The following is a 55,772-nucleotide window of genomic DNA, read 5'->3' as shown; positions in this document are numbered from 1 at the left end:
GCGCAGGCACGCCAGCACGTCCTCGGGTCGCCCGTCGAGGTCACCCGCGCGGATGGCCGCGGCGAGTTCCTCCTCGGTGGAGTAGCCCAGCGCCGCCAGCGCACCGGTGACCGCGGCCGACGCATCGTCGAGCAGTTCGCGCTCGACGATGCGCAGCACGTTGGCGGCGACGCGGGCGTGGAAGTTCAGCTGACCTTCCACGCTGCCGCGCACGTCGTTGTCGAGGAAATCGGCGACCGCGGCGACCAGTTCGGCGGCGGTCGGACGTCCGTACACACCGGTCATCGCGGTCCGCCTCCGTCCAGCAGATCCAGCACGTCCCACTCGGTTTCGGCGACGCGCCTGCCGATCGCGGCGAGCTCCACCGATCGCGTCTGGCCGGACAGATGCCGCTCGGCCTGGAACCGGCAGATGACGCCCCAGCGCAGCGTGGCCACGGTCAGCCACCAGCGGAACACGTCGCGGTCCAGTGTGATGCCCGCGGCCGCCTCGTAGGCCGACAGGAAGCTCTCCACGCTGCCCAGCCCGCCGGCGCCGAGTTCCTCGGGTGCGCCGAAGCGCCAGGCCCTGATGCAGAACCACGCGAGGTCCTCGTACACCTCGCCCAGGTGGACGAGCTCCCAGTCCAGCACCGCGGCCAGCCCCGACTCGTCGACGATCAGGTTGCCCATCCGGAAGTCGCCGTGCACGAGCACCTGCGACGAGGTGGGCGGGCGGTGGGCGCCGAGCCAGCGAAACGCCCACTCGAATGTCGCTGTGGTGTCGCCCATCTCGTCGAGCCGGTCGCGCCAGTCGTCGAGTTGGTCGGATACGGCCAGCCCCACGTCCGTCGGGTCGGCGCGGTGGATGGCCGCGAGTGCCTGCGCGCACTGCGCCAGGAGCCGTTGCCTACCGTCGTCGTCGAGTGAGCGCTGGATCCTGCGGACGATCGTCTCGCCCCCGATCGCCTCACAGATCAGATACGGGTTGCCCAGTGCGGCAGCGGAGTTGTCGGCGGTGACGATGTGGGGCACGGGCGCACCGGCGGCCGCGGCGCGCTGCTGTACGCGCGCTTCCAACTCCATGCTGGCGTGCACGTCGTCGGGCGGGCCGGTGCGCAGGATCAGCGCCCGTCGCTCGTCGGCGCCGACGACGGCGTCGAACGCCCACGTGGTCCTGCTGGCGCCGCCGGTGAGCGCGGTCAGATTCTCGACGACGACCTCACCGCCCAGCGCCGGCCGCAGCACTGATTCCAGGCCCTGTTTCACTTTCGGCCGAACCCGAAGAGCCGCTGCGCGACTCGGCGGATCTGGATCTCCTCGGCACCCTCGGTGATCCGGTAACGGCGGTGGTGACGGTAGATGTGTTCGAAGGGCTCGTGGCGGCTGTACCCGACGCCGCCGAGTACCTGCATGGCACGGTCGGCGGCCTCGCACACCAGGCGGTTGGCCCGATAGTTGGCCATCGAGACCTTGTCGGAGACCTCCATGTGGTGATTGCGGTCCAGTTCCGAGGCCGCGTAGCGCACCAGCAGTCGCACCATCTGGGCCTCGGTCTGCAACTCCACCAGCGGCCACTGCACGGCCTGGTTGACCGACAGCGGCTTGCCGAACACCTTGCGCTCGTTGGCGTAGGCCACCGCGCGGTCGATGCAGTGCTGGCCGGCGCCCAGGCTGCTCGCCGCCTGCCGGATCCTGTTCTCGTGCAGGAAGGTCTGGCCGACCTCCAGACCGCGGTCCACCTCGCCGAGTACGGCGTCGGCGGGGACCCGGACGTCCTTCAACTCGACCTCGCCGTGGTCGGTCGGCATGTTGAACGTCCACCAGTAGTACGGCACCGTGAAACCCGGGGCGTCGGTCGGCACCAGGAACGCGGTGATGCCGCGGGCCTGGCCCGGCTCCCCGGAGGTGCGCGCGAAGATCAGATCGTGGGTGGCGCGGTGAACACCGGTGTTGAACCGCTTGGCGCCGTTGATGATCCAGTCGCCCTTGCCTGAGCTGTCGCGCACCGCGGTGGTCTCCAGCCACGTGGCATCGGATCCGTGATTGGGTTCGGTCAACCCGAACGCCATCGACCGCTCGCCGGTGATCAGCGCCTCGGTCCATTCCTGCTTCTGCGCCTCGGTGCCGAACCGGTCCATCATGATGACCTGCGGGAAGTTGCCGACGATCGACGATTCGTCCTGCAGATCGTTGTGCAGTCCGAGTCCCTTGTGCGCCAGATGTTCCCGGATGACCGCCATGTCGATGTTGCTGCCGTCGCGACCACCGAAGCGCGACGGTAGCCCGTAGCGCAGCCAGCCCGCCGCATCTGCGCGTCTGCGCATCTCGGCGAGCAGGTCCTCCCATTCCCGTCGCGGGATGCCGCCGTTGTCCCAGTCGGTGCGGGCGTGCTCACGCCTGTGGTCGAAGTATTGGATGTGTTCGCGTTCCAGCGGCTTGATCTCGGCTTCGATGAACGCGTCCATCTCGGCGAGCAGCCCCGGAAGATGGTCGGGAAGGGTGAAATCCATGACTTTCCTTTCAAGCGGGTGGCGTGGGCGTCAGCTTCCGTACAGCGTCCTCTTCCAGATCGTCGACAGGGTGGCGATGGCGTCCTCGTCGCTGATCTCGATGCCGAGCCCCGAGTTGGCGACGAACACGGTGGTGAAGTTCTCGAACAGCAGCGCGATGGCCGCCGCGATGTGTCGGGGATGCAGGTCGGCGCCGTAGCCCTGCTCCTGGGCGCGACGCACCGAGGCGGTGACGATGTCGATGCCGAACCGCCGAAAGTCGTTCTGGACCACAGCGAACCGGGGCTGAGTCGTGGCAAGCTGGGCGACCGCGATCATGATGCCGATGTTCTGCTTGAACATGTTCCAGTAGCCGGTGACCACCGCGCGAAAGAACAGGTCGTCGTCGGGGGAGTCCGGCAGGTCCAGGCCCGCCCACGACGGCGCGACGACCTCGTGCAGAAACGACTGAGCCAGCGCGGCGAGCAGGTCTTCCTTGTCGGCGAAGTAGCGGTAGAACACCGCGGGCGACTTGCCCGCCGCCGAGGTGATGTCAGCCAGTGTGGTGCCGTGAAAGCCGCGCTCGGCGAACAGCTTGCGGGCCGCCTGCTCGATGGCCTGCCGGGTTTGGCGGCCCTTGGCGCTGAGCGTCCCCGACGATGCGCTGGGCACGTTATCGGTCAAGGATCCGGTCGCCGGCACGCAACAGCGAGCTCGGAAGATCGTGTCCCACGGCGTCCTGGGCCACCCGCGCCGCCGCGATCGCCGCCGCCAGATCGACGTCGACGGAGATACCGCTGTCGCGCAACAGGTAGACCAGGTCCTCGGTGGCGATGTTGCCGCTGGCGCCGGGCGCGAACGGGCAACCCCCGAGCCCGCCGACCGACGCGTCGAGCCGGCTGACACCGGCACTGACGGCGGCGTAGGCACTGGCCAGTCCGGCGCCGCGGGTGTTGTGGAAGTGCGCGCCGAGCGGCAGACCGCCCACCAGCGGGCGGATCGTCTCGACCAGGTCGCTGACCCGCCGCGGCGTGGTGGTGCCGATGGTGTCGGCGATGGCGATCCGGTCCGCCCCGCCGTCGCATGCCGCGGCGACGACGTCCATCACCCGCTGCGGCGGCGTCGGCCCGTCGAACGGGCAGTCCCACGCGGTGGCCACGATCACCTCGACGGACACCTCGCTGTCGCGGGCGATCGCGACGATCTCACCGATCAGCGCCGTGGCCTCCGCCGTCGAGCGGCCGACGTTGGCGCGGCTGTGCCCGTCGGCAGCCGACACCACGTACTCGATCGAGCGCAGCCCCGCCGCGATCGCGCGTTTGGCGCCGTTGGGGCTGGCCACCAGCGCCGAGAACTCGATGTCGGGGAAGTTGTGCAGTTCGGCGGCGAGTTCGGCCGCGTCGGCCAGCGCGGGCACCTTCGAGGGCGAGACGAACGCCGTCGCCTCCATCTCGCGCACGCCGGTGGCCGCGACGGCGGCAAGCAGTTCGAGCTTGGCCGACAACGGGATCGGGTCTTCGATCTGCAACCCGTCGCGCAGCGACACATCACGAATGTCGACATGAGTCACCGTGGTCATAGCACGCCCTCCGAACGCAGCGCGGCCAACTCGTCGTCACTCTTGCCGAGCAGACCGCGGTAGATCTCCTCGTTGTGTTGTCCCGGACGCGCGGGGCCGGCACTGCGCACGGTGCCGGGCGTCTCGGAGAGCACCGGCACCACCCCCGGTCCCAGCACCGGACGTTCGATGCGTTCGTCCCAATGCTCGACGAGCATTCCGCGCGCCCGCAACTGCGGGTCGGCCACCACTTCGGCGACGGTGTTGATGGGTCCGGCGATCACCCCGGCCGCGGAAAGGGTTTCGATGATGTCGTCGGGTTGCCTGTCGGCGGCCCAGTCGCCGATGATCTTGTCGAGCTCGTCCTGGTTGTGCCCTCGTGCGACGTGGTTGGCGAACCGGTCGTCGGAGCTGAGTTCCGGACGTCCCATCGCCTCGCACAGCCTGCGGAACACCGTGTCCTGATTGGCCGCGATCACCACCCAGCTGCCGTCGGCGCTGCGGTAGATGTTCGACGGCGCGATGCGTTCGAGCCGGGTGCCAGACGGCCCGCGGACCACCCCGCCGACGTCGTAGTCGGGGATGGTGGATTCCTGGATGGCCAAGCATGATTCGGTCAGCGCCGCGTCGACAACTTGGCCCTCTCCGGTGACCGTGCGCCGGTACAGCGCGGCCAAGGCGCCCTGTGCGGCGAACATCCCGGCCAGACTGTCGCCGAGCGACAGCGCCAGCCGCGGCGGCGGCCCGCCCGGAAAACCGTTCATGTGCCGCAGCCCGCTGGCGGCCTCGGCCACCGAGGCGTAACCGGCCTTGTGGGCCTCCGGGCCGGTCTGCCCGTAGCCCGAGACGCGTACCAGGATGATGCCCCGGTTGCGTTCGCGCAGCACGTCATAGCCGAGGTTCCACTTCTCCAGCGTGCCGGGCCGGAAGTTCTCGACGATGATGTCGGACCGCTCGACGAGGTCGAGGAACAACTCGCGGCCCGCCGACTGTCGCAGATCGAGGGTGACCGCCTTCTTGTTGCGTGCGTGCACGGTCCAGAAGAAGTGGTGGCCGTCGAGTTCGGCCTGCCCCCAGGTGCGCAGCGGGTCCGGCGCGCCCGGCGGTTCGACCTTGATGACCTCGGCACCCATGTCGCCGAGCAGGCGGCCTGCGAAGGGGCCGGAGATCAGCGTGCCGACCTCGATCACGCGGATGCCGTCCAGCGGTCCTGCCACACTCATTGCGCCCCGTCCTGAGATGCGAACCCGTGCCGGGTGAGCCAGTCGGTGACGATTCCGACGGCCTCGCGCAGCTTGTCGCGCTGGTCGGGCCCGCTGTAGTAGTGGTTGGCGCCGGCGATCTCGTGCAACTCCTTGTCCGGATGGCCGATCGCCTCGAAGAGCCTGCGGGTGTGGCTGGGGGTGCAGGCGTCGTCGGCAAGGTTGCCGATCACCAGGGTGGGCACCGCGATGTCGGGTCCGGCCTTGACCGCGTCACCGTTGGCGTCGTCATAACTCCACTGCGACAACCAGCTTCGCAGCGTGCAGAACCGGGCCAGGCCGACCGGTCCGTTGTTCACCACCGCAGGATCGCCCAGATAGCAGGTCTTCGGGGCGCGTTCGTTGGGATCGACGGTGGGATCCAGCCACCGCGGGTCGGCCATGGTGCCGTGCACGACGAAGGCGAACTCGTCTTCGGGTCGACCGGCGGCCTTGAGTTCGGCCAGTTTGTCCTTGACCCACTTCGTGATTCGTCGGTTCCGGTCGATCTGGGCCTGTCGGTAGCGGTCCAGGAACTCCTGGGTGTACGGCGGCTGGTTGGGGTTGTCGGGGTTGTACAGGTCCAGCTCCGGGTCCCGCTGGGTGGGGTCGGACTCGTCGAGGATGGACGCGTCCAGCCACTCGGTCAATGTGCCGTGCCGACTGACGTGGGCGGCCAGCAACATGACGCCGTCGGCGGGGATCAGCCCCAGCTTGGTCAGGTCGGGGCCGTCACCGGACGGGCTGGCCGTCACCGTCGGGTGCTGGGCCTGCTGCTGGTAGAACACCGACAGCGAACCGCCGCCGCTCCAGCCGGCCAGCACCACCTTTGAGTAGCCCAGCCGGTTCTTGGCGTCCTTGATGCACTCGCCCAGGTCCTCGACGACCTTCTCCATCAACAGCGCCGAATCGGTGCCCCGAAATCGGCTGTTGCAGTAGATGACATGGTGGCCGGCCCGCGCCAGGCCGTTCATCATCGGCAGATAGGCGCCGCCACCGATGGGGTGCATGAAGACCAGCACGGTATCCGAGGGCTTGTCCTTGGGCCGCAACAAGTGGCTTTCCAGCACCACCAGTTCGGCCACCCCGCCGTACACGTCGCGTACACCCGAATTGTTCTGGAAAGCAACAAGATAGGGGATACGGTCGTACTCGTGCCGCACAGTCGTTGTCATGAGTGCTGCCCCAGGTCGTTCGCGATGACCTCCGCCGACGGCACCAGCCGCCGCCGGGTGTCGATGGCGATCACCTTCCAGTCCACGCTGTCGTAGTCGTCGAACTTGCGCCGCGCCCGTTCCCGCGCCTTCTCCGGCGCCCCGTGGTGAACCCCCTGCGGCGCATGCGAGATCAGCCCCGGCGGCATCGGAATCCCGTAGAGCGATCCACCGTGGAAGAAGGCGATCTCGTCGTAGTCGACGTTGCGGTGATACCACGGTGTGCGCTCGGTGCCCGGCACGCCCTCGGCGGGTTTGGGCAGAAAGTTCATCACATAGACGCCGGTGGCCTGCATGAACAGGTGCACGGTCGGAGGTAGGTGCACGCTGTTGGAGGTGACGACGTTGTAGTCGGCGATGTTGAACGTGAACGCGAAGTTGTCGCCCTGCCAACCCTCGACGTCGAGCGGATGGTGTTGGTAGTACAGCATTGTCGGCCCATCGTGGTGCATGAGCCGAACCTCGTACTCACCGTCGCGGAGCGGGCCCTCGCCGTCGTCGATGGCCGCCGGTTCGGGCACCGTCGTCTGCGACGGATCGAACGGGAAGTGTCTGCCCAGCGGGCCCGGCGGCGGCACCCGGAACTCGTCGGTGGCCTCGACCATCAACAGCGTGGTCTCCGATTCGGGAATCTGGCGCCACGTACCTGCCTTGGGCAGATAGATCCAGTCGCCCTCACGGTAGGAGAGCGGGCCGAACTCGGTCTCGAGTCGTCCGGCGCCCGCGTGCACGAAGCAGAGCAGGTCGCCGTCGACGTAGCGCACGTAGAAGGGCATCGCCTCACTGCGGCGGCTCAGATGCACGCGGCAGTCCGGGTTGCTGAACAGCAGCATCGGCGTGCCCGCCGCATCGCCGGCATCGCCGGGTTTGAGCTCGCTGGACAACACGTCGAGGGGACGCAACGGGCCGACCGAGCGGTACGCCGTCGGGTCGTTGCGGCGGTAGAGGCTGGCCGTGCGGCCGGTGAACCCGCCGCGGCCCAATTCGTCGTCCTTCAGACCGTCGAGGTCGGCGTGCAACCGTCGCGGTGTGCGGCCTTTGCGCAGGTGAACAAATGATTCCATGGGGCCTCCTCGCCGGCCGCGCAAGCTGAAGTAAAACTGACTTTAGTTTTACTTCGGTGTGCGAGCGAAAGTCAATCGTCCAGGTCGACGCGGATGGTCAGCAGATTGCTGCCGAACGTCCGCACGCCCATGCTGTTGAAGCGCGGTAGCGAGCGCAGTCGCTCGCGCGGGTCGTCGTCGGGCACCGGGTGGGCGGTGCCGCTGTGCCACTTGCCCTTGAGCCGGACCCGCACCCTCGGATTGGCCGCGATGTTCTTGACGTACTGCGATCGGTCGCCGAATTCGGAGACGAACCAGAACTGATTGCCCTCCCGGCGACCGTCCAGCGGTGTGCGCCGGGGCTGACCCGACTTGCGTCCGATGGTCTCCAGCAGGGTCTGAAACGGCAACAGCCGCATCACCGGATTGGCGACGTGCTTCTGGAACGCGGTGGTGATGCGGTCGCGCAGGTCGTCGGCCATCAAAGACTCCTCTGTCGGGACGAAACGGTCACACCATGGCGGTGTAGGGGACCTTCATACCCAGTGTGAGCGCCCCGGCGAGTTCGCGACAGGTGTCGTAGTCGAACACCACGTGTCCGGCCAGCACGTCGACATCGCGTTTGATGCGCTGCAGCGGGTTGTCGAGGAAATGCGCGCTGGCCCCGGACGCCTCGAGCAGATCCCCGATCACCGCGCGTGACTCGCGCACGATGTGCGCCGCCGCCAACCGCGCGTCGGCCCGCAGCGGTCGCGGCACCGGTTCTCCCGACGCGACCGCCGTCTCGATGTCGGCAACGGTCGCGCTGAGCAGCCCGCGCAGCGCGCGCAGCCGCACCTGCGCCTCGGCCAGCCCGGCCTGCGCGATCGGTTTGTCCTTCTGCATGCGTCCCTCGTAGGCCAGCACCCGGGTGCCCAGCCGGTCGGCGTAGATCTCGGCCACCCGTTCGGCGCTGCCCAGCGCGGGCATGGCAGCCAGCAGCGCCAGTGCGGGCACCATCGGCCACCGGTAGGTGTCCGAGTCGTGCAGGCCGGCGCCCGGGGCGGTCCCGGTGTAGATGTCGACGACGCGCACCAGTCGGTGGGCGGGGACGTATGCGTCGTTGATGACGACGTCGTTGGACCCCGTCGCGCACATGCCGTCGGTGTGCCAGACGTCCTCGATGGTGACGTCGGAGATCGGCAGCAGCGCGAGCGCCGGGTAGATGGCTGCCGGATCGTCGTCGGGCCCACACAGGGCGCCGACGATGATCCAGTTGCCGTCCATCACGCCGGTGGCCCACGACCACCGGCCCGTCAGCCGGACCCCGGTGTCGACGGGTACCCCTCGACCCGTCGGCGCCAGGGGAGCCGGAGCCAGAAAGGGACGCGACGCGAACGCCTCCTCCTGGGCCCGCTCGTCGAACAGCGCCAGCATCCAGTTGTGCAGGGCGTAGAAGCCCAGGGTCCACGCGCTGGAGGCACATCCGTGCGCCATCCGCCGGACAGGGTCGAGAATCGCCGCGAACGGGGCCTGCCGGCCGCCGAAGCGGGCGGGCACGAGAAGTTCGGTGAATCCCGAGGCGACCAGGTCGGCGACGGTCTCCGGTGGCAGCCGACGCATCCGTTCGGCCTCGTGGGCACGCCCGGCCAATCGGGCGACGAACTCGGCATCGATTGCCGTGCTGGCCGAAACCGCGGTCATGTGCCGAAGCTACCAAACTTTTTAGTATGGAAACGCGGGCCGACTCAGCGTCGCAACATGAGGTCGAGGAAGCGTTGCCGCTGCGCGGTGGCCTTCGGGTCGGGCCTGGATCCGGCCAGGTGCAGAAACCCGATGCCGGCGGCGAAAGTGGCGTTCGCGCGCAGTTCGGCGTCCTCGGGCGTGAAGCCGTAATCCACGAACGCCTGGCGCACCGCGGCCAGCACCTTCTGGTCGGCGGCCCGCACACTGGCCGCGACCCCGCGGTCGGTGCGGGCCCACTCCCGCATCGCCCGCTCCAGGGTCCACTGCCGCGGGCTGACCAGCGCCGACATCATCTTCAGCAGCCGTTCCCGGGGCGGTAGGTCGGCGGCGGCGACGTCGGCGACCTGGCGCCGCGACTCGTCGTGCGATTCGGCCCAGGCGGCCACCAGTGCCGCCCGATAACTGCCGATGTCACTGAAATGCCAGTAGAAGCTGCCCTTGGTGACCCCGAGACGCCCGCACAGCCGGTCGAGTTTGAGGGCCTTGATGCCCTCTTCGGCGAGGATCGCGTAGCCCACCTCGATCCAGTCGTCCGCCGACAGTCGGGTGGCGCGGGCCGGTGCGGAGTCCGCTGCCATGGTCGGCAGCCTACGGCCCGCGATACCACACACTCTGACGTAGTCGTTAGTTTTCAATTGGGACTCGAATGCGGATATCCGCGCCCGTCGGGGTTTGTCCTGCGCTGGACACATGTTTTACTGCTCACGCGACAACTGAAATTTTCTCGGTCCGCTCGACGGCCCCGGGCTCAGTCGAGCGGGCGCGACAGCGCAGTGAAGACATCGCTGCGCTGCCGATGGCGGTCGCTTGATCGTCGGGGAGAAACGCGGACACCGGAAGATGGATGGATTTGCAGTATGAGGCTCTTTGACAAGATTCGTGGCCCCTGGGCACGCCGGTTGACGGTGGTCGCCGCAGTAGCGGCCCTGCTGCCTGGACTGGTGGCGCTCTCCGGACAGACGGCCACCGCCGGGGCCTTCTCCCGGCCCGGCCTGCCGGTGGAGTACCTGATGGTGCCGTCGCCGTCGATGGGCCGCGACATCAAGGTGCAGTTCCAGAAGGGCACCGGATCGCATGCGGTCTACCTGCTCGACGGCCTGCGTGCCCGCGAGGACTACAACGGCTGGGATCTGGAGACCCAGGCCTTCGAGTGGTTCTACGACACGCCGCTGTCGGTCGTCATGCCGGTGGGCGGCCAGTCCAGCTTCTACACCGACTGGTATGAGCCCGCGTGCGGTAACGACGGCTGCAGCACCTACAAGTGGGAGACGTTCCTGACCGCCGAGCTGCCGCAGTGGCTCGAGGCCAACCGGGGCGTGTCGAGCACCGGCAACGCCGCCGTGGGCCTGTCGATGTCCGGTAACTCGGCGATGATCTTGGCCGTCTACCACCCGGACATGTTCGTCTACGCGGGCTCACTGTCGGCGTTCCTCAACCCGTCCGAGGGCATGTGGCCGGGCCTGATCAACATGGCGATGGGCGACGCGGGCGGTTACGAGACCGGGCCGATGTGGGGTCCCGCCGAGACCGATCCGGCATGGAAGCGCAACGACCCGATGGTGCAGATCCCGCAGCTGGTGGCCAACAACACCCGCCTGTGGGTGTACTGCGGCAACGGCACGCCCAACGAGTTGGGCGGCGCCAACCTGCCCGCCGAGTTCCTCGAGGGGCTGACGATCCGCACCAACATCACGTTCCGCGACAACTACATCGCTGCGGGTGGTCACAACGCCGTGTTCAACTTCCCGCCCTACGGCACTCACAGCTGGGAGTACTGGGGCGCAGAGCTGCAGGCGATGAAGCCCGACATGATCTCTTACCTGGGCTGAGCCCTGCGTTCTCCTGCGCGAGCAGACGCAAAGTACGGCGAAAAGCGGCGTGTCGCGCGCCATTTGCGTCTGCTCGCGCAGAGAAGGGGTTACTTCAGTTCCGAGGACGACAGGCCCAGCAGACGGCGGGCCACCACGAGCTGCTGGATCTGTTGAGTGCCCTCGAAGATGTCGAGAATCTTGGAGTCGCGGGCCCACTTCTCCAGCAGCGACTGCTCGGAATAGCCCACGGTGCCTGCCAATTCCACGGCCTTGAGCGTGATGTCACTGGCGACGCGGCCGGCCTTCGCCTTGCCCATCGACGCTTCCTTGGAGTTCGGGATGTTGTTGTCGGCCTGCCAGGCGGACCGCACCATCAGCAGATAGGCGGCCTCCCAATCGGATTCCATCCGGAGGAACTCCGCGGCGGGCGCGCTCTGCGCGTGTGACGGCTTGTCGTAGGAGATCTCCACACCGGCCTCGGTGAGGATCTTGCGCAGCTCCTCGAGCGCGGCGCGGGCGATCCCGACCGCCATCGCGGCGACGACCGGGCGGGTGTTGTCGAAGGTCTCCATGACCCCGGCGAAACCCTTCTCCACCTCGATCTCGGGGCTGCCGAGCAGGTTTTCCTTGGGGATCCGCACGTTGTCGAAGCGGATCACTGCGGTGTCGGAGGCCTTGATGCCCAGCTTGTCCTCGAGGCGTTCGACGGTGACACCGGGGTGTTCGCGCGGCACGATGAACGACTTGATCGCGGCGCGCCCCTTCGACTTGTCCAGCGTGGCCCACACGACGATGTGGGTGGCTCGCGATCCCGCGGTGACGAAGATCTTCTCGCCGTTGATGACGTACTCGTCGCCGTCGAGGGTGGCCGTCGTCGACACCGCGGCGGAGTCCGAGCCGAAGTCCGGTTCGGTGATCGCCATCGCGGCCCAGACGTCCTTGCCCAGCCGCTCGAGCTGTTCGGGTGTGGCCACGCTGCTGATCGCGGCGTTGCCCAGGCCCTGGCGTGGCACCGAGAGCATCAACGCGACGTCGCCCCAACTGATTTCCATCACGTTGAGCACCGCCGACATGTTGGCGCCGTTGTGGTTGGCTTCCTTGCCCTCGTCGCCCTCACGGAACGCCTCGGCGCCCGCGAACGCGATGGTCTTGGCCTCCGAGATGCCCTCGAACAGCGTGGCCAGTGTGTCGAGTTCGACCGGGTACTCGTGTTCCCGCAGATCCCACTTTCGGGAGATGGGACGCAGCATCTCGGCGGCGCCCTGATGAGCCTTTTCGATCACCGCTTCGAGCTTGCGGGGAAGTTCCAGATTGATTGCCATGGTTCGACTTTCGTTCGCTAAACGTGACGGCTCAGATAACGACGACGCCCTCGGCGACGCCGATCGCGCGCAGGTCGCGGTACCACCGCTCCACCGGGTGCTCCTTGGTGTAGCCGTGGCCGCCGAGCAGCTGCACGCCGTCCAGACCGATCTGCATGCCCTTGTCGGTGCCCAACCGCTTGGCCAGCGCCGCCTCCCTGGCGAACGGCAGGCCCTGATCGGCCCGCGACGCGCCGCGCCAAGTGATCAGCCGCAGCCCGTCGAACTCGATGGCCATGTTCGCGCACATGAACGCCACCGCCTGCCGGTGGGCGATGGGCTCACCAAAAGCGTGTCGTTCCTTGACGTATGGCACCACGTAGTCGAGCACCGCGTGTGCGGTGCCGACGGCCAGCGCCGCCCAGCCCAGCCGCGACAGCGCGATCGCCTCGGAATAGTCCTGGTCGCTGGCGCCGTCTTCGCCCAGCCGCGCCGACAGCGGCACCGTCACGTTGTCGAACGCGACCTGGCCGAGCGCGGCCGCGCGGATGCCCATGCTGGGGTCCGGTGTCACGGTCACCCCGCGTGACGAGGACTCCACGATGAACAGCGCCGGCTTGCCGTTCAGTTGTGCTGCCACGACGAACAATTCGGCGCTCGTGGCGGCCGGTACCAGCGACTTGACGCCGTCGAGGCGGTAGCCGCTGGGGGTGCGCACGGCCGTCGTCTTCAGTGCGGTCGGGTCGAACAGCGGGCGCGGTTCGGCGATCGCCAAGCACGCCTGCGGAACGTTCTCGCCCGCGAACTCGCCCAGGTACGTCGCCTGCTGGTCGGCGCTGCCCCAGTGGGTGAGGGCCGACGCGACACCGGCGGGCGCGAGGATGGGCAGCGCCAGACCCATGTCGCCGTAGGCCAGCGCCTCGGCCACCAACACGTTGGTGACCGCCGCGCGGTGGGCGGCGATCCCCTCGAAGTCCTCTGGGACGTTGATCGCGGTGATACCCAGCTCGGTGGCCTTGCCGACGAGGTCGTCGGGGTAGGTGGCGGCGTCGTCGGCTTCCCTGGCGACCGGGCGCATCACCTGATCGGCGAACTCGGTCACGGTGTCGACGATCATCTGCTGTTCGCCGTCGGGGGTGAGGTCGAAGTAGTCCGAACCGCTCCTCTTAAGCCTGGTGGGCCCGCTCTGTGCGCCGGACACCCGCTTGAACTGGCGGCTGGCCGCACCGGCGGCGGAGAACACCTGCTTGACGCCGTACTTGAGGCCGCGGTTGAGCGGGTCGCGCAGCTTGTACCGATCGAGGAACTCCTGACCGACAAGCGGGGTGACCAGGGCCAGCCCCAGATCGGTCGCGGTGCGCTTGTGCTTGCGAAGTCCGACGGCACTCTCCTTGTCCGCCCGGCTTTTCGACGGCAGGGTGTTGGTCATCTCGACTGCCTCGCTTTGTGGATTGTCGTTCCGCCTCCGGAACTGACTCTAGAGTAAGGTACTGAAACTGACCTTAGAGTAAGTTGTAGCGCACTTCACAGCGCCCCACCCCACACCATCCGGCCGAACACCGTCATCAATTGATGACACCCCCAGCTCGACACCCACCTACCCGGGATCGTCGGGCTCGATACCCCTCGATATCGAAGGGGCGTCAGGGTGGGGGATACAGGCTGGTCAGCACCGTGTCGTGCAGCCATCCGTTGGTGGCCACCGCGCTGCCCCCGTGCGGTCCGGCCTCGCCGTCGAGGCTGCTGAACAGCCCGCCGGCCTCACGCACCAGGATGTCGAGCGGGGCCAGGTCCCACAGCGACACCTCGGGTTCGGCGGCGATGTCCACCGCGCCCTCGGCGACCAGGCAATAAGAGAAGAAGTCGCCGAAGCCCCGCACCCGCCAGACCGTGTCGGTCAACTCGATGAAGTTCTCCCGCAGGCCCAACTGCGCCCAACCCGACAGGCTGGAGAACGACAGGCTCGCCGCGGCCACGTCGGCCACCGAGGACACCGACAGCCGCCGCGGGTCACCGCCGGCCGCCGTCGCGAACGCGCCCTGGCCCTCGCCGGCCCACCAGCGCCGCTGTAATGCCGGCGCACTGACCACTCCCACCACCGGGACTCCGTCGCGCAACAACGCGATCAGCGTCGCCCACACCGGCACCCCGCGCACGAAGTTCTTCGTCCCGTCGATCGGATCGATCACCCATTGCCGGCCCGCGAAAGTCGCTGTGCCGCCATACTCTTCACCGAGCACCAGGTCAGCCGGGCGCTGCTCTGCCAGTGTCGCGCGCAACACCCGTTCGACCGACTGGTCGGCGTCGGTGACGGGGGTGAGGTCCGGTTTGGTGTCGACGCGAAGATCCAGTGCGCCGAACCGGTCCGTCGTCAGGGCATCGGCCTGGTCGGCCAGCAGCAGAGCCAGCTCCACATCGTCTGCCACGTTGTTCGAGACGTCGTCACGGACCGTGTTCACGCTTGTCGTCCTACCATGTCGGGATGCTGGAAATCGTGATGGTCCTGGTGCTGCTGGGCGCGCTCGCCATCCTGCTGGCGCCGTGGATCAGGCGACGGCGTGGTGTCGGCAGCGACTGGGTGCACGGCACGCTGCTGGTCACCGGGGTCAGCCCGCGCCCGGCCGAGGCCGGCGAGCAGTTCGTGACGATCACCGGCGTCATCAACGGTCCCACGGTCAACGAGCACGTGATCTACGAGCGGCTCGCGCTCGACGCCGCGAACTGGCCCACGATGGGACAGCTGTTCGAGGTGACGTACTCGCCGAAGAACCCCGACAACTGGGCGTTCGCCGCCGCCGCGCCGCCGGCCCCGCCGACGTCGGGCGAACCCCCGCCCTACACCTGAGCCCGCGCACACCTCAGCCCGGCTCAGCCGTGGCCGATGCGCAGCAGTTCGGCGACGCTGGTCAGCTTCACCCGTGGCCGCTGGCCCTTCCCGGCCGTGCGTTCGTACTCGTCGATCACTTTCCAGTGCTCGTTGGTGACCAGTTTCGGCTGCCGTTCCAGCAGCCACCGCATCACGTCGTCGGCGTGGTCGGGTCCGATGTCGGCCAGGTCGGCGCCGCGCAGATCGGAGATCAGCGTGTCGACGGTCTCCTGCGAGTCGCTCTTGTTGCTGCCGATCACGCCGGTGGGTCCGCGCTTGATCCAGCCGACGACGTACTCGTTGCGGCTGCCCTCCACGCGGCCGCGGGTGTGTGGGATGGTGCCGCTGCGCTCGTCGAACGGCAACCCGGGAGTGGGCACACCGCGGTAGCCGACCGCCCGCACCACCAACTGGGCGGGCACCTCCTCGCGCTCGCCGGTGTCCTTGGCGACCACGCGGCCGTTGTCGTCGACCAGTTCGTTGCGGCCCAGCACGATCGATTCGACCCTGCCCTCGCCCTTGATCTCCACCGGCGAGGTGCGAAACCGGAACACGATCCGCCGGGCCGCGCCCTTGGGTGCGGTTTCGGCGTAGCCGCGCAGCACCTTGATGTTGTTGCGGACCGTCTTACCCGCCGCCTCCAGGTCCTCGTCGGAGATGTCGGCGAGGTCGGCGGGGTCGACGATCACGTCGACGTCCGCGAGACCCTCAAGATGGCCGAGCTCACGCAGCTCCAGCGTGGTGAACGGGGCCTGCAGCGGACCGCGGCGACCCACGATCAGCACCTCTTCCACACCGCGGTCGTGCAGGGACTTCAGCGCGTGGTCGGCGATGTCGGTGGCGGCCAGCGCGTCGGTGTCGGTGACCAGGATGCGCGCCACGTCCAGCGCCACGTTGCCGTTGCCGATGACCACCGCCCGCCCGGTCGACAGGTCCGGCGTCACCTCCTCGAAGTGCGGGTGGGCGTTGTACCAGCCGACGAAGTCGACGGCGGGCACGCTGCCGGGAAGATCCTCACCCGGGATGCCCAGCGCGCGGTCGGACTGCGCGCCGACGGCATAGATCACCGCGTCGTAGCGTTCGGCCAGTTCGGCGGGATGCACGTGCTCACCGACGGTCACGTTGCCGAAGAACCGGAACCGCGGATCGAGGGCCGTCTTCTCGAACTGGGCGCTGATCGACTTGATCTTCGGGTGGTCGGGTGCCACCCCGGAGCGCACCAACCCCCAAGGGGTGGGCAGCATTTCGAGCATGTCGACGCGGATGTCGGCGTGCTCGTCGGATTCTCGGGCATCGGCGAACTTCAGCAGCGACGCCGCGGCGAAGTAACCCGAGGGTCCCGAGCCGACGACCGCCACGTGGTAAGGACGCATACACAGCTTTCTGTCGCTTTGCCGACCACGCGCAGGGGGCTGTCGCGTCGCGGCCGGGCCGGTTACCAACCCCGATGCTAAACGCGCACGCCGGTTCGCTGCCGCAAGACCGGCCGAACGGCGTCGCCGGTAGGCTGAACCTCCGTGGATCCCGACCGTCAAGCCGACCTCGCCGCCCTCGATTCCACCCTGACGACGGTGGAGCGGGTGCTCGACGTCGAGGGGCTGCGCAGCCGGATCGAGAAGCTCGAGCACGAGGCGTCGGACCCGAAGCTGTGGGACGACCAGGCCCGCGCCCAGAAAGTCACCAGCGAGCTGTCCCACGCGCAGAACGATCTGCGCCGGGTGGAGGGCCTTCGGCAGCGCCTCGACGACCTGCCCGTGCTCTACGAGTTGGCGGCGGAGGACGGGTCCGAGGACGAACTCGCCGAGGCCGACGCCGAGCGCGCCAAGCTGCGCGAGGACATCGAGGCGATGGAAGTGCGCACGCTGCTGTCGGGTGAGTACGACGAACGCGAGGCGCTGGTCACCATCCGCTCGGGCGCCGGCGGCGTGGACGCCGCGGACTGGGCCGAGATGCTGATGCGGATGTACATCCGCTGGGCCGAACAGCACGGCTACCCCGTCGAGGTGTTCGACATCTCCTACGCCGAGGAGGCCGGCATCAAGAGCGCGACGTTCGCGGTGCACGCGCCGTTCGCCTACGGCACCTTGTCGGTGGAGCAGGGCACCCACCGGTTGGTGCGAATCAGCCCGTTCGACAACCAGAGTCGCCGCCAGACCTCGTTCGCGGAGGTGGAGGTGCTGCCGGTGGTGCAGACCACCGACCACATCGAGATCCCGGAGAGCGACGTGCGGGTGGACGTCTACCGCTCCAGCGGCCCCGGCGGGCAGTCGGTCAACACCACCGACTCCGCCGTCCGGCTCACCCACGTCCCGACCGGGATCGTCGTCACCTGCCAGAACGAGAAGTCGCAGTTGCAGAACAAGGTGGCGGCGATGCGGGTGTTGCAGGCGAAGTTGTTGGAACGCAAGCGGTTAGAGGAACGTGCCGAGCTGGACGCGCTGAAGGGTGACGGCGGCAGCTCATGGGGCAACCAGATGCGGTCCTACGTGTTGCACCCGTACCAGATGGTCAAGGACCTTCGCACCGAATACGAGGTCGGTAACCCGGCCGCGGTGCTCGACGGCGACATCGATGGGTTCCTCGAAGCCGGAATCCGCTGGCGCAACCGGCGCGATGACGAATAGCTACCTGATCGCGCAGTCGGCGTCCGACCGCTGGCAGGGCTTCTGGCAGGGCAACATCGGCACCTGGATCCTCGAACGCGGCGTGCCGATCGCGATGTTTCTGGTCGGCGGGGTGCTGGCGGCCCGGTTCATCAGCTGGTCGGCACGGCGCATCGTCAAGAGCATCGACGCCGAATATCAGGAGAGCGACCAGTTGGTGCGCTCGGAGAGCGCCAAGCACCGCCAGGCCGTCGCGTCGGTGATCTCGTGGGTTTCGGTGGCGCTGCTGTTCATCGTGGTGGCGGTGCAGATCACCGACATCCTCGCGATTCCGATCGGATCGCTGGTGGCGCCGGCCGCGGTGCTCGGTGCCGCACTGGGCTTCGGCGCGCAGAAACTGGTGCAGGACCTGCTGGCCGGGTTCTTCATCATCACCGAACGCCAGTACGGCTTTGGTGATCTGGTGCAGCTCAGCATGGTCGGGGCGCCGGAGGAGTCGCTGGGCACCGTCGAAGAGGTGACGCTGCGGGTCACCAAGCTGCGGACGCCCGAAGGGGAGATGTACACGATCCCCAACGGCAACATCGTCCGCTCATTGAACCTGTCCAAGGACTGGGCGCGCGCGGTCATCGACATCCCGGTGCCGACGTCGGCGGATCTCAACGCCGTCAACGAGGTCCTGCACGATGTCGCGGAGAAGGCCAGCGAAGATCCGGATCTGAGCGCGCTGATCCTCGACAAGCCGCAACTGATGGGCGTCGAGAGCATCGGCCTGGACACCCTGAACCTGCGGATGGTGGCGCGCACGCTGCCGGGCAAGCAGTTCGAGGTCGGGCGACGCATCCGGTTGCTCGTCATCGCCGCCCTGCGCCGATCCGGCCTGGTGTCCCCGTCCGATGCCCCCACCCCGATGGTGGAGGCGCTGGTGCACCCGGCCACCGCCGGCGGCGCCGAGGAGGGCACCCAGGGCCCGCAGGCGGACCGGAAATGACCCCGCCCTGGTTGACGGCGCGGCTGGGCCGGATGAGGATCTCGACGATCGTGCTCATCGTCGCGTTCGGCGCGCTGTTCTGGGTGAACCAGACCTTCCACCCCGCGCCGACGCCCGAGGAGGCGCCGCCGACCGCGGTGGTTCCGCCCGGTTTCGTGCCCGACCCGAACTACACCTGGGTGCCGCGGACCAACGTCCGGCCGAAGGAACCGAGCTACACCACGACCAGCCCGTCCGAGGCCACGCCGACCACCACCAGTCCGACGACCAGCCCCACCGACACGTCGCCGACCAGCCCGACGAGCCCGGCCGGATCCACCCCCACCACCACGGTCGTCGACCCCGACGGTTCCGGCCCGCTACCGCCGCAGCCCCAGACCGCGGCACCCGAGTCGCCGCCCACCACTCCGCTGTTCGGGCCGCCGCCGACCACCACCGAGCCCAACTAGCCACGCGGGCGTTGTCGCTGGTCGGCCGCGCCCGAATTCCCCCGCTACACTGGCGTGCCGTGATGATCACCCTCGACCGCGTCTCCAAGCAGTACAAGTCTTCGGCACGCCCGGCACTCGACAACGTCTCGGTCAAGATCGACAAGGGTGAGTTCGTCTTCCTGATCGGACCGTCCGGATCGGGCAAGTCGACGTTCATGCGGTTGCTGCTGGCCGAGGAGTCACCGTCGGCCGGAGACATCCGGGTTTCCAAGTTCCACGTCAACAAGTTGGCGGGCCGTCACATCCCGGGCCTGCGCCAGGTCATCGGGTGCGTCTTCCAGGACTTCCGGCTGCTGCAGCAGAAGACCGTCTTCGAGAACGTCTCGTTCGCGCTGGAGGTCATCGGCAAGCGTCCCGAGGTGGTCAATAGGGTGGTGCCCGACGTGCTGGAGATGGTCGGCCTGTCCGGTAAGGCCAACCGTCTGCCCGGCGAGCTGTCCGGCGGCGAGCAGCAGCGCGTCGCGATCGCGCGCGCGTTCGTCAACCGGCCGCTGGTGCTGCTGGCCGACGAACCCACCGGAAACCTGGACCCCGAGACCAGCAAGGACATCATGGACCTACTCGAGCGCATCAACCGCACCGGGACGACGGTGGTGATGGCGACCCACGACCACCACATCGTCGACTCGATGCGCCAGCGCGTCGTGGAATTGGAGTTGGGCAGGCTGGTGCGCGACGAACAGCGCGGCGTGTACGGAATGGACCGCTAAGTGCGCTTCGGATTCCTCGTCAACGAGGTCCTCACCGGGTTTCGTCGCAATGTGACGATGACGGTCGCGATGATCCTCACCACCGCGATCTCGATCGGCCTGTTCGGTGGCGGCCTGCTGGTGCTGCGGTTGGCCGACCAGTCGCGCGACATCTATCTGGACCGGGTGGAGAGCCAGGTCTTCTTGACCGATGACGTGTCGGCCAACGACCCTGACTGCGACGCCGATCTGTGCAAGGCGCTGCGCGCGAAGATCGAGGATCGCGACGACGTGCGCTCGGTGCGGTTCCTCAACCGCGACGAGGCCTACGACGACGCCGTCAAGAAGTTCCCGCAGTACAAGGACGTCGCGGGCCGCGAGGCGTTTCCGGCGTCGTTCATCGTCAAACTCGAAGATCCCGAACAGCACAAGGACTTCGACGAGGCGATGGTCGGCCAACCCGGTGTGCTCAACGTGCTCAACCAGAAAGACTTGATCGACCGGCTGTTCGCGGTGCTCGACGGTTTGTCCAACGCGGCGTTCGCCGTGGCGTTGGTGCAGGCGATCGGCGCGGTGTTGTTGATCGCCAACATGGTTCAAGTCGCCGCCTACACTCGGCGCACCGAGATCGGCATCATGCGATTAGTCGGCGCCAGTCGCTGGTATACGCAGTTGCCGTTCCTGGTGGAGGCCGCGCTCGCGGCGCTGATCGGTGTGGTGATCGCGGTGATCGGGTTGATAGCCGTGCGGGCGCTGTTCCTGGAGAAGGCGCTCAACCAGTTCTATCAAGCGAACCTGATCGCGCGCGTCGACTTCGCCGACATCCTCTACATCGCTCCGATCCTGTTTTTCGTCGGCGTGGCGATGGCCGGCGTCACCGCGTATGCGACGCTGCGCCTTTACATCCGTCGCTGATCATGGCGAAGAAGAAGGCAGACCCGTCGCGCTCCCCGAACAACAAGGTCATCGCGACCAACCGTAAAGCGCGGCACAACTATTCGATCCTGGACACCTACGAGGCCGGGATCCAGTTGGTCGGCACCGAGGTCAAGAGTCTGCGTGACGGTCAGGCCTCGCTCACCGACGCGTTCGCCACCGTCGACGACGGCGAGGTGTGGCTGCGCAACCTGCACATCCCGGAGTATCACCACGGCACGTGGACCAACCACCCGCCGCGGCGCAACCGCAAACTTCTGTTGCACCGCAAGCAGATTGACATGCTGGTCGGCAAGATCCGCGACGGCAACCTGACCCTGGTCCCGTTGTCGATGTACTTCTCCGACGGCAAGGTCAAGGTCGAGCTGGCGCTGGCCCGCGGTAAGGAGGCTCGCGACAAGCGCCAGGACCTGGCTCGCCGCGACGCCCAGCGGGAGATCACCCGTGAGCTGGGCCGCCGCGCCAAGGGCATGCCCTAGCGGTCGCTCGCGGACAAGTTGTCTAGAGTCAGCGGGTGCTCAAACTCAAGATCGGAGTGGCCGTCGTCGGCCTGCTGTTCTCGTTCGCGCCGTCGGTGACGGCGCAGCCGGCGGCCAGTCCCGGTGGCGCGCACATCACCGGGGTCGAGCAGGTCACCGATCGATGGCAGAAGATCTCGGTGTATTCGCCGGCGATGGACAAGGTCATCGTGAACGACGTGTTCCGCGCGCCCGACGATGCCAGGGCGCCGATCTTCTACCTGCTCAACGGCGCCGACGGCGGCGAGGACAACAAGGGTTGGTTCGGGCTCACCGATATCCCGGGCTTCTTCGGCGACAAGACCGTCAACGTGGTCTCACCGGTCGGCGGTCGGTCGAGCTTCTACACCGACTGGATCGCCGACGATCCCACGCTGGGCCGCAACAAGTGGCAGACCTATCTGACCCAGGAACTGCCCCCGCTGATGGACGAGGAACTGCGCAGCAACGGCCTCAACGCGATCGCCGGGCTGTCGATGAGCGGCGGTGCGGCGATCGACCTGGCGATCCAGGCGCCCGGCCTGTACAAGGCTGTCGGTTCCTACAGCGGCTGCCCGGCGACCTCGCAGGGCAAGCAGTACACCCAAACGGTGTTGACGGTGCTCGGCGGGGGCGGAAATGCCGCGAACATGTGGGGTCCGGAGGGCAGCCCGCAGTGGCGTGCGCACGACCCGTCACTGAACGCCGAAAAGCTCAAGGGCACCGCGGTATACGTCGCCGCCTCGGCGGGCGGGGTGGGCGCCGTGGACAATCTGCCGCCGGACTTCCCGAACCCGGTGGGTGGGCTGCTGGTGGAGGGCATCACGCTGGACTGCTCCCGCCAGTTCGTCGACGCCGCGCAGGCCGCGGGTGTGCCGGTGACATTCATCGAGCGGCCGGAAGGCGCGCACACGTGGGGGTTGTTCGACTCGGAGATGCGCGAGTCGTGGGACCTGGTAATCGGTCCGGCATTGGGGGAGTGACATGGCGCGAGTTGTGACGATTCTCGACAAGCCGACGGTGTTGGCCGGGCTGTTCGCGGTGTGGGACGACATCGCCACGCTCGGCGACGGTCTGGGTCACGCCCAGTGGCGGGCGTCCACGGCGCTGCCGGGCTGGACCGTGCACGACGTCGTGGCGCACCTGATCGGCGTGGAGTCGATGCTGCAGGGAGTCGACACCCCCGACGCCGACGTCGACGTGTCGACGCTCGAGCATGTGCGCAACGACATCGGCGCGCTGAACGAGCGGTGGGTGCGCAGGCTGCAGGACATCGGCAGTGACGAACTGCTCGAGAGGTTCCGCGCCGTCACGGCCGAGCGCCGTGCGGCATTGAGCGCTCTGCCCGACGAGGAGTGGAACGCCGTCACCATGACACCGGCGGGCCCGGACAGCTACGGGCGGTTCATGCGGGTGCGGGTCTTCGACTGCTGGATGCACGAACACGACATCCGCGACGCCGTCGGCCTGCCGGCGTCGGCCGAGGAACTCACCGGACCCGCGGCCGTGCTGTCGCTCGACGAGATCGCGGCCAGCATGGGATTCGTGGTCGGCAAGCTCGGCGGCGCGCCGGAGGGGGCGCGGGTGTCGATCGAGTTGACCGGCCCGCTGCAGCGCACGATCAACGTGGCGGTCACGGGTAGGGGACAGGTGGTCGACAACTTCGGCGGCCAGCAGCCCACCTCGACGATCCGGCTCGACGGCCTGCTGTTCACCCGGTTGGCGGGCGGGCGCACGCCGCTGGACCACGCCGCCATCACCTACGGCGGCGACGAGGCCGTCGGCCGGCGTATCGTCGAACGCCTCAACTACGTGATCTGAGCGCGCGGCCACGGCGCCGACTGTGCGACCAGGGCGGGGTCTGGACCGTTTTCCCCGCCGCCACCGCACACTCGATGCGGCGCCCCGGGACTAAAGCGCTGGAGTGCGGTGTTGATCAGGGCGTATCATGGGGAGTCCTGCCGAACGGCAGGTGTGATGTTTCGACAACTAGACATGGGGCTGAACGGTTTCGACTTCGCGCGTCGAATCAAGGGAAGCGTGCCGGTGCAGGCAAGAGACCACCGTAAGCGTCGCTGCAACCAATTAAGCGCCGATACTAATCAGCGCGACTACGCTCTCGCTGCCTAAGCGACAGCTAGTCTGTCAGCCCGGGAGAGCCCTCGACCCGGTGTCTGGCATCAGCTAGAGGGATCCACCGGTGAGTCCGGTCGCGGGACTCATCGGGACATCAACAGCGACTGGGATCGTCATCTCGGCTTGTTCGCGTGACCGAGAGATCCGAGTAGAGACATAGCGAACTGCGCACGGAGAAGCCTTGAGGGAACGCCGTAGGACCCGGGTTCGATTCCCGGCAGCTCCACAACATCGCGGGCCAGGTCGAAAGACCTGGCCCGTTTCGTTCGCGCGCAACAAGTCATGCGTCGGTGAGGGCAGCGCTCAGTCCCCGGGTGACCGACGCGAGTTGTTCTCCCATCCGACCGACCTCGGCGCCGCTCAGCGGCCCGTTGCTGGGCACCAGGCTGATCATCAGCGCGATGCCTCCCGGTCTGAGGATCGGCGAGTCGATATGGCTGACCTCGTAGGTGCGGTCCGGGTCAACCCTGATCGGAAACCATTCCTCTTGCCGGATCAATTCGTCGGTCAAGGCCTGCGCCAGTTGGCTGAGCCGGGTGGACCGGACTTCGGCACTGCGGACGATCAGCGCCAGTTCCTGCAGGCGTAGATCGGGCAGGAGATGAAGCCCGACCGCGTAGCCACGCTGCCGGGTGGCGGCGATGGCCTCGCGGTATCGATCGCGCACGTCCCCGGGCAGCGCGGCCAGCCAACCCTCGCGCACTTCCTCTTCTCGCCAGGCGACGATCGATGCGCCATAGGGCGGGCGGTGGGGAAACTGAGTGCCGATCGGCATCGGGTGGCCGCCGCCCAGACGGCTTCGAACTTGATCGACGACCGTCGAGTGGTCATCGCCGACCGCGAAGGCGACACAGTGTGCCCCGGTGGTGGCGGACAGTTCGACCATCGCAGAGCGGGCGATCGCGAGGGCCGGATAGTGGCCGGCCGCCTCTCGGCCGAGGCGCACCAGCGCCGGGCCCAGGTGGTAGGTCTTGCGCAGGGGGTCGCGGAGCAGCCAACCGGCCCGCAGTAATTCCGACAACATCGAGTGGCAGCTCGCCTTGTGCACGTCGAGCCGGCGCGACACGTCGGCCAACGTCATCCCTTGACTCCCGTCATCTGCGAGGTGCTCGAACAGGTTCACCACCCGCTCGGTCTGCGGGGAGGGTCGCGGAGCCACGATGGCAATGGTCGCATAGTGCGACTCGTTGCGGTGCTATACGCGACCATGTGACGATGCCCACAATGCACGATCTTCGAGACAAGGTGGCCGTCGTCACCGGCGGTGCCGGTGGGATCGGGCGCGCCATGGGCAGGCGGTTCGGTCAAGCAGGAATGAAGTTGGTGTTGGCCGACGTTCTCGCCGAGCCGTTGGAGGACGCGACCCGGGCCCTGACAGATCAGGGGATCGAGGCAATCGGAGTAGTCACCGATGTCACCGACTACTCCTCGGTCGACCTGCTCGCCAAGGCGGCGCTCGATCGCTTCGGGGCGGTGCACGTCGTGTGCAACAACGCGGGCACCGGTGCGGTCTCCGAGGGCTACATGTGGGAACACGACCTCGCCGACTGGCGCTGGGGGATCGACGTCAATGTGCTCGGCGTCATCCACGGCATCAAGGCCTTCGTGCCCATCCTGCTCGAGCGGGGCGAAGGGCACGTCGTCAACACATGTTCGGGCAACGGTGGATTCGCCCCCATCGCGCGGGGCGCGATGGGTGGGCCGGCCACGGCTGTCTATCCCATGACCAAGGCCGCAGTGCTCTGCCTGACTGAGAGCCTCTACACGCACCTGCAGATGACGGGGACCGGCGTGCGGGCACACGTCCTGTTCCCCGCGGGCTTCCTGAACACCGGCATCTGGGAGTCGTGGCGTCACCGGCCGCAGCAGTACGCCTCCACGCAGGAACGCCGTACCCCCAACCAGACCCTGGCGAAGGTGGTGGACCGCTTCGAATCCGCCGGTGCGCACATCGAATTCACGCCTCTGGAGACGGTCGCCGATCAGGTCATCGAGGGAATACGGACCGACAGATTCTGGATGACCGGCCCGCCCACGCCGTCTGATCAGGTGGTGAGCCAGAAGGCGGCATCGATCCTGGCCCGTGGCGAGCCCGACTACCTGGTCGACATCCTGGGCACGACCGCCAAGAACGCCTCGGAGACCGAAGAAGGGAAGCCATGAGCACCAACACAGTTCGCTATGGCCCTCGCCCGCCCGAGACTCGAGTCGACCACGAGATCGACGCGACCAAGGCGCCGATCGCCACCGAGGCGATCACCGTCACCTACCTCACCGATCCGGACATCGTCGCCGCTGTCCTACCCAGGCCTCTGGCGCCGGCCGCCGAACCGTTGGTACGCATCCAGCTGCAACGGGTCCGCATCGAGGGTCGGCCCCCGTTCGGCTCGGCGGTGTTCTCGGTGACGGCCCGACACGGCGACCTCCACGGCGACTATCCGCTCTTCATGCCGCAGTCCACCGAACAGTCCGTCACCGGTGGACGCGAAACCTTCGGCGAGCCCAAGAAACTGGCCGACATCGCCGTCGACCGTGACGGAGACGCGGTCACCGCGTCCGTCTCCCGCCTGGGGTATCGCCTGATCACCGTGAACGGTCGCATTACCGCGCCCGCCGAGGTGCCACCCGATCAGGTGAACACCGAGTTCTACTTCAAATTCTTGCGCGCTCCGGACGGCGACGGCATCACCGATCCCCACCTGGTCTACGGCGAATACCATCGGCACTACGAGCTGCTGGAGAACATCGACGGGACTCTCGCGTTGGAGGAGTCGCCGCTGGACCCGGTGGCCGACGTCGTCGTGCGTGAGATCACTTCGATCACGTGGTGTCGCCGGCGCACCGTACAGGTGGGTCGGATCGCCGAACGGGTACCGCAAGAGTGGCTGTTGCCGTATGTGCATCAGCGTTACGACGACGTGGCGCTGCTCGCCGCACCGAGGCCGGAACCGACACGGGTATAGCGCATGGATTGCTACACCGTGATTTCGGCGGACTGCCACGCGGGTGCCGACTTGCTCGACTACCGCGAGTACCTCGACCCGAAGTTCAGGGACGAATTCGACCGCTGGGCCGAGGCTTACGTCAATCCGTTCGAGGACCTTATCGATGGCGACGCCGAACGCAACTGGAACAGTGACCGGCGCAACGCCGACTTGGACAAGGAAGGCATCGCGGGGGAGGTCATCTACCCCAACACCATCCCGCCGTTCTTTCCGTCGTCGAGCCTGGCCGCGACCCCACCGGAGACCGCAGGAGAGCTCGAGTTGCGCTGGGCCGGTCTGCGCGCGCACAACCGCTGGTTGGCTGACTTCTGCTCTCTGTCGCCGCAGCGGCGTGCCGGGGTGGGACAGATCATGCTCGAGGACCTCGACGAAGCGGTCGCCGAGGTGGCGCGGATCGCGAAACTCGGTCTGCGCGGCGGGGTGCTGCTGCCCGGAATCCCGCCGGGCAGCGCGATTCCGCAGCTGTACGCCGAGCACTGGGAGCCGCTGTGGGCGGCGTGCGCCGAGGCCGGCCTCGTGGTCAACCACCACGGCGGTAACGCGGGACCGAGTCCGCTCGACGGATGGGGCAGCTCATTCGCAATCTGGGTGTACGAAACGCACTGGTTTGCCCACCGAGCGTTGTGGCACCTGATCTTCAGCGGTGTGATGGATCGGTATCGCGATCTCACCGTCGTCTTGACCGAGCAAGGGGCCGGGTGGATTCCGGCGACCCTGGACTCACTGGATGTCGCGGCAGCACGCTATGCACGCGAGGGTTCGGCGATCGCGCGCTTCGCCGGTCCCACCGCCGGGTCGCTGAGCCTCAAGCCGAGCGAGTACTGGAGTCGGCAGTGTTACGTCGGCGCCAGTTTCATGCGTCCCGTCGAGTGTGCCGAACGGCATGCCATCGGCGTCGACCGCATCATGTGGGGAAGCGACTATCCCCATCAAGAAGGTACCGGTTTATTCACGCGAGAAGCGTTGCGCTACACCTTCAGCGGCGTCCCAACGGACGAGGTGGCCGCCATGCTCGGCGGAAATGCGACCCTGGTCTACGGGTTCGATCTCGCGGCCCTGCGGCCTCTGGCCGACCGGATCGGTCCCACAGTCTTTGAGGTCGCGCAGCCGCTGGACGCCGTACCGGAAGGTGCGAGCAGCACCGTCTTCGAGCCCGACCCGATCCGGACCTGGTAGCGAAAGGACCAACGTGGACCCTTACATCATCATCTCCGCGGACACCCACGCCGAGCTTCCGACCGAGCGGTACCGCGACTACATCGACCCCGAATACCGCGAAGACTTCGAGACCTACCTCGCGGAGAAGATCGCCGCGTCGCAGGCCGGCGGGTTCATCGACGAGGATTTCGCCGAGCAGTGGTTCTCCGAGAACGGCGAAGGCATCGCCGGCGGATGGGATGTCGCACAACGAGATAAGGAGCTCGACGGCGACGGTGTGGTCGGAGAGGTCATCTTCCCCGACGCCGATGCGGTGACCGGAGTCGCGGGGGCGCCGTTCGGCGCCGGGCTGGGCCAGTCGGGCGACCTTGATCCGGGGCGGGCGATGGCGGGAGCGCGGGCGCACAACCGGTGGCTGGCCGAACTCTGCAGTCACAGTCCCGAGCGACGCGCGGGAGTGGCGGTGGTCCCGATACTGGCCGACGTCGACGCGGCGGTCGTCGAGATCACGCGGGCGGCCGAGGCTGGTCTTCGGGGCGGCATCATGATCCCGGTGCTGTGGGGTGACTATCCGCCGTATCACGACCGTCGCTACGACAAGGTCTGGGCCGCGTGTCAGGACCTGCAGATGCCGGTACACACCCACGTGGGGGCGGCACCGAGTGAGGAGTATGGACCGCACCTGGGGATCTACACCACCGAGGTGAGGTGGTGGGGAGCCAGGCCATTGTGGTTTGCCTTGTGGGCCGGTGTGTTCGAGCGGTTCCCAAACCTGCGGTGGGGCGCCACCGAATGCGGTGCGTTCTGGGCCAACGACCTGCTCTGGCTGATGGACACCCGCTTTCTGCGCGAGCACTCGGCGAAGAAGATGAGCAAGCTGCTCGAGGGCGAGCTGACGATGCCGCCGTCGGCCTACTTCGACCGCAACTGCTTCATCGGGGCGACCACGACAGAGCGTCGAGAACTGGCGCGACGTTACGAGATCGGTGTCTCGAACATGCTGTGGGGCAACGATTACCCGCATCCGGAAGGAACGTGGCCGAACACCCGTGCATGGCTGCGGCAGGCGTTCTGGGACATTCCCATCGAGGAGACCCGCCAGATGCTCGGGTTGGCCGCGGCCGACATCTACAACTTCGATCTGGCGGCGTTGGCGCCGATCGCCCAACGGATCGGCCCGTCGCCCGCAGATCTCGGCCAGGACGACTCGGTGAGCATTCCCAAGTGGGAGGCGGCAAGAGAGGCCGGGCGTCACTGGCTGACGGGGTCGGAGCCCATCCCCGACCTGGCGGAGAACTGACACGGGGACTCTGCGTATCCCGTTGCCGTCGACAGCGCCGGTCGCCACCTCAGGCGGGCGTGAGCCGGATCGGCAGCCGGGTGGGTCCGCGTAGCGAGCTGTGGGTCGACCATTTTGTCGGGCCCGCCGGACTGATTCGCGCGACGCGGGTGACGAGTTGGCGTAGCACGGCCTGTGCTTCCATGCGGGCCAGCGGCGCTCCCAAGCACATATGTGCCCCGTAGCCGAAGGCGATGTGCTTACGCGGGTCGCGGTCCGCGCGGAACTCGTCGGGTTCGTCGAAGACGGTGGGATCGCGGTTCGCCGCGCCGAAGGACAGCAGCACGCGTGAACCGGCGGGGATGACGACGTCACCGATACGGTAGTCGGCCCGGGTGTAGCGGTACAGGTTCTGGATCGGTGTGGTGAACCGTAGGTGTTCCTCTACCGCAAGCGGAATCAGCTCCGGGTTGGTCCGAATGAGGTCGTACTGACCGGGGCGATGGGCAAGGGTGTCGAACATCCCGCCCAGGAGGTTGGTCGTGGTCTCGTTGCCGGCGATGAGCAGATGGATGGCGATGAGCAGAAGCTGCTGGTCGGTGAGGCTGCCGTCGGTGTTGTGCTCGAGTAGCCGCCCGAGGACGGTGTCCGATCCCTTGAGCCCGCCCGCCGCGAATTGTGTTCTGAAGTAACGGTGCAAGGCCGCCATCGCCACCACGGATCCGGCCGCGTCGGCGATGCCGGCGAGCGTGGGCTTGAGCTCCATGAGGCCGACGCCGCGTTCCGACCAGCGGCGAAAGTCGTCGAGGTCGGTATCGGGAACGCCGAGGATCTTGGCGATCAAACGGATCGGCATCGGTATCGACAGCCGTTGCACGACATCGCAACCGGGGTTGTCCAGCAGGTCGGTGACCAGTTCCACGGCGAGCTTCTCGGTGATCTCTTGCCAAGATTCCATGGCGCCCCTGCTGAACCCCGGTTGCACCTGTCTGCGCAGGCGGGCGTGTTCATCTCCGTCGGTGAGCACTGCGAGCGGCGCAGAAAACCTCAACCGCGTGACGCCCTGGGTGCTGGTGACCTGGTCGGTATCGTGTAGCGCGGCCCGCACGTCGTCGAGGCGGGCCACGATGAAGGTGGCACGTCGTGGGTTGTAGTGCACCCGGCCGCCGCGATGCAGAGCCCGGTACGCGTCGAAGGGTTGTGCGGCAGTGTCCGGGTCCTGTGGGTCGTAGTCGGTGTTGATCGCGCCGGTCCAACCGTCATGGGCGCGCCGGCGCGTGCGGACGGCGGCGGCGACGTTCATCCGGATCGCATGGCCGACCAGCTTGATGGTCTGGCCCGTCTGATCGGTCTTGGTCATTGGCGCCCGCGATGGCCGGAAAGTTGCGCGAGGACGATCGCAACCGTCAGATAGGTAACGTAGCAAGCGGATACGGCCATCGACAGCCGGCGGGTGCGGGGAACCGCCATGAGGAGTCCCAACAGTGTTTCGAGCCCGCCGTTGACGTAGGTGAAGGTGCGGGCGCGGGTGGGGAAGCCGAGACGATTCACGGGATCGAACAGGCGTGGCACGACGAAGTGGGCCGCACCGATCAGACTCACCATGAGGCCCAACAGTTGTCGTGAGCGCGCAGTGTCCACGTCGGTCATCACGCACCCCGATCTTGCGGCCGCAATAAATACGAGAATTGTTTTCTCGTTAATCGTGCTACGTGCCGGGGCGGTTGTCCAGAGCCTCTACCGTGTTCGTGTGAGCCAAACCCGGCGAGGGCGACCGCGCAGCGCGGCCGTGCACGAGGCGATCCTGGACGCCACGCGGACGCTGCTGGCCGAATCGGGCTACCGCGGGGTATCCATGGACAGGGTCGCTGCGATCGCAGGCGTTGGTGTCCAGACGGTGTATCGGCGTTGGCCGTCGAAGGCGCCGTTGGTGGCCGAGGCGGTCATGCGGGCGTACGACCAAGCCGAATTCACGCTTCCGGACACCGGCGATACCCGCGCGGACCTGACGACGTGGATGCACATGTACGCCGAAATCGGTTCGACCGCCGAGAACGTCGCACTGGTTCGCTCACTCGCCGCCGCCGCTGCCGAAGACCTGCACGACCGTGACACCCTCTACCGGCAACTCACCAGCCGCTTTCATGACGCTGTGGTGGACCGGTTGCGCATCGGTGTCTCGGCGGGCCAGATTCGCGACGACGTCGACATCGAAGCCGCCACCGACGCGTTGATCGGAGCGACGCTGTACCGAACGCTCAGCGTGACGTCCTCCGCGCGCGAAACGACCAAACGCTACCTGGCAGTGATAGATGCCCTGCTGCGAGGCATCGAGCGCTGACGCCTGGCCGGGGATACTTCAGGCCGGCAGCATCGCTGAAGTAGCCGCTGATACCGGTCGGCGACGAATCCGAGTCGCACGTCGCGGCCGCAGGGGGCGCGAGAAAGGACCGCCCACCCCATACCAGGCCAGAACGGCAAGCGCGGCACTGCCGGGGGTCAGATGCGCTGGGCCACAGGCTCAGGAACGCCACCAGCCCGAACATCCACCAGCGCCGCGGCAAGAGCCGAGGCCGGGAGTCGTCGAGACGTGGACCATTGCCCTCACCGATCCGATCGAAGCATTCCCTTGCGGTTCAAGATCGATCGAGGTCCCACTGGCCGAAATCGGCTGCCAGCACCTCGTTCTCGTCGACTTGGGTGCCGCCCATGGCGATGCCCGTATCAGGTCCGGTCACGACCACGGCCTGATACAGCACGGCACGCGGTTCGCGCGCACCGCCCGACCACGCCCTGGTCTGCCACGCCCACCAGTGCCCGTCGGTGGTGGACGGTCCGATCACCCCGTCCTCGATGGCCCACGCGCATGTCCGCGAGTGCCCGTAGACACCGGTGCGGCTCACCCCGAGAACCGAGTTGATTCCTCGAAGCCAGTCCGCGGCAACGGTATTCCACGTGTCGAGGTCGATATCCTCGTCGATGCTGAAGAAGATCGGCGCCGCGGGCGGACCCCCGGCCGCCGAGTGAAGCTGCTGCGCCGTCTGCGCGTCCGCCACGCCGCCGTCGTAGCCGCGGGTGTAGTCCGACGGTGTCGGCCAGCCCGGCTTGCCGTACTGATAGCAGCTCACGACGTGTAGACCCGCCGCGCGCAGCGAATCGGCGTACTGGCGCGTGACGGGTTTGAAATCGAAATCCGCACCCGGCCGCAGCTCGGATACGTAGACCAGCGCCCCGTCGTAACCCGCAGCCTTGATCTCGTCGGCTGCCACCAGGCGGTGTGTGAAATCCACCAATCGCAACGGCCGCGCTGACGCGGTCGGCCCGGACAGTGTCGCCCCGGCCACCAGCAGCACCGGAGTGGCTGCGGCGAACTTCAACATGTCGCGGCGTGACGGTGTCCGGTCAGGCACGGCGCGATGCTAACAACCGCGGCCCTATCCTGAGTGCCGAAGCGCCGCATCGCACGCACCCTCAATCCGACGAGGTGGCAATGGTCAGGTTCCTCGAACGACCTGCGTGGAGGGCGGTTGCCCTGGGCGCTGCCGTACTCACGCTGGCAGGGGTGGCGTCGTGCGCTGATCCGGCCCCGCCGGAAAGGGAGGCGTCGCCCTCGAGTCCGGTGGCCACGCCGCACGCGAAACCGCCACCACCTCCCCGGACGCCGGTCAACACCCCGATCGGTGATCTTCCGGCGGTTTCCCGGCTCATCGACGACGCGATCGCGGCACATCGGCTGCCCGGGGCGGTGGTGCTGATCGGGCACGGCGGCGAGGTCGTGCTCCGGCGGGCCTACGGCGTGCGCAAGCTTGCCGGGCAGCAGGGCCTCGACGGCTCACCCACGCCCGCCGAACCGATGACGGTGGACACCGTCTTCGACATCGCGTCGTTGACGAAGCCGATCGCCACCGCGACGGCCGTCATGCAACTGCACGAACACGGCGATGTCGACTTCGACGCCCCGGTTCAGGGCTACCTGCCGGAGTTCAACCCGTCGAACGATCCGCAGCGAGCCCGGGTGACCGTGCGCATGCTGCTCACCCACACCTCGGGATTACCGGGAGATCTCGACCTGCGCGACCCGTGGGGGCTCGAGCGCGCCGACAAGGCCGAAGGGCTTCGCCGCGCGTTGACCACGCCCTTGCAGTCGGAACCCGGCGCGGTGTTCCGCTACTCCGACATCGGCTTCGTCCTGCTCGGGGCACTGATCGAGCGGCTCACCGGCCAGACCGAAGACGTCTACGTGCAGTCAAACGTGTTCACACCGCTCGGAATGGACGACACCCGCTACCTGCCACCGTCGAAAGCCTGTGGGCCGCACCAACTCAGGGGATCGGCGGTGGCGTGGGCACCCGCACGCAACGGCCACCCCTCCGCATGCCCGCCGGGCACCTGGAGCACCGATCTGCTGGCGCGCATCGCACCGACAGCACTCGACGAGGAGGGCAGAGCCGACCCGGTTAAGAACCCCGACCTCGACCACTTGCTACGGGGCACGGTGCATGACCCGACGGCGCGTCGCATGGGCGGCGTGGCCGGTCATGCCGGGGTGTTCTCCACTGTGCACGACGTGGGCCTGTACGCGCAGGCGCTGCTCGATCGGTTGGCGGGCCGCCCCAGCGCGTTTCCGCTGACGCCGCCCACGCTGGAGTTGATGACGACTGCCCAGCAGCCCGGCCGGGGACAGAATCTGCGCGGTTTCGGCTGGGACATCGACACCTGGCATTCCCGGCCGCGGGGCACGGTCTTCCCGGTGGGCAGTTTCGGCCATACCGGGTTCACCGGTACCTCGCTGTGGCTGGACCCCGGCTCCGACACCTACGTGGTGCTGTTCACCAACGCGATCCACGTGCGGGGTAGTCGGCCCGTCTCGGATCTGCAAAGTGACGTGGCGACGGCGGCGGCCAAGGCCCTGGGGCTGTACTGAATTGGCGGGCGGTCGTTCTCGGACGCTCGCAGTCCGTTTGACCCAGCCCCATCGAGGCGATGAAGCCCGTGACGACGTGCATCGCGGCCACCATAGCCGCCATGGGTTCCGTCACAGCGTCACTCTCGGCGGCCAAAAACGACCCAGTGCCATGATGGGCAGATGGTCGAACGTGATCGTGACGACACCGGGCGGCCGCGCAGCGACCGGCCCCGCGACGCCCTCGGCCGACCACTTCCGTACGGAAGCGACGGCGTCGCACGCATTCCCGACGACCTCGACCTGCCGCCGGCCGACACCCTCGCCTACGCCCAGGACCTGCTGGATCAGGGACTGGCCTTCAACGCGCACGAAGTGCTCGAGGCCGCGTGGAAGAACGGCCCGGACCACGAGAGAGCGCTGTGGCAGGCGCTCGCCCAACTCGCGGTCGGCATCACCCACGCCCAGCGCGGCAACGCCAAGGGCGCGATCGCCGTGCTCCGCCGCGCATCAGGGGTGCTCGCCGACGAGCAGGCGCCCCATGGCATCGACGCCGCCGGGCTGGCCGCCTCGGCCGACGCGTTGATCGCCGACCTTGAGGCCGACGTCGCGATCGCCCCCGCGCGGCTGAGGCCCCGTTTGGCCCGGGCAGCCGGTGGGAACAATGCGGAATGACCATTGTGCTCGCGCTGCGCTGCGCCGACGGACTGGTGATGGCGTCGGATTCACAGATCACCGATCCGGGTCGCGGGCTGAGTTACCCGGCGCAGAAACTGCACGAGATGGGCAAGCACGCGGCGTGGGGCGGCAGCGGATCACGGGCGGTGCTCTTCGACCTCGAACAGATCTTCGCCGCCGAACCTGACGCGATCCTCGAGGCCGAGGACATCGGCCGAGCCCTGCAGCAGCGCACCGTGCCCGTGCTCAAGTATCACTACGAGAACTTCATCGAAGAGGTGCCCGCCGCGACGTCGAGTGGTGCGACACCGGCCACCTACGTGCTGGCGGCCGGCTACGCGGGGGATCGGCCGTTCATCGTCGACATCGACCCGCACGGCCTGATCGGGCACTACGAGGAGACCGGCTTCCAGGCGGTCGGCAGCGGTGCGCCGATGGCGCAGCAGGCCTATGCCCTGCTCGCCAACTTTCAGACGACCGAACGCAGCGTCGAACACGGTCTGGTCGCCGCACTGCGGGTGCTCGACGCGCTGGACACGTCCTCGCCCAGCGTGGGTGGGCCGATGGACCTGTGCCGGATCACTCCCGAGGGGCCCATCACCTCGACGCCGACGAGGTGGACCGTATTCGCACGCATGTCGGTCGGTGGCTGCGTCTCGAAGAGGACGCACTCGACGACCTGTTCGCCGACGGCGCCGACCCCCCGAAAAGCCGCTAACCCAGAAAACGCGCAGCCATCCGGGCGCCCGCGTGGACGGCCTTCCACTGACCGGTCACGGGGTCGGAGGCGTCCAGCGCGTGTCGACTTCTGCCCAGCAGTCCATCGGCTGCGTCACGCGCTCGCGCGACTGCCTGCCGGTGGGTCCACGTCGCGGCGGCCAGGTCGTCGTGTTCGAGCGAGGTGAGGACCTGAAGTTTGGCGGCGTCGACGTCGGACGCCGCCCGGGCCAACTGTGCCGACGCCGCCTTGGTGACCTGATCCCCGCCGTACGACGTGGCCAGGTGGATGCGCATCTGCTCGACGTGTTTTCGCCACACCCCGTCGGCGCTTCCCACCACCGCCGCGGCCAGTCCCGCTCCCGCGAGAACGGCGACGCGATCGCTCGGTCCGGAGACGACGTGGCAGTTGTCGACGGGAGCCGAGCGGACCGTCACCTCGCACCTGCCCGCGTCGGTCAGGTCGATGCGCGCCGCCGTGCGCGGCACCAGGGCACGCCGCTCGCCATCGATCGGCAGCAGCAGCCAGTCGGCATGCTGCGCGCCGACCACCGACTCCCAGCGACCGGTCAGCAGTCCGTCCCGGTCGAGGTCACCGTCGGCTCGACAGGTGTTGGCGATCAACGCATCCGGGTCTTCGCCCCATACTTCGTCGGCGAGATTGTTTGGCAGTTCGCCGATTTCGTGGGCGGCCGCGTTACAGATCGCGACCGACCAGGCCAGCGTCGCGTCGAGCGCGGCGATCTCGCACACGGCGGCGACGAATTCATCGTCGCGCAGTGCGGCGCCGCCGAAGCGGACCGGTTGCAGCATCCGGCAGGCCGCCGAGCCGCGCAGCGTCGCAACAGGTTGCGCCGTGACCGCGTCGACGATCTCGCGCGCTGCCTGATGTATACCGACCGGTTCGGTCATGCCCACCTCCACGGACAGCGACAATGGTAGGCGTGACGTCGGAGTCCGTCCTCGACTCGGTGCGGTCCCTGCTGCCCGGCATCGCGGCCGCGGCCGCGCGGGTGGACCGAGACGGCGCGGTAGACCCCAGGGTGATCAGCGATTTGCACGACGCGGGCTATTTCGCGCTTCTGCAGCCCAAACCGTACGGCGGTCTGGAGGTCGAACCGGACGTGTACCTGACGGCGACCCGCGAGCTTTCGTCGGCCTGTACCTCGACGGGGTGGCTGGCCGGGTGGCTCGCGGTCAACAACTGGGGGCTGTCGGTGCGCGATGCGCGGGTGCTGCAGGAGATATGGGGCGCCGATCCACGTGCGCTGCTGTGTTCGTCATACGCCCCGACCGGGCGGCTCGAGGCCGTCGACGGCGGGTTTCGGCTGTCCGGTCGGTGGACGCGGTGCACCGGCGCGCAGCACGCGTCGTGGCTGAGCGTGGCGGCCCTGCTCGTCGGGCCCGACGGCGCCGCCCAGGATTTCGTGGCGGTGCTGGTGCCGCGCTCCGATTACGTCGTCGAGTCGACGTGGAACGGGGTGGGGTTGCGTGGGATCGGCGCCGACGACGTCGTGGTGTGGGGAGCGTTCGTGCCCCGGCATCGGTCGTTCAGCTGGCTGGATTTCCACCTCGACGCGACCGTGCCCGCGCTGGACCGGCTTCCGCAGCCGACGGTGTACACGCTGGCCGGAACCATGCCGTTGCTGGGCGCAGCGCAAGGCGTGCTGGCCGGGCGGCCCGCCGACACGTCGGCGCCGACGGACCCGGTCTCCGTGGCCCACAGCGACATTGAGCTGTCGGTGCTCCAGATCCGGCGCAACGTGGCCGATCTCATGGAGTGCGTTCGCGGCGGCGCGCATCCGGACACCGAACTGGTCCTTCGGACGCGGCGCGACCAGGTGATGGCCGCCGACCGTGCGGTGCGCGCGGTCAGCACGGTCGTGCAGAACGCGGCCGACGCTGCCGATGCCGTCGATGCCGGCCTGCTCGACCGCGTCTGGCGCGATGTGCAGACCGCCCGCCTGCACGTCTCGAGCAATGTCGAGCAGGTGCTGTCGGTGGCGGGCCGGTTCGCGTTGGGCCTCGACGTTGACGACCTCATCTGGTGACGACCGGTCACACCCAGTCGTCGGCGGAGGACAGGGTGCGCAGCACGCGCGACAACATGTCGTCGGTGATGGACACGGCGCCCGGGCCGCGAGTCGATGCCGACGGCCGGTTCGCGACGCGCTCGCCGATACCCCGACAGGCACGGGTCAGAAACGGTGCCATCCGCTGCAGTCGGGCCGCGGGCATCGCGCCGGTCAGGGAGAGCGCCGCCAATTCGCCGGCGGGAAGTCGGATCGGAGCCGCCACGCTGGACAAGCCGACCGCCAGTTCCTGGTCGTCGTAGGCGAGCCCGTGCCGGGACCTGATTCGCGCCAGTTCCTCATGCAGCGTGGGCAGATCGGCGATCGTCGCCGGCGTGCATTTGCGAAGCGGCTCACCGAATATCTCGTCCACCTGCTCGGGGGCGAGCTGTGCCAGCATCGCCTTGCCCAATGCGCTCGCGTGCGCAGGTGTGTGGCCGGCGACCCGCATCGGGACCGCGGCACCGCTGCCGCCCGAGATCTGGTCAAGGCACAGCACATCCGCGCCGCGCAGCGCGCCCAGGTGCACGGCCAGCGCGGTGTCGGCGCGCAAGCGTTCGAGAACCGGGGAGGCGACACCGCGTAGCGCGGAGTGGTCGACACCGCCGGCGGGGGCGGAGGCGGCCGTCAGACGATAGCCCTCCGAGAGGTGTTGCAGCAGGCCCACCGAGTGCAACTGGGTGAGGATCCGATGTGCTGTGGAGCGCGGCAAACCCGTTCGGCCGGCCACCTGGTCGAGGTGTAGCGGTGTGTCGGTGTGGTCGAAGGAATTGAGGATCAGCGCGACCCGGGCCACCATCGACGTCGGCGCATCGGCTGCGCGACGAGAATCTCGCTGCAATGTCACCTCCGCGATAGTTGTCGGCTCCCGAACGATCTCACAGCGCCGCCGACCCCTTCCATCCGAGACGGAAGGGGCCGGCGGTCACGCTGGTCAGTACCAGTACCTCACGCGGCCTCGCTTCCCTGGCTGTCGTCGGCACCGGTTTGGGTATCGCCGGGGCCGGTGTCGCCGTCGTCGTCGAACTTCGGCGCGGTGACGGTGGACGGATCGTCGACGTCGTCGCCGGTGTCGGGCAGCTGTCCCGGCCGGGTCTGCGTCTGGGTCAGCACCGCCTTGCCGCCCGTCAGATCGCTCGCGTCGTCGGCCGCCGTATCGGTTTCCGTCATGACGATCGACGAGTCATCGACGGCCGAGACCTCAAGTGCCTCGATATCCGTGGTCGCGGTGTGCTTGGCGGCCTTGGTGTCCGCAGGCGCCTCGGTGGCCTCGGTGTTCATCAACGTCGCGACCTCGGGGGCCTGGGTGACGTCGGCGCCCGACGTGCTGTCCGCAGCGACCGTCGACTCCTCGACCGGTGCGGGCGCAGGTGACGTGGGCGCGAACACGTTGCCCAGTTCGCTGCTCACCTTGGCGATCATCGCGCGCTGGAACTTGACGGTCGAATAGGCGACGTCGGCGACACCGCGGTTGACCGCGGTGACGATCTTGGCGAAGTCGCCAGTGGCCAACGCTTCGACGACCTGCTGCACGCTACCCACGAGTTGGCGGCTCAACGTCCGAATGTGCAGCCTGGTGGCCCCGGCGAGCGTGAGATCTGGACTGAACTGCTGGCCGTTCCAGTTCACCAACGTCCAGCCGTCCTCGGGATTGCCTTCGATCACCACGTAATCGGTGTTGTCCAACGGGCTGCTGCGCAGCAGTTCGATCTTTTCAGCCAAGGTGAGGTTCTGCACGTTCATCATCGTCCAGAACATGATCGTGCCGCCGTGGGAGAACACCACCGGGTTGCGGTCGCCGTTGTCGTACATGGCCTGCAGTGCACCGTCGACCCTGGCGTCGAACTCGTGGCCGTTGATCGACCCGGGGATCCGCACGTCGCGTTGGCCCGCGAAGGTCCACGCCAACATGGCCTGTGCGTAGCCGTGTTCGGCGTCGGCCTCCGGGGTGCCTTCGAAGATGCCGGCCTCGATCTCCTGCAGACCGGGCAGCACCTGGATCGGCAGCCGCAGGTATTGCGACATCGGCGCGCCGGTGAGCTGCGTGCGCACCATCGTCGATCCGTAGATGGCGTCGTAGTTGTTGTCGCCCAGCGTGCCCACGACGTCGCGCGCCTGCTGTTGGCCCGTCGGGGTGAGAACGGGGCCGGGCGTCGAGGTGTCGATCAGGCCCGAGGCGTTGCCCGCCGACTCGCCGTGCCGGACGAACGTCACCCGCATCAGTTCGGCCGCGGCGGCCGGAACCGCCGCTCCGAACAGGAGCAGCAATGAGAACACGGCGGCGCCCCAGTATCTGCAGAGCGCCCTTCTACGGGTTTGGGAGCCTTCGTTCACAGAACTTCCTTTTTTCGGTGACACGGATAGCTCACCGTGAACGCGCAGCGGAATGCGGACAAGCCGCAGTCTCACTCATCGAGACCTGGGCCAGCCCAAATGGAGACGGCCCCCCGGCATCGAGGGGGCCGCCCGCCAGTTCAGCTCACTGGCGATTTACTCTCCGGTGCCGGACCCGCTACCGGAACCGTCGCTGCCATCCGAACCGTCGGCGTCGTCGGAGTCATCGGAGTCGTTTGAATCCGGCTGCGCGCTCTCGGAGTCGCCGCCCGTCGGAGTGCCACCGGTGGTGCCGCCCGGCGCCCCGTCACCCTGGCCGTCCGTCGTGCCCTCGTCGGAGTCCAGGCCGGAATCGATGTCGATGTCGATGTCGGCCGTCGAATCATCATCGCTGTCATCGACATTCGACCCCCCGGGCAGGTCCGCGTCACCGTCGGTGCCGGACGTGCCGCTCTGCGATGGGTCGATCTTCTCGTCGATCCCATCGTCGACCGCGCCGCCCCCGGCGCCCTGCATGCTCTTGTTCGACTTGGTGTTGACGTTGACGAGCACGGCATCGGCGCCGAGGTTGACGTTGGCCAGCCCTACCTGACCGCCGTTAGTCGCGGGGGCCTACGGTTCGTCCGCGATTTCGGCGTGGTGGGTTGCGCTCAGCGCGACTGCACACGCCGAAACCGCGGCGGCTGGCTCAAAAGCCCATTCCCTTGCCGACGATGTCGAGCATGATCTCGTTGGTGCCGCCGTAAATGCGCTGCACTCGGGCGTCGCGCCAGATCCGCGCGATCTCGTATTCGTTGATGTAGCCGTAGCCGCCGTGCAGCTGCAGGCACCGGTCGATGATGCGCCACTGGGCCTCAGTCGACCACCATTTGGCTCCGGCGGCCTCATCGGCGGTCAGCTCGCCGCTGTTGACCGCCATGATGCATTTGTCGACGTAGGTCTGCATGATGTCCAGTTCGGTTTGCATCTGGGCGATGGCGTGCCGGTTCACCTGGAAGGTGCCGATGGGCTGGCCGAAGGCCTTGCGGTCGTGGGCGTATTGCACTGTCAGCTCAAGTGCCCTACGCGCCGACGCTGACGCGTGGATCGCAATTCCGAGCCGTTCGGCCGGCAGGTTGCGCATCAGATGGTAGAAGCCGTGATTCTCCTCGCCGATGAGGTTCGCGGCGGGCACCCGCACGTCTTCGAAGATGAGTTCGGCGGTGTCCGCAGACCGCTGACCGATCTTGTCCAGCTTGCGCCCGCGGGTGAAACCGGGCATGCCGGATTCGACGGCGATCAGGCTCAGGCCCTTGTGTGGCTTGTCGGCCTCGGGGTCGGTGCGGCACACGACCACGACGAGGTCGGCCAGCAGGCCATTGGAGATGAACGTCTTGGCTCCGTTGATGATGTAGTCATCACCGTCGCGGCGCGCCGAAGTTTTGACGTTGGCGAGATCGGAGCCCGCACCCGGCTCCGACATGGCGATCGCGGTGATCAGTTCCCCTGACACATAACCAGGCAGCCACCGCTTCTTCTGCTCCTCGGTGGTCAGCTCGGAGAAGTAGCCCGCGAGGATGTCGTTCTGTACGCCGAGACCGATACCGACGGCGCCGGACCCCCAGAACTCTTCGTTGACGATCGCGTTGTAGCGAAAGTCCTTCAGCCCGAGGCCGCCGTATTCCTCGGGCATCTCCCACCCCAGCAGGCCGAGCTTGCCGGCTTCCACCCATGCTTCGCGGTCGACGTGGCCGCATGCCTCCCATTCGTCGGTGTGTGGCACACAGACCGTCTCGAAGTACGAGCGCGCGGTCGCGCGAAACTCGTCATGTTCGGATTCGAAAATGTCTCGGCGCAAGGGTCTGTTCCTCGGGTCGGTCGGCAGCTTATCGATTATATATTTAACCGATTAGCCCGTGCGGCGCGGGCCCTTCGCCGTCCACGGCGTCACCGACACGCTGGTCAGATCGAGACTCTCGTCGAGCCGCATCTGGTCCGTACCGGCACGGGCGGTGAACTCCCGCATGACCTCGTCGGGGTCCCGGTCGAGTTCGTACACGGTGAGGTTGCGGTGGGTGGGCGCAGGCAGATCCGCCGGTAAGTCTGCCCCCTCGGGAATGGTCATCGGGGCTAGGTCGTATCGTTGCGCCGCGACCACTCCGGGCACGGAAAGGATATCGCCCACATGGGTGTTGTCGTACCAGTCGTCGAAGTCAGCCTCTTGGCCTTCAACGGGATTCGTGAACACAAGCAACAATCGATCCGCCACAGCAGCCTCCTGAAGTAGATAGCAGGCACTGTACAACGCCGATGCGTGGCCGCACTCGGTTGATGTCAGTTCGCGTCGAAGATTCCGTGGACCATGTACCGGGTGAGTTGGTCGACGAGGTCATCGCGAGACGGCTTGCCTGGCGTGGGAAAGAGGAACTCGGCGTGCACCACGGCGGACATCACCATCCCGAAGGTGAGTTTGACGGTGATGTCCGGCTCGAGGGTCGACACCCGATACTCCAACGTGGCCTCACGCACGTTCTGCGCCAACCGCTCGAACATCGTCTGGAGTCGGGTCGCGGCGCCGGGGTGATGCACCTGCGCATTCAGCAGGGCGATGACGAGCTCACGATTGTCGGCGAAAAACCCGTACAGCAACTCGATGTAATCGCGCGCCAACTCATCGATCGACTTCGACGTCGACCGAAGCTCTGCCCAGCGCGTGACCCATTCATCGACGAACGCTTCGAAGGGGGCCAGCACCGCCTCATCGAACAGCCCTGACTTACTGCCGAAATGACGAAAGAGCAGCACCTCGCCGACCTCGGCGCGGGTGGCGATCTCTTTGGTCGTCGCACCCGCGTAGCCCAATTCGGCGAAGACCTCTCTGCCGGCCGACAGCAACCGGGCGCGCACCTCGTCGCCGGAACGTCGGCTGCGAGGGCTGCGTTTCGCCCCGGTCGTCATTTGATCCCCTTCTCGGCCGTGCGCGGACTATCCGATCGTCAACCATTGACACCCGCCGCAGGTCACATTATACAGTGAATGCTATATAGTTTTCACCCGCGCACGGAAGAGTCTAGGTGGCTGATCTTGTCCAGTAGTGCCGTTGGGTCTGCGGCGGGCCCTGGACCGTCGGCTGCCGGAATCCCGCAAGATGGTCAGTCTTTCGTCAACGGAGCCGACCGCGTTGCCCTGTTGACCGGCACCCGGACTCTTGGGCGCTGCCTGGCCGGTCGTGATTACGTCATCCGCGACCGTGATGGCGCCGTGGTGCCTGTCGGCGAAGTCGGGGAGTTGTGTGTCCGCGGTCCGCTGACGATGACCGGATACCTGCAGCCCGGGGGCGGCATCGACGAAGCCGTCGACACCGAGGGATGGCGGGCCACGGGTGATCTGTGCGCGATGGACGGCAACGGTGTGTTGACGTTCCGGGGTCGGATCCGCGAGATGATCATCCGCGGCGGTCTCAACATCTATCCCGCCGAAGTCGAGCAGGCGCTGTCGTCGCTTGAATCCGTCTCGGAGAGCGCTGTTTTCGGAGTATCCGACGCGCGGCTGGGTGAGCGCGTGGTGGCGGCGGTCATCCCCGCGACGGACGCGGACATCGATATCACGGACTTGGCGGCAGTTGCCGCGGCGCGCCTGAGCCCCTACAAGCGGCCGGTGGAGTGGATCGTCGCATCGACCCTGCCGCGTACCAGCACGGGCAAGGTGCGCAAGCACCTGCTGCGCGAGTGGTATGAAGCCGGCACCCTGCCCTTGAACTGCGGCGCGCGCTGACGGTGCGCAACCTCCCGATGTTATTGACAGTCGACGGGTAGCCGTCTATATAGTGTCTACTTACTAGCAGGGTGACCGGCGCCACAGCTGTTTGATGGCGTCGCGACGTGAGAGGACGAAATGACGGGCATCGAGTCGCGGATGTTGGCACGTTTCGACCATCACGACCCCGCTCTCGCCAAAGACGGTGTCCCGCAGCGGGTTTATCGGGAACTGCGGGAGAAATGTCCATTCACCTGGTCGGATGCCTACGAAGGGTTCTGGGTGGCATCGAGATACGCCGATATCGAGGAGGTCGTGCGTGACCCGGCAACCTTCGTTTCCAGTCAGGGCATCCTTGTTCCCGATCTGAACGATTCGTTGCCGCCGGAGGATCAGCGGCAGCGATTGGAATCCGGAAGGGGAGTGATCGGTCCGCCGGTTTCCTACGATCCGCCGGTACACACCGAGATCCGGCGCAAACTCGAACCGCTGTTTTCGCCGGCAGTCGTCCGCAACCGTGAGGACTACATCCGTTCGGTGGCGGACAGTTGGATCGACTCGTTCATCGCTGACGGAGAGTGTGACGTCGTGGCGCAGTTCTGTGCGCCAGTGCCGGCCATCGTTGTCCTTGATTGGCTGGGGTTGGACAGTGGCGACTGGAAGGTGTGGTCGGATGCCGTCCTCGCTCAGTTCAGTCGGCCGGGCGAGTACGGGCCCGACCTGTCGGCGATCGACCTGACGAAACTGCTTGCCACGCTGCACGATCGGCGCAGGAACCCTGCCGATGACATCATCACCGCTGTCGCCGAACTCGAATTCGACGGGCAGCCTTTCGACGACCTCGAACTCGTAGCCCTGCTTGCGCAACTCGTCTTCGCCGGGCTGGACACCACGACCAATACGACGGCCAGCACGCTCGTAGAACTGTATCGCCACCCTGACATCCGCGATGAGTTGGCCAACACTCCGCAGGATGACCGGTTGTGGGCGAGTGTGATCGAGGAGTTCCTGCGCTACACGTGTCCGATTCAAGGTTTCAAGCGAACCGCCCGTACCGACGCCACCGTTGCGGACCAAAAGATCCAAGCGGGCGATCGGGTGTACATGCTGTGGGCATCGGCGAACTTCGACGAACGCGAGTTCGAGAGACCGGATGAGATCGACATTCGTCGTACGACGAACCGCCACATGACCTTTGGTCGCGGTATCCATCGATGTCTCGGTTCCCATCTGGCCCGGTTGGAGGTCAAGGTCATGATTCAGCAGATCCTGCAGCGCATCCCGAACTACACCGTGGATGAACACAGACTCCAATTGCATGACGATGTCGGCATCGCCTATGGCTACGAATCCATTCCGATCGCCTTCGCACCCCGACGGGGTGGCGGCAGCGCGCCGCGAAAGCCGGCTGGGAGTTCGCATGGGATTGCTTGACGGCAGAGTCGCCTTCGTCACCGGGGTGGCGCGCGGTATGGGGCGCAACCACGCGCTACGCCTCGCCCGCGAAGGTGCGTCGGTCATCGGCGTCGACATTGCGGGCACTGTCTCCCCGCATAACGGCTATGCCGCGGCGAGCGACGCCGATCTCAAGGAGACGGCACAGCTGCTGGCGGCCGAAGGGCATAAGTGTTTGATCGAAACGGCCGATGTGCGTGACTCGAATGCTCTCGAAGCGATATTGGCCGACGGAGTTTCACGATTCGGCGGGCGCCTCGACGTTGTCGTCGCGAACGCCGGGATCAGCAATTGGGCTCGCTTCTGGGAGATGTCGGACGAGCAGTGGCAGGCGATGATCGACATCAACCTCACCGGCGTCTGGCGCACCATGAAAGCTGCGGTGCCGCATATGCTTTCGGCGGGTAACGGCGGATCGATCATCACGATCAGCTCAGTGGCAGGGCTGAAGGCACTGCCAGCGCAAAGCCATTACACAGCGGCGAAGCACGGGGTGACCGGGCTGACAAAGGCGGCAGCTATCGAACTCGGTGAATACAATATCCGGGTCAACTCCATCCATCCGTGGGGCGTTGCGACGGCCATGGCCGAGGATCCGCTTGTCGAGAAGACGCTTACGGCTCATCCGAACTACGTGGTGTCCTTCGGCAGCATGCTCCCGACGTTGATGCCGGCGCAGGTCGATGACATCTCCGACGCAGTCGTCTATCTCGCCTCGGATATGTCTCGTGCGGTTACCGGAACACAGCTCACTGTCGACATGGGCGCCACCAAGGTCTGAGGAGGAATCGATGGCGGATCTGTTCGCGGTGATCAACGCGCAGCGGGCGTGCCGGCGCTTCGACCCCGATGAAAAAGTGCCAGATTCCGATGTCGAGCAGATCCTGTCTGCGGCGGTACACGCACCCAGCGCGGAGAACACCCAGCCGTGGTACTTCGTCGTCGTCCGCGATGCGCACGCCCGACGCGACCTGGCTGCGTGGTGGACCGAGACTTGGCAGGCGGGCGGCGCCGAGTACGCGCGTCAGGTCGCGTCGGGACCGATGTATGCCGACCTCGAACACGCCGTCGGCACAGGAGGATTCGCGGCAGCACCGGTGGTCGTCGTGGTGTGCGTCGACACCGAGAAGGTGCTTGACGTGTTCGCCCAGTCGTCGATCTACCCGGCCGTGCAGAATCTGTTGCTGGCTGCCAATGCGTTGGGCTACGGGTCGTGTCTGACGACCGGGCTCACCACATTCGGCGTAGAGCGTGTCCGTGATCGGCTCGGGCTGCCGGAGAAGGTCAACCCTATGGCGGCGGTGTATATCGGCAAGCCGCCGACCGAACTCAAACCACCACGGCGACGGCCTTTCTCAGAGGTCACCTATCGGGAGACCTTCGGTTCGTCATGGTGACCGCGAAGAGGCCGGTCACCGCCCCGGTGCCGCGCAGCCCGGCCGACATCACCCCTGCGTGGCTCTCGCAAGCACTTGCGGCCGAGGTCACATCCGTCGGGATCCGCGAGATCATCGGCGGAACGGCGACCAAGGTTCTTCTCGACATCGGCTATTCCGGCACGCCACCGTTTCCGGAAGCGATGTGCTTCAAGGGCGGGTTGGGAGAGCACGCCTTATTCATGGCGCCCGTGGGCATCTACGCAACCGAAGCGCGCTTCTTTCGTGACGAACGCCCGCACAGCGAGGTGACCACGCCAGAGGTGTTCTGGGCCGATGTCGACGAGGACTTGTTCGGCGGAATCCTCATGGAGGACTTGAGCCGTCCGTCGGTTCGCTTCGGGTCTGCGCTGACGCCGCTGTCGGCCGACGAAGTGGCCGCCGTGCTTGACAGCATCGCCGTCCTGCACGCGTCGCGCTGGAACAGTCCGTGGCTGAACACCGCCGACTGGTTGGAGCACTTCGCCGATCCCGACAGCCGGGGGCGGGCCTACTTCTCGATGCTTGGTGCGGACGTGGTGTCGGAGTTCATCGCAAAGCGACGGGATGTCCTGCCGACACAACTTCGCGATGCGCAGCACTGCCTCGAGCTGTTCTGGGGATACGTCGCGAACTCCGAACGCAAACCCCAGACGCTGCTCCATGGCGATCTGCACCCCGGCAACATCTACTTCGACGGTGATCGCGTCGGACTGTGTGACTGGCAGGTGCTCGGTCGCGGCTCGCCGGCCTTCGACTTGGCGTATCTACTTGGTTCAGCGATGACGGCTCAGGAGCGGCGGGACAACGAACGCGACCTGTTGCGGCACTACCTGGATGCCCTCGCGTCCGCCGGCATCACCACGGCACCCGCCGCCGAGGAACTGTGGCACCTTTACCGCATCCATATGGCGTACGGAATGTTCGCCTGGCTGACTAACCCGGAGGCCTTCCAGTCCGCGAAGATCATCCGCGAAACCCTCGCGCGACTCGCAACCGCGGTGGTGGATCTCGACACGGCCCAGGCAGTCGGGGCGGCGCGCTGAATGCCCATGCCGCTGACTCAGAAAGCCGTTGCGGGATGGCCGAGTTGAGGGCGTAGCCGGTTATCGCGACCTGCCCTTATTGGGCCGTTGACAATCCGCCACCCCGACAGCTATACAGTAGTTACTATCTAGCGACTGTGATGTCGTGCACTACGAAGGGGTCAACGTGACTGACGTTACCGATGCACCGCCCACTCGAGTTGAACAATCCGCCGAGGCCAAAGGCCCAGTGAGTGCGGTTCGCGACGACTTCATCCCCAAGCAGCCGTACTTCGAGCCGCAGTACGTGGCGCTGGAGAAGGAGCGGCTGTGGCCGAACGTCTGGCAGGTCGCGTGCCGCCTGGAGGAAATCCCGAATCCCGGCGACTACGTCACCTACCAGATCGCCGACGAGTCGATCATCGTGACCCGACTCGACGAGAACACCCTGCGGGCCTACTACAACGTCTGTCAGCACCGTGGTCGTCGGCTCACCGAGGGCTGCGGCAACGCCAAGAACTTCTACTGCCGCTTCCACGGCTGGCGCTGGAACCTCGACGGCAGCCCACGCGAGGTTCTCGACCGCGACGACTACCAGGGCGTGCTGCAAGACCCGGACATCCGGCTCAAGGACGTCAACGTCGACACCTGGGGCGGGTTCGTCTTCGTCACCATGGAGGACTCACCGCAGCCGCTGCGCGAGTACCTGGCCCCGGTGCCGGAGATCTTCGACAGCTACGAGTTCGACAAGATGCGCTACCGCTGGTACAAGACGGTGATCCTGCCCTGCAACTGGAAAGTTGCCCTGGAGGCGTTCAACGAGGGCTATCACGTCGCCGCGACGCACCCGCAATTGCTGCGCTACCAAGACGACTGGACGGTCAGCGAGGCGTTCGGCAAGCACGCGATGTTCACCTATCCGCCAGACAACCGGCCGATGGGCTTTCCCTCCCGTCGCCTGGGGGGTGAGGTCCCGAAGGATCTCCGCACCGGCCTGGTCGAGTTCATGCAGATGATGGAGCGCGAACTGCGGGCCATCTGGACCACTCGTGATGTCGAGGCGGTCAAGCGGCTGCTCACCGATGTGCCAGAGGACGAGGAGCCGAACGCCGTTCTCATGAAATCGCTGATGTTTCAGCGCGAGGCCGCCATCGAGGACGGCGCGGGCTGGCCGGACGGGCTCACGTTCGAAAACATCGTGCGTGCCGGCATCGACTGGCACATGTTCCCCAACCTCATCGTGCTGCCCAACATGGACGGCGCGCTGTGGTACCGGTCGCGGCCCAACGGCGACGATCCCGACTCGTGCGTGTTCGACGTGTGGTCGCTGGCGCGCTACGCGCCCGGCAAAGAACCGGAACTGCACAGAGAGTTCTTCGAAAGCTGGCAGGACCACGACGACTGGGGCGAAATCCTGCCGCAGGACTTCCAGAATTTGGGAGAGATCCAGCAGGGCATGAAGTCGCGCGGATTCGCCGGTTCACGAACGAATCCGATTCAGGAAAAGCCGATTTCGAACTTCCACCGGGTGCTGCACGAATATCTTGGGCTTACCGACGCCACGGAGGGAACACGATGACCCAACCCAGTCCGGAGACGCTGCTGGAGATCTATCGGACAGCGGTGCTGATCAAACTCGTCGACGAGCAGATCCGCAACCTGTTGATGGCGGGGGAGATCGCGCTGTCCTACTACTCGCCACGCGGGCAGGAGATCGTCGCGGCCGCGGCCGCGCAAAGCCTGCGGGGCGAGGACTACATCGTCACCACCTACCGCGGCATACACGACCAGATCGCCAAGGGAATGCCGTTGCGGCCGTTGTTCGCCGAGTACTTCGGCAAGGTCACCGGTGCGTGCAAGGGCAAGGGTGGGCCGATGCACGTCACCCACCCCGAGACCGGCATCATGCTGACCACCGGGGTGGTGGGCAGCGGATTGCCGATCGCCAACGGGTTGGCGCTGGCATCGGTGTTGCGCAACGAGTCCCGCGTCGTCGTGGCCAACTTCGGTGACGGAGCCAGCAATATCGGCGCCTTCCACGAGGCGCTGAATCTCGCTTCGCTCTGGAAGTTGCCGGTGGTCTTCTTGTGCCAGAACAACGACTTCGCCGAGCACACCGCCTATGCCCACGGCACCAGTTGTCCCAATGTCGCCGACCGCGCAAGCGCCTACAGCATGCGGGGGCTGACCGTGGACGGCAACGACCCCGTGGCAATGTATGGCGCGGCCGCCGACGCGATCGCCGCCGCGCGAAACGGGGACGGACCGACGTTGTTGGAAGCCAAGACGTTCCGGTTCATGGGCCACTTTTTCGGAGACGACGGAAGCTACATCGACGCTCAACTGATGGCCGAGCGGATGGCCAAGGACCCGGTACCTGCGCTGCGTGACGCGTTGATCGGCGACGGGTATGCGGACGCCGCGGCCCTGGACGCGATCGAGAACAACGCGCGCGAGCAGATCACCGACGCTGTCGAGTTCGCCCGCAACAGCGACTATCCCGACGTCGCCGAACTCGGCCGCGACATCTATGCGCAGGAAGTGGCGGTATGAGCACCGATACGATCACGTTCGCCCAGGCCTCCACCCTGGCCCTCGACGAGGCACTGGCCGCCGACGAGTCGGTGTTTCTGCTCGGTGAGGACATCGCCGACCGTGAAGGGGGCGGCGTCGCCAAGGTGACCGCGGGCCTGTCCACCAAGTACGGGGCCCACCGGGTGCGCAGCACACCGATCAGTGAGCAGGCCATCGCCGGCGCGGCGGTCGGGGCGGCGATCGCGGGGATGCGACCGGTCGCCGAGATCATGCTCGCCAACTTCCTCACCCTGGCCATGGATCAGATCGTCAACCACGCGGCCAAGATCCGGTTCATGTCCGGTGGGCAGACCAGTGTCCCGCTGACCATCCGGACCATGAGTGGTGCCGGCATGGGCTCGGGAGGGCAGCACTCCGACATGCCCGAGGCGTCGTTCGCCCACGTGCCTGGCCTCAAGGTGGTTACCGGATCGAGTCCGGCAGAGGTGAAAGGCCTTCTGTTGTCATGCATCTTCGACGACGACCCTTGCCTGTTCATCGAGACGATGCCGACCTATTGGGACGCAGGTCCGGCACCGCAACCCGGACTTCGTATTCCGCTGGGCCAGGCTAACGTCGCGCGCGCGGGCAGCGATGTCAGCGTGATTTCCTACGGCCGCCCGGTCGCCCAAGTTCTGGCGCTCGCCGACAAGCTCAGCAGTGAGGGAGTCAACATCGAAGTCGTTGATTTGCGCACGATTTCACCCATCGACAAGACAACGGTGTTGGAGTCGGTCGCCAAAACCGGCCGCGCCGTGGTGGTCCACGAAGCCGTCGAGCAGTTCGGCGTCGGCGCGACGGTGTCCGCGCTCATCGCCGAGGAACTACACGGCACGCTGCGCACACCGGTCGTGCGGGTCGGCTCGCGCAACTGCCCGGTTCCATTCAGCCGCCCGCTCGAGCAGGCATTCATGTACAGCGACGACCGGATCGAAGATGCGATTCGGAAGGTGATGTGATGCCGCTGATCCACAAGATCAAGATCCCGAAACTCGGTATGGCCATCGACCAGGCCACATTGGCCGAATGGCTGGTGGCCGACGGCGACCGTGTCGAAGCCGGTGCGCCGTTGTATGTCGCGGCCACCGACAAGGTCGATCAGGAGATCACCGCGCCGGTCAGCGGGACCGTACGCCAGATCGGCGAGCCCGATCAGACCTATCCGGTGGGCACGCTCATCGCCGAGATCACGGGGGACGAATGACCGACGGTGCGCAGCACTGGGATGTGATCACCGACTGCGTCATGGTCGGCAGCGGCGGCGGATCGATGTGCGCGGCACTCGCGGCGAATAGCGCCGGGTTGCAGTCGCTGGTGTTGGAGAAGGCCGATGTGATCGGCGGATCGACGGCGATGTCGGGCGGCATTCTGTGGCTACCGGACAACCCGGTGTCGCGGCGCGCCGGGGTGGCGGACAGCCGGACCGACGCGCTGCGCTACTTCGAGAGCCTGGTCGGGTTCGACCACCCGTCGACCTCACCGGCACGCGTGAACGCCTTCCTCGACGCCGTCGAACCGATGGTGAACTTCCTGGAGGCCCAAGGCATCCGGTTCCGGCACTGCGAGAACTACTCGGACTACAACGACGAACTGCCTGGCGGCAAAGCCCGCGGCCGGTCGATCGAAACCGAGTTGTTCGACACCACCGCGCTGGGTCACTGGGAGTCGCGGCTACGGATCAGCGAGACCCTGCCCGCCATCCCCGTGCACACTTCCGAAGTCGCCGATGCGGTCTTGGGCGGACGCACGGCCCGCTCACTGGCGACCATCGCGAAGGTGTCTGCCCGGCTGGCCGCGGCGACACTGCGCCGCCAGTCCGTCCGCGGCTCGGGAGTCGCACTGCAGGGCTGGATGTTGCTGGCCGCGATCCGCGCCGATATTCCGATATGGAATTGCACGCCTGTCACCGGCCTCATCGTCGAGGACGGACGGGTTCTCGGTGTCGTCGCGCAGCGCCACGGTCGGACACTTCGCATCCAGGCTCGACGCGGCGTGTTGCTCAACGCGGGCGGCTTCTCCCACAACGCCGACATGCGCACCGAGTTCGGTCGCCAACCGGCGTCGACGAAGTGGACAGTGGCCAACCCGGGCGATACCGGCGAGGTGATCGCCGCGGCGATGCAGCACGGCGCGGCAACTGATTTGATGGACGAAGCATGGTGGATTCCGACCACCATCCTGCCGGACGGTTCCCCGCTCTACATTGTCTACGAACGCGCCAAGCCCCACGCCATCCTCGTCGACGGCACGGGACAGCGCTACATCAACGAGGCCGCCTCCTACATGGCCGTCGGCCAGGCGATGTACGAACGCAACGCCGTGGCCCCCACCATCCCGAGCTGGTGGGTGATGGACAGCAGGCACCGTCGCCGCTATCAGTGGGGTCTGGTTCCCGGCGGCTATACGCCACGGAAGTGGTTGTCGAGCGGGTATATGCGCAAAGCAGACACACTGGAAAACCTTGCCGCAGAGTGCGGTATTGACCCGGCAGGCCTGAACGCCACCGTCGAGCGGTTCAATTCGTACGCGGTTGACGGCGTCGATCCCGACTTCCACAAGGGCGAACGCGCCTACGACCGCTACTATGCCGACCCCCGCACCAAGCCGAATCCCTGTGTGGGGCCGGTGGACAAGCCACCGTTCTACGCGGTCGCCGTCTATCCCGGCGATGTGGGTACGTGCGGTGGCCTCCTGACCGACGAGCATGCCCGCGTACTCGACCAGCACGGCGACGCGATCGACGGACTCTATGCCACCGGTAACTGCACCGCGTCGGTGATGGGCCGTACCTATCCCGGTGCCGGTGCAAGCATCGGAGCATCGTTTGCGTTCGGTTGGATTGCCGCCCGCGCTATGTCCGATATCGAGGCGCCCACCACGGTCACGTCCCAGCACACCGCCCCGTAGATCTGACACCCCGCGTCACCCTGATCGGAGCACACGTTGAAATTTCATGTCCTCATGCCCGGATGCGCCCAGACCCCGGCGATCACCCAGCCATGGGAGAAGTCGATACCGGGTAGCGAGGTGCTGCGGATCGCCCGCGCCATAGACGATTTCGGTTATGACGGGGTGCTCATCGCCGAGCACTTCATCATCGGCTCCGATCACGTCGAGAGCACCGGAACCCACTTCGTCGATGCCACCACCGCGAAGTCGGTGATCGCAGGCGCCACCCAGAACATCCAGGTGAACTCCATGGTCACGCTGCTACCGCTGCGCAATCCGGTGGTGCTGGCCAAGTCTTTGTGCACCTTGGACTGGCTCAGCGGCGGCCGCGCCGCCCTCACGGTCGGCGTCGGATGGCAGGAGGCTGAATATGCGGCTCTGGGAGTCGACTGGAAGCAACGAGGCAAGATCGCCGACGAATACCTCGCCGCCATGGTCGAGCTTTGGCGCAGCGACACACCGACATTCGATGGTCAGTTCGTCTCATTTTCCGACATTGCCTTCGAACCCAAGCCCATGCGGCAGCGGAATCTCCCCATCTGGATCGGTGGCGACGCCGCGCCGGCCCTGCGTCGTGCGGCGCGGTTCGGGGACGGCTGGGCACCCTGGCTCACGCAACCGGGCGAACTGGGCGAGAAGATCGACCGCATCAAGTCGGATCCGAACTTCAACGAACGCCCGTTTACGGTCTTCTACTCGCTGATGTCCCTGCGCATCGGGTTTGCCTCGGGGCATCATGTCGCACTGGACGCCCCCGAGGCCGGGGCGGGCACAGAGGCCCAGCGGATAATCGACGAATGTGGTGAACTGGCCGCGTTGGGTGTCACCGACACCTGGATACCGCCCGCTCAGGTCGGCAGTGTCGATGAGTACATCGACCACTTACGTTGGGTGGCAGAGGCAGTCATTCCGGCGGCACGTTCCCTATAGACCTTTGTTGGACTGCGGCCATCCTCGCCGCGATCTCACTGGTGATCGAACGGTCGTACTCATAGGGCGTCGACAGCGACACCGACGTCGCGATCGGGCCGAATCGTGAGACGAGCCGATCGGCCACTTCGGCCGGATTGCCCACAACGGCGAGGTTGTCCAGCATCTCGTCGTCGACCAGATTCGCGATTTCGGTCCAGCGGCCCTGCTTGGTCATTGACGTCAGCTCCGCGGCAATGCCATCCCAGCCGTGCAGCTCGAGAACAGGGCGATACGCCGGAGTTGAAGCATAGAAGGCTAGCTGTGCACGCACGCCAGCGATCGCCGCATCGAGTTCGGTGCTGCTGCGCCCAACCGCTGTCAACACGGGACCGCACAATGCGAACGCCGATGTTCGCTGTCCACGTTCTCGCCCGCGCTGCAGCGCGGGCAGCGTGACGTGCTCGAGGTAGCGGGTCGTGGTGAACGGATGGAAGAACATCCCGTCGCAGACCTCGCCTGCGACTTCGGTCATCTTCTGTCCCACCGCAGCAAGGTAGATCGGGGGTGTGCCGAAGTCGTGTCCGGCGGGACGGAAGAAGGGCGGCATCAGGGTGTGGGTGTAGAACTCGCCGGTGAAGTTCAACGCCTCATCTGACTGCCAGGACGCCCAGATGGCGCGGACTGCTGCGACATATTCGCGCATCCGCGCGGCCGGCCGCGACCACGGCATGGAGAACCGACGTTGGATATGCGCCTTCACCTGAGATCCCAATCCGAGGGTGAAGCGGCCCTCGGCGTACCGCGCGAGATCGTAGGCGCTGCTGGCCACCGTCAGTGGGCTGCGACCGAAGGCGATCGTCACCGCCGTGCCGACCTTGAGGTGCTCGGTCGCAGCGGCGACGGCGAAACTTCGTAGGAACGAATCGTATTTGGACTCGCCGATCCATGCGGTGTCCAGCCCGTCGGTTTCGGCCCGCGCCGCCTCCGATGCCGTCGCATCGAGGTCGTTGCTGAGCGTCGCGTCCAGGAGAAGCATCGCTCTAAGCTACTAAATGAATTCAAAACTGTCACCAGTGGCCGGTAGAAGGTGCGGTACAAAGCTAGACGGTCGGTACGGTTATCATCGGTTGAATTCAAACGACGCACCAGCACATGTACAACGGCCAGAAGGGAAGTAGGGCCATGCAACTTGAGGGCACTTCCACACTGGTGACCGGCGGGGGCTCCGGCCTCGGCTTGGCCACCGCGACAGTGCTGCGCGAGCGCGGCGCCCAAGTCGTCGTCGCGGACCTGCCCACTTCGCTGGGCGAGCAGGCCGCCGCCGACATCGCCGCCCGCTTCGTCGCCGCCGACGTGCTCGATGAAGGGCAGATGGCCGCGGCGCTGGACGCCGCCGAGGAAACCGGCCCGCTGCGCGGTGTCGTGCATTGCGCGGGGCGAGGCGGTGATCGCACCCGGATCATCGACCGTGACCGCAATCCCGGTCCACTGTCGAGCTTCGAAGACGTGGTCCGCTTGAATCTGCTGGGCACCTACAACGTCTTGCGATTGGCCGCTCAGCGGATGGCTGGCAACACCGAACTGCTCGACGGCGATCGGGGTGCCATTGTGATGACCGCATCGGTGGCGGCGTTCGACGGACAGATCGGCCAAACGTCCTACACCGCTTCCAAAGCCGCGGTGCACGGCATCACGCTCGTTGCGGCGCGGGATCTGGCGAGTTGGGCGATCCGGGTCAACACCATCGCGCCCGGTGTTTTCGACACCCCGATGCTCGGCCGCCTACGTCAGGACATTCGCGACGGTCTGGCCGCCGCTGTGCCGCACCCGAGGCGACTCGGTGAGCCACGGGATTTCGGCGAACTCGCCGTCGACATGTTGGAGAACGGCTATCTCAACGGCCAGACGATCCGGTTGGACGGCGCGATCCGGATGGCACCGCGGTGAGCGAGGACGGTGCTGGGAACGACGTCCGTGTCGACATCGCCG

General features: G+C 66.7%; 57 protein-coding genes and 1 other RNA gene (1 of these 58 only partly in view). 32 read left to right on the top strand and 26 right to left on the bottom strand.

The features are described 5' to 3' along the window. The 11 genes from ABQE89_RS07010 to ABQE89_RS06960 all read right to left on the bottom strand — a co-directional run. Nucleotides 1-285: the 5' portion of a DUF6285 domain-containing protein gene (locus tag ABQE89_RS07010; RefSeq protein WP_448415488.1), read on the bottom strand. Its footprint begins 48 nt before the window's first position; only the first 285 of its 333 coding nucleotides appear in the window; its start codon is at nucleotides 283-285; the stop codon falls past the left edge of the window. After that, on the bottom strand, nucleotides 282-1,247 hold the full coding sequence (locus ABQE89_RS07005; RefSeq protein WP_448415486.1) for a phosphotransferase family protein: 966 nt from the start codon (nucleotides 1,245-1,247) through the stop codon (nucleotides 282-284). Before ABQE89_RS07005 ends, ABQE89_RS07010 begins: the two co-directional genes overlap by 4 nt. Continuing rightward, nucleotides 1,244-2,491 (bottom strand): acyl-CoA dehydrogenase family protein, encoded by a 1,248-nt coding sequence (locus ABQE89_RS07000; RefSeq protein WP_448415484.1) that lies wholly within the window; start codon nucleotides 2,489-2,491, stop codon nucleotides 1,244-1,246. Before ABQE89_RS07000 ends, ABQE89_RS07005 begins: the two co-directional genes overlap by 4 nt. 30 nt (nucleotides 2,492-2,521) lie before the next feature. Beyond that, nucleotides 2,522-3,154 (bottom strand): TetR/AcrR family transcriptional regulator, encoded by a 633-nt coding sequence (locus ABQE89_RS06995; protein WP_448415482.1) that lies wholly within the window; start codon nucleotides 3,152-3,154, stop codon nucleotides 2,522-2,524. After that, on the bottom strand, nucleotides 3,144-4,049 hold the full coding sequence (locus ABQE89_RS06990) for a hydroxymethylglutaryl-CoA lyase (protein ID WP_448415480.1): 906 nt from the start codon (nucleotides 4,047-4,049) through the stop codon (nucleotides 3,144-3,146). Before ABQE89_RS06990 ends, ABQE89_RS06995 begins: the two co-directional genes overlap by 11 nt. Next, nucleotides 4,046-5,251 (bottom strand): CaiB/BaiF CoA transferase family protein, encoded by a 1,206-nt coding sequence (locus tag ABQE89_RS06985; RefSeq protein ID WP_448415478.1) that lies wholly within the window; start codon nucleotides 5,249-5,251, stop codon nucleotides 4,046-4,048. Before ABQE89_RS06985 ends, ABQE89_RS06990 begins: the two co-directional genes overlap by 4 nt. Then, the gene (locus tag ABQE89_RS06980) at nucleotides 5,248-6,444 is read right to left on the bottom strand and encodes an alpha/beta hydrolase family protein (RefSeq protein ID WP_448415476.1); all 1,197 of its coding nucleotides are present in this window, start codon (nucleotides 6,442-6,444) and stop codon (nucleotides 5,248-5,250) included. Before ABQE89_RS06980 ends, ABQE89_RS06985 begins: the two co-directional genes overlap by 4 nt. Next, nucleotides 6,441-7,547: a homogentisate 1,2-dioxygenase gene (locus ABQE89_RS06975; protein WP_448415474.1), complete on the bottom strand. Its 1,107-nt coding sequence runs from the start codon at nucleotides 7,545-7,547 to the stop codon at nucleotides 6,441-6,443. The genes ABQE89_RS06980 and ABQE89_RS06975 overlap by 4 nt, the downstream gene beginning before the upstream one ends. 71 nt (nucleotides 7,548-7,618) lie before the next feature. Further along, the gene (locus ABQE89_RS06970) at nucleotides 7,619-8,008 is read right to left on the bottom strand and encodes a nitroreductase/quinone reductase family protein (RefSeq protein ID WP_448415473.1); all 390 of its coding nucleotides are present in this window, start codon (nucleotides 8,006-8,008) and stop codon (nucleotides 7,619-7,621) included. Nucleotides 8,009-8,036: 28 nt separating this feature from the next. Next, nucleotides 8,037-9,209: an acyl-CoA dehydrogenase family protein gene (locus tag ABQE89_RS06965; protein WP_448415472.1), complete on the bottom strand. Its 1,173-nt coding sequence runs from the start codon at nucleotides 9,207-9,209 to the stop codon at nucleotides 8,037-8,039. A 44-nt stretch (nucleotides 9,210-9,253) separates the two neighbouring features. After that, complete coding sequence (locus tag ABQE89_RS06960; RefSeq protein ID WP_448415470.1) at nucleotides 9,254-9,829, bottom strand: TetR/AcrR family transcriptional regulator; 576 nt, start codon at nucleotides 9,827-9,829, stop codon at nucleotides 9,254-9,256. 279 nt (nucleotides 9,830-10,108) lie between these two features. On the opposite strand from ABQE89_RS06960, the gene ABQE89_RS06955 reads away from it, so the two are divergent. Further along, complete coding sequence (locus tag ABQE89_RS06955; protein ID WP_448415468.1) at nucleotides 10,109-11,080, top strand: esterase family protein; 972 nt, start codon at nucleotides 10,109-10,111, stop codon at nucleotides 11,078-11,080. Nucleotides 11,081-11,169: 89 nt separating this feature from the next. Here ABQE89_RS06955 and ABQE89_RS06950 read toward each other — a convergent pair whose 3' ends face one another. From ABQE89_RS06950 to hisN, 3 genes are all read right to left on the bottom strand, one after another. Further along, on the bottom strand, nucleotides 11,170-12,384 hold the full coding sequence (locus tag ABQE89_RS06950) for an acyl-CoA dehydrogenase family protein (protein ID WP_448415466.1): 1,215 nt from the start codon (nucleotides 12,382-12,384) through the stop codon (nucleotides 11,170-11,172). A gap of 31 nt (nucleotides 12,385-12,415) precedes the next feature. Then, complete coding sequence (locus ABQE89_RS06945; protein ID WP_448415464.1) at nucleotides 12,416-13,792, bottom strand: acyl-CoA dehydrogenase family protein; 1,377 nt, start codon at nucleotides 13,790-13,792, stop codon at nucleotides 12,416-12,418. Nucleotides 13,793-14,006: 214 nt separating this feature from the next. Then, nucleotides 14,007-14,822 (bottom strand): histidinol-phosphatase, encoded by an 816-nt coding sequence (hisN, locus tag ABQE89_RS06940; protein ID WP_448415462.1) that lies wholly within the window; start codon nucleotides 14,820-14,822, stop codon nucleotides 14,007-14,009. Nucleotides 14,823-14,845: 23 nt separating this feature from the next. Here hisN and ABQE89_RS06935 point away from each other — a divergent pair, with 23 nt between their 5' ends. After that, nucleotides 14,846-15,208, top strand: a complete 363-nt coding sequence (locus ABQE89_RS06935) for a hypothetical protein (protein ID WP_448415461.1) — start codon at nucleotides 14,846-14,848, stop codon at nucleotides 15,206-15,208. 23 nt (nucleotides 15,209-15,231) lie between these two features. Here the strand turns inward: ABQE89_RS06935 and ABQE89_RS06930 are convergent, their stop codons facing one another. Further along, on the bottom strand, nucleotides 15,232-16,602 hold the full coding sequence (locus ABQE89_RS06930) for an FAD-dependent oxidoreductase (RefSeq protein WP_448415459.1): 1,371 nt from the start codon (nucleotides 16,600-16,602) through the stop codon (nucleotides 15,232-15,234). 144 nt (nucleotides 16,603-16,746) lie between these two features. Here ABQE89_RS06930 and prfB point away from each other — a divergent pair, with 144 nt between their 5' ends. From prfB to ssrA, 9 genes are all read left to right on the top strand, one after another. Further along, nucleotides 16,747-17,853 (top strand): peptide chain release factor 2, encoded by a 1,107-nt coding sequence (gene prfB, locus ABQE89_RS06925; protein WP_448415457.1) that lies wholly within the window; start codon nucleotides 16,747-16,749, stop codon nucleotides 17,851-17,853. After that, nucleotides 17,843-18,823, top strand: coding sequence for a mechanosensitive ion channel family protein (locus ABQE89_RS06920; protein ID WP_448415699.1), 981 nt, complete (start codon nucleotides 17,843-17,845; stop codon nucleotides 18,821-18,823). Before prfB ends, ABQE89_RS06920 begins: the two co-directional genes overlap by 11 nt. Beyond that, a complete protein-coding gene (locus ABQE89_RS06915) occupies nucleotides 18,820-19,272 on the top strand; it encodes an Rv3103c family proline-rich protein (RefSeq protein WP_448415455.1) in 453 nt (150 codons plus the stop codon). Before ABQE89_RS06920 ends, ABQE89_RS06915 begins: the two co-directional genes overlap by 4 nt. Nucleotides 19,273-19,334: 62 nt before the next feature. Continuing rightward, nucleotides 19,335-20,024 (top strand): cell division ATP-binding protein FtsE, encoded by a 690-nt coding sequence (ftsE, locus tag ABQE89_RS06910; RefSeq protein WP_448415698.1) that lies wholly within the window; start codon nucleotides 19,335-19,337, stop codon nucleotides 20,022-20,024. After that, complete coding sequence (ftsX, locus tag ABQE89_RS06905) at nucleotides 20,025-20,918, top strand: permease-like cell division protein FtsX (RefSeq protein ID WP_448415453.1); 894 nt, start codon at nucleotides 20,025-20,027, stop codon at nucleotides 20,916-20,918. A 2-nt stretch (nucleotides 20,919-20,920) separates the two neighbouring features. Beyond that, complete coding sequence (gene smpB / locus ABQE89_RS06900; protein WP_448415452.1) at nucleotides 20,921-21,418, top strand: SsrA-binding protein SmpB; 498 nt, start codon at nucleotides 20,921-20,923, stop codon at nucleotides 21,416-21,418. Between the two features lie 35 nt (nucleotides 21,419-21,453). After that, a complete protein-coding gene (locus tag ABQE89_RS06895) occupies nucleotides 21,454-22,419 on the top strand; it encodes an alpha/beta hydrolase (protein WP_448415450.1) in 966 nt (321 codons plus the stop codon). 1 nt (nucleotide 22,420) lies between these two features. Beyond that, nucleotides 22,421-23,257, top strand: coding sequence for a maleylpyruvate isomerase family mycothiol-dependent enzyme (locus tag ABQE89_RS06890; RefSeq protein ID WP_448415448.1), 837 nt, complete (start codon nucleotides 22,421-22,423; stop codon nucleotides 23,255-23,257). Between the two features lie 176 nt (nucleotides 23,258-23,433). Further along, nucleotides 23,434-23,801: a transfer-messenger RNA gene (gene ssrA, locus ABQE89_RS06885) on the top strand. Nucleotides 23,802-23,852: 51 nt separating this feature from the next. On the opposite strand, the gene ABQE89_RS06880 is transcribed toward ssrA, so the two are convergent. Next, complete coding sequence (locus ABQE89_RS06880) at nucleotides 23,853-24,731, bottom strand: IclR family transcriptional regulator (RefSeq protein WP_448415446.1); 879 nt, start codon at nucleotides 24,729-24,731, stop codon at nucleotides 23,853-23,855. A 65-nt stretch (nucleotides 24,732-24,796) separates the two neighbouring features. Here ABQE89_RS06880 and ABQE89_RS06875 point away from each other — a divergent pair, with 65 nt between their 5' ends. Genes ABQE89_RS06875 through ABQE89_RS06860 form a run of 4 tightly spaced genes read left to right on the top strand, consistent with a single transcriptional unit; the run spans nucleotide 24,797 to nucleotide 29,035 of the window. Continuing rightward, nucleotides 24,797-25,735 carry an SDR family NAD(P)-dependent oxidoreductase gene (locus ABQE89_RS06875; protein WP_448415697.1) on the top strand — a complete coding sequence of 313 codons (939 nt, stop codon included), beginning with the start codon at nucleotides 24,797-24,799 and terminating at the stop codon, nucleotides 25,733-25,735. Beyond that, nucleotides 25,732-26,535, top strand: coding sequence for an acetoacetate decarboxylase family protein (locus ABQE89_RS06870; protein WP_448415445.1), 804 nt, complete (start codon nucleotides 25,732-25,734; stop codon nucleotides 26,533-26,535). The genes ABQE89_RS06875 and ABQE89_RS06870 overlap by 4 nt, the downstream gene beginning before the upstream one ends. A gap of 3 nt (nucleotides 26,536-26,538) precedes the next feature. Beyond that, on the top strand, nucleotides 26,539-27,753 hold the full coding sequence (locus ABQE89_RS06865) for an amidohydrolase family protein (RefSeq protein ID WP_448415443.1): 1,215 nt from the start codon (nucleotides 26,539-26,541) through the stop codon (nucleotides 27,751-27,753). Nucleotides 27,754-27,766: 13 nt separating this feature from the next. Beyond that, nucleotides 27,767-29,035, top strand: coding sequence for an amidohydrolase family protein (locus tag ABQE89_RS06860; protein WP_448415441.1), 1,269 nt, complete (start codon nucleotides 27,767-27,769; stop codon nucleotides 29,033-29,035). Between the two features lie 49 nt (nucleotides 29,036-29,084). On the opposite strand, the gene ABQE89_RS06855 is transcribed toward ABQE89_RS06860, so the two are convergent. Continuing rightward, nucleotides 29,085-30,374 (bottom strand): cytochrome P450, encoded by a 1,290-nt coding sequence (locus tag ABQE89_RS06855; protein WP_448415439.1) that lies wholly within the window; start codon nucleotides 30,372-30,374, stop codon nucleotides 29,085-29,087. Then, nucleotides 30,371-30,664 (bottom strand): DoxX-related protein, encoded by a 294-nt coding sequence (locus ABQE89_RS06850; RefSeq protein ID WP_448415437.1) that lies wholly within the window; start codon nucleotides 30,662-30,664, stop codon nucleotides 30,371-30,373. Before ABQE89_RS06850 ends, ABQE89_RS06855 begins: the two co-directional genes overlap by 4 nt. 100 nt (nucleotides 30,665-30,764) lie before the next feature. On the opposite strand from ABQE89_RS06850, the gene ABQE89_RS06845 reads away from it, so the two are divergent. After that, nucleotides 30,765-31,355 carry a TetR/AcrR family transcriptional regulator gene (locus tag ABQE89_RS06845; RefSeq protein ID WP_448415435.1) on the top strand — a complete coding sequence of 197 codons (591 nt, stop codon included), beginning with the start codon at nucleotides 30,765-30,767 and terminating at the stop codon, nucleotides 31,353-31,355. Nucleotides 31,356-31,650: 295 nt separating this feature from the next. Here the strand turns inward: ABQE89_RS06845 and ABQE89_RS06840 are convergent, their stop codons facing one another. Beyond that, nucleotides 31,651-32,424, bottom strand: coding sequence for a DUF1906 domain-containing protein (locus ABQE89_RS06840; protein WP_448415433.1), 774 nt, complete (start codon nucleotides 32,422-32,424; stop codon nucleotides 31,651-31,653). A gap of 80 nt (nucleotides 32,425-32,504) precedes the next feature. Between ABQE89_RS06840 and ABQE89_RS06835 the strand changes: the two genes are divergently transcribed. The 4 genes from ABQE89_RS06835 (at nucleotide 32,505) to ABQE89_RS06820 (ending at nucleotide 37,363) form a co-directional block, all read left to right on the top strand. Further along, on the top strand, nucleotides 32,505-33,938 hold the full coding sequence (locus ABQE89_RS06835; RefSeq protein WP_448415431.1) for a serine hydrolase domain-containing protein: 1,434 nt from the start codon (nucleotides 32,505-32,507) through the stop codon (nucleotides 33,936-33,938). A gap of 162 nt (nucleotides 33,939-34,100) precedes the next feature. Further along, entirely contained in the window at nucleotides 34,101-34,592 is a 492-nt protein-coding gene (locus ABQE89_RS06830; RefSeq protein ID WP_448415429.1) for a DUF309 domain-containing protein, read from the top strand. Next, nucleotides 34,589-35,500 carry an Ntn hydrolase family protein gene (locus ABQE89_RS06825; RefSeq protein WP_448415427.1) on the top strand — a complete coding sequence of 304 codons (912 nt, stop codon included), beginning with the start codon at nucleotides 34,589-34,591 and terminating at the stop codon, nucleotides 35,498-35,500. The genes ABQE89_RS06830 and ABQE89_RS06825 overlap by 4 nt, the downstream gene beginning before the upstream one ends. Nucleotides 35,501-36,256: 756 nt before the next feature. Next, a complete protein-coding gene (locus ABQE89_RS06820) occupies nucleotides 36,257-37,363 on the top strand; it encodes an acyl-CoA dehydrogenase family protein (protein ID WP_448415425.1) in 1,107 nt (368 codons plus the stop codon). 7 nt (nucleotides 37,364-37,370) lie between these two features. Here the strand turns inward: ABQE89_RS06820 and ABQE89_RS06815 are convergent, their stop codons facing one another. From ABQE89_RS06815 to ABQE89_RS06790, 6 genes are all read right to left on the bottom strand, one after another. Further along, nucleotides 37,371-38,231 carry an IclR family transcriptional regulator gene (locus ABQE89_RS06815; protein WP_448415423.1) on the bottom strand — a complete coding sequence of 287 codons (861 nt, stop codon included), beginning with the start codon at nucleotides 38,229-38,231 and terminating at the stop codon, nucleotides 37,371-37,373. A gap of 101 nt (nucleotides 38,232-38,332) precedes the next feature. Beyond that, nucleotides 38,333-39,661 carry a histidine phosphatase family protein gene (locus ABQE89_RS06810; RefSeq protein ID WP_448415421.1) on the bottom strand — a complete coding sequence of 443 codons (1,329 nt, stop codon included), beginning with the start codon at nucleotides 39,659-39,661 and terminating at the stop codon, nucleotides 38,333-38,335. Nucleotides 39,662-39,874: 213 nt separating this feature from the next. Beyond that, nucleotides 39,875-40,270 (bottom strand): hypothetical protein, encoded by a 396-nt coding sequence (locus ABQE89_RS06805; protein WP_448415419.1) that lies wholly within the window; start codon nucleotides 40,268-40,270, stop codon nucleotides 39,875-39,877. A gap of 136 nt (nucleotides 40,271-40,406) precedes the next feature. After that, a complete protein-coding gene (locus tag ABQE89_RS06800; protein ID WP_448415417.1) occupies nucleotides 40,407-41,555 on the bottom strand; it encodes an acyl-CoA dehydrogenase family protein in 1,149 nt (382 codons plus the stop codon). A 51-nt stretch (nucleotides 41,556-41,606) separates the two neighbouring features. Further along, entirely contained in the window at nucleotides 41,607-41,966 is a 360-nt protein-coding gene (locus tag ABQE89_RS06795) for a hypothetical protein (RefSeq protein WP_448415415.1), read from the bottom strand. Between the two features lie 65 nt (nucleotides 41,967-42,031). Further along, nucleotides 42,032-42,655 carry a TetR/AcrR family transcriptional regulator gene (locus tag ABQE89_RS06790; RefSeq protein ID WP_448415413.1) on the bottom strand — a complete coding sequence of 208 codons (624 nt, stop codon included), beginning with the start codon at nucleotides 42,653-42,655 and terminating at the stop codon, nucleotides 42,032-42,034. Nucleotides 42,656-42,733: 78 nt separating this feature from the next. Between ABQE89_RS06790 and ABQE89_RS06785 the strand changes: the two genes are divergently transcribed. From ABQE89_RS06785 to ABQE89_RS06735, 11 genes are all read left to right on the top strand, one after another. Further along, the gene (locus ABQE89_RS06785) at nucleotides 42,734-43,471 is read left to right on the top strand and encodes a class I adenylate-forming enzyme family protein (RefSeq protein ID WP_448415411.1); all 738 of its coding nucleotides are present in this window, start codon (nucleotides 42,734-42,736) and stop codon (nucleotides 43,469-43,471) included. A gap of 120 nt (nucleotides 43,472-43,591) precedes the next feature. After that, nucleotides 43,592-44,887, top strand: a complete 1,296-nt coding sequence (locus tag ABQE89_RS06780) for a cytochrome P450 (RefSeq protein ID WP_448415409.1) — start codon at nucleotides 43,592-43,594, stop codon at nucleotides 44,885-44,887. Beyond that, a complete protein-coding gene (locus ABQE89_RS06775) occupies nucleotides 44,874-45,689 on the top strand; it encodes a mycofactocin-coupled SDR family oxidoreductase (protein WP_448415407.1) in 816 nt (271 codons plus the stop codon). The genes ABQE89_RS06780 and ABQE89_RS06775 overlap by 14 nt, the downstream gene beginning before the upstream one ends. 10 nt (nucleotides 45,690-45,699) lie before the next feature. Then, nucleotides 45,700-46,305 (top strand): nitroreductase family protein, encoded by a 606-nt coding sequence (locus ABQE89_RS06770; RefSeq protein WP_448415405.1) that lies wholly within the window; start codon nucleotides 45,700-45,702, stop codon nucleotides 46,303-46,305. Nucleotides 46,306-46,331: 26 nt separating this feature from the next. Next, the gene (locus tag ABQE89_RS06765; protein ID WP_448415403.1) at nucleotides 46,332-47,369 is read left to right on the top strand and encodes a phosphotransferase; all 1,038 of its coding nucleotides are present in this window, start codon (nucleotides 46,332-46,334) and stop codon (nucleotides 47,367-47,369) included. A gap of 229 nt (nucleotides 47,370-47,598) precedes the next feature. Continuing rightward, entirely contained in the window at nucleotides 47,599-48,927 is a 1,329-nt protein-coding gene (locus ABQE89_RS06760; RefSeq protein WP_448415401.1) for an aromatic ring-hydroxylating oxygenase subunit alpha, read from the top strand. After that, nucleotides 48,924-49,901 (top strand): thiamine pyrophosphate-dependent dehydrogenase E1 component subunit alpha, encoded by a 978-nt coding sequence (locus tag ABQE89_RS06755; RefSeq protein ID WP_448415399.1) that lies wholly within the window; start codon nucleotides 48,924-48,926, stop codon nucleotides 49,899-49,901. The genes ABQE89_RS06760 and ABQE89_RS06755 overlap by 4 nt, the downstream gene beginning before the upstream one ends. After that, nucleotides 49,898-50,881 (top strand): alpha-ketoacid dehydrogenase subunit beta, encoded by a 984-nt coding sequence (locus ABQE89_RS06750; RefSeq protein WP_448415397.1) that lies wholly within the window; start codon nucleotides 49,898-49,900, stop codon nucleotides 50,879-50,881. Before ABQE89_RS06755 ends, ABQE89_RS06750 begins: the two co-directional genes overlap by 4 nt. Next, nucleotides 50,881-51,126 carry a biotin/lipoyl-containing protein gene (locus tag ABQE89_RS06745; protein WP_448415395.1) on the top strand — a complete coding sequence of 82 codons (246 nt, stop codon included), beginning with the start codon at nucleotides 50,881-50,883 and terminating at the stop codon, nucleotides 51,124-51,126. Before ABQE89_RS06750 ends, ABQE89_RS06745 begins: the two co-directional genes overlap by 1 nt. After that, nucleotides 51,123-52,829: an FAD-binding protein gene (locus ABQE89_RS06740; protein WP_448415393.1), complete on the top strand. Its 1,707-nt coding sequence runs from the start codon at nucleotides 51,123-51,125 to the stop codon at nucleotides 52,827-52,829. Before ABQE89_RS06745 ends, ABQE89_RS06740 begins: the two co-directional genes overlap by 4 nt. Nucleotides 52,830-52,865: 36 nt before the next feature. Next, complete coding sequence (locus ABQE89_RS06735) at nucleotides 52,866-53,801, top strand: TIGR03619 family F420-dependent LLM class oxidoreductase (RefSeq protein ID WP_448415392.1); 936 nt, start codon at nucleotides 52,866-52,868, stop codon at nucleotides 53,799-53,801. Here the strand turns inward: ABQE89_RS06735 and ABQE89_RS06730 are convergent. Beyond that, nucleotides 53,776-54,819, bottom strand: coding sequence for a TIGR03617 family F420-dependent LLM class oxidoreductase (locus tag ABQE89_RS06730; protein WP_448415391.1), 1,044 nt, complete (start codon nucleotides 54,817-54,819; stop codon nucleotides 53,776-53,778). The genes ABQE89_RS06735 and ABQE89_RS06730 overlap by 26 nt on opposite strands. A 146-nt stretch (nucleotides 54,820-54,965) precedes the next feature. Here ABQE89_RS06730 and ABQE89_RS06725 point away from each other — a divergent pair, with 146 nt between their 5' ends. After that, nucleotides 54,966-55,730 (top strand): SDR family NAD(P)-dependent oxidoreductase, encoded by a 765-nt coding sequence (locus ABQE89_RS06725; protein WP_448415389.1) that lies wholly within the window; start codon nucleotides 54,966-54,968, stop codon nucleotides 55,728-55,730. The last annotated feature ends 42 nt before the right edge of the window (nucleotides 55,731-55,772 follow it).

The organism is Mycolicibacterium sp. XJ1819, from assembly GCF_053483675.1.
The sequence above is the reverse complement of the archived record's forward strand: the minus strand, read 5'-3'. Positions and strand labels throughout refer to the sequence as shown.

What these genes read in the sequence shown, in the direction of transcription:
- ABQE89_RS07000 (WP_448415484.1), bottom strand. Translation starts at nt 2,491, where the DNA reads ATGGATTTCACCCTTCCCGACCATCTTCCGGGGCTGCTCGCCGAGATG.
- ABQE89_RS06990 (WP_448415480.1), bottom strand. Translation starts at nt 4,049, where the DNA reads ATGACCACGGTGACTCATGTCGACATTCGTGATGTGTCGCTGCGCGAC.
- ABQE89_RS06985 (WP_448415478.1), bottom strand. Translation starts at nt 5,251, where the DNA reads ATGAGTGTGGCAGGACCGCTGGACGGCATCCGCGTGATCGAGGTCGGC.
- ABQE89_RS06980 (WP_448415476.1), bottom strand. Translation starts at nt 6,444, where the DNA reads ATGACAACGACTGTGCGGCACGAGTACGACCGTATCCCCTATCTTGTT.
- ABQE89_RS06975 (WP_448415474.1), bottom strand. Translation starts at nt 7,547, where the DNA reads ATGGAATCATTTGTTCACCTGCGCAAAGGCCGCACACCGCGACGGTTG.
- ABQE89_RS06970 (WP_448415473.1), bottom strand. Translation starts at nt 8,008, where the DNA reads ATGGCCGACGACCTGCGCGACCGCATCACCACCGCGTTCCAGAAGCAC.
- ABQE89_RS06965 (WP_448415472.1), bottom strand. Translation starts at nt 9,209, where the DNA reads ATGACCGCGGTTTCGGCCAGCACGGCAATCGATGCCGAGTTCGTCGCC.
- ABQE89_RS06960 (WP_448415470.1), bottom strand. Translation starts at nt 9,829, where the DNA reads ATGGCAGCGGACTCCGCACCGGCCCGCGCCACCCGACTGTCGGCGGAC.
- ABQE89_RS06955 (WP_448415468.1), top strand. Translation starts at nt 10,109, where the DNA reads ATGAGGCTCTTTGACAAGATTCGTGGCCCCTGGGCACGCCGGTTGACG.
- ABQE89_RS06950 (WP_448415466.1), bottom strand. Translation starts at nt 12,384, where the DNA reads ATGGCAATCAATCTGGAACTTCCCCGCAAGCTCGAAGCGGTGATCGAA.
- ABQE89_RS06945 (WP_448415464.1), bottom strand. Translation starts at nt 13,792, where the DNA reads ATGACCAACACCCTGCCGTCGAAAAGCCGGGCGGACAAGGAGAGTGCC.
- ABQE89_RS06935 (WP_448415461.1), top strand. Translation starts at nt 14,846, where the DNA reads ATGCTGGAAATCGTGATGGTCCTGGTGCTGCTGGGCGCGCTCGCCATC.
- ABQE89_RS06930 (WP_448415459.1), bottom strand. Translation starts at nt 16,602, where the DNA reads ATGCGTCCTTACCACGTGGCGGTCGTCGGCTCGGGACCCTCGGGTTAC.
- ABQE89_RS06920 (WP_448415699.1), top strand. Translation starts at nt 17,843, where the DNA reads ATGACGAATAGCTACCTGATCGCGCAGTCGGCGTCCGACCGCTGGCAG.
- ABQE89_RS06915 (WP_448415455.1), top strand. Translation starts at nt 18,820, where the DNA reads ATGACCCCGCCCTGGTTGACGGCGCGGCTGGGCCGGATGAGGATCTCG.
- ftsE (WP_448415698.1), top strand. Translation starts at nt 19,335, where the DNA reads ATGATCACCCTCGACCGCGTCTCCAAGCAGTACAAGTCTTCGGCACGC.
- smpB (WP_448415452.1), top strand. Translation starts at nt 20,921, where the DNA reads ATGGCGAAGAAGAAGGCAGACCCGTCGCGCTCCCCGAACAACAAGGTC.
- ABQE89_RS06890 (WP_448415448.1), top strand. Translation starts at nt 22,421, where the DNA reads ATGGCGCGAGTTGTGACGATTCTCGACAAGCCGACGGTGTTGGCCGGG.
- ABQE89_RS06875 (WP_448415697.1), top strand. Translation starts at nt 24,797, where the DNA reads ATGCACGATCTTCGAGACAAGGTGGCCGTCGTCACCGGCGGTGCCGGT.
- ABQE89_RS06870 (WP_448415445.1), top strand. Translation starts at nt 25,732, where the DNA reads ATGAGCACCAACACAGTTCGCTATGGCCCTCGCCCGCCCGAGACTCGA.
- ABQE89_RS06865 (WP_448415443.1), top strand. Translation starts at nt 26,539, where the DNA reads ATGGATTGCTACACCGTGATTTCGGCGGACTGCCACGCGGGTGCCGAC.
- ABQE89_RS06855 (WP_448415439.1), bottom strand. Translation starts at nt 30,374, where the DNA reads ATGACCAAGACCGATCAGACGGGCCAGACCATCAAGCTGGTCGGCCAT.
- ABQE89_RS06850 (WP_448415437.1), bottom strand. Translation starts at nt 30,664, where the DNA reads ATGACCGACGTGGACACTGCGCGCTCACGACAACTGTTGGGCCTCATG.
- ABQE89_RS06835 (WP_448415431.1), top strand. Translation starts at nt 32,505, where the DNA reads ATGGTCAGGTTCCTCGAACGACCTGCGTGGAGGGCGGTTGCCCTGGGC.
- ABQE89_RS06830 (WP_448415429.1), top strand. Translation starts at nt 34,101, where the DNA reads ATGGTCGAACGTGATCGTGACGACACCGGGCGGCCGCGCAGCGACCGG.
- ABQE89_RS06825 (WP_448415427.1), top strand. Translation starts at nt 34,589, where the DNA reads ATGACCATTGTGCTCGCGCTGCGCTGCGCCGACGGACTGGTGATGGCG.
- ABQE89_RS06790 (WP_448415413.1), bottom strand. Translation starts at nt 42,655, where the DNA reads ATGACGACCGGGGCGAAACGCAGCCCTCGCAGCCGACGTTCCGGCGAC.
- ABQE89_RS06785 (WP_448415411.1), top strand. Translation starts at nt 42,734, where the DNA reads ATGCTATATAGTTTTCACCCGCGCACGGAAGAGTCTAGGTGGCTGATC.
- ABQE89_RS06780 (WP_448415409.1), top strand. Translation starts at nt 43,592, where the DNA reads ATGACGGGCATCGAGTCGCGGATGTTGGCACGTTTCGACCATCACGAC.
- ABQE89_RS06775 (WP_448415407.1), top strand. Translation starts at nt 44,874, where the DNA reads ATGGGATTGCTTGACGGCAGAGTCGCCTTCGTCACCGGGGTGGCGCGC.
- ABQE89_RS06770 (WP_448415405.1), top strand. Translation starts at nt 45,700, where the DNA reads ATGGCGGATCTGTTCGCGGTGATCAACGCGCAGCGGGCGTGCCGGCGC.
- ABQE89_RS06755 (WP_448415399.1), top strand. Translation starts at nt 48,924, where the DNA reads ATGACCCAACCCAGTCCGGAGACGCTGCTGGAGATCTATCGGACAGCG.
- ABQE89_RS06750 (WP_448415397.1), top strand. Translation starts at nt 49,898, where the DNA reads ATGAGCACCGATACGATCACGTTCGCCCAGGCCTCCACCCTGGCCCTC.
- ABQE89_RS06745 (WP_448415395.1), top strand. Translation starts at nt 50,881, where the DNA reads ATGCCGCTGATCCACAAGATCAAGATCCCGAAACTCGGTATGGCCATC.
- ABQE89_RS06740 (WP_448415393.1), top strand. Translation starts at nt 51,123, where the DNA reads ATGACCGACGGTGCGCAGCACTGGGATGTGATCACCGACTGCGTCATG.
- ABQE89_RS06730 (WP_448415391.1), bottom strand. Translation starts at nt 54,819, where the DNA reads ATGCTTCTCCTGGACGCGACGCTCAGCAACGACCTCGATGCGACGGCA.
- ABQE89_RS06725 (WP_448415389.1), top strand. Translation starts at nt 54,966, where the DNA reads ATGCAACTTGAGGGCACTTCCACACTGGTGACCGGCGGGGGCTCCGGC.